This window comes from Streptomyces sp. NPDC086519 (assembly GCF_040686075.1).
Classification (GTDB): Bacteria; Actinomycetota; Actinomycetes; order Streptomycetales; family Streptomycetaceae; genus Streptomyces; species Streptomyces shenzhenensis.
In genome coordinates this window covers 113,499-169,841 of the sequence record NZ_JBFBJL010000012.1, presented here as the reverse complement: position 1 = coordinate 169,841, position 56,343 = coordinate 113,499, and the positions used below count along the sequence as shown (strand labels likewise).

Annotated in this window: 50 protein-coding genes and 1 pseudogene (2 of these 51 running past the window's edge); 26 read left to right on the top strand and 25 right to left on the bottom strand. The window is 72.2% G+C overall.

Features of this window, described 5'->3' with window-relative positions:
- The 3 genes and pseudogenes from AB0P24_RS14360 to AB0P24_RS14350 form a co-directional block, all read left to right on the top strand.
- Positions 1–412, top strand: the end of a protein-coding gene (locus tag AB0P24_RS14360; protein WP_365793681.1) for an acyl-CoA dehydrogenase family protein. It extends 776 nt beyond the left edge of the window; the window shows 412 of its 1,188 coding nt (coding positions 777–1,188); its start codon lies off the left edge, out of view; its stop codon occupies positions 410–412.
- Positions 409–879, top strand: coding sequence for a nitroreductase family deazaflavin-dependent oxidoreductase (locus AB0P24_RS14355; RefSeq protein WP_365793679.1), 471 nt, complete (start codon positions 409–411; stop codon positions 877–879). Before AB0P24_RS14360 ends, AB0P24_RS14355 begins: the two co-directional genes overlap by 4 nt.
- 210 nt (positions 880–1,089) lie before the next feature.
- Positions 1,090–1,419, top strand: a pseudogene (locus AB0P24_RS14350) (Lrp/AsnC family transcriptional regulator); the annotation flags it as partial.
- 66 nt (positions 1,420–1,485) lie between these two features.
- On the opposite strand, the gene AB0P24_RS14345 reads toward AB0P24_RS14350, so the two are convergent.
- On the bottom strand, positions 1,486–2,133 hold the full coding sequence (locus AB0P24_RS14345; RefSeq protein ID WP_365793677.1) for a TetR family transcriptional regulator: 648 nt from the start codon (positions 2,131–2,133) through the stop codon (positions 1,486–1,488).
- 168 nt (positions 2,134–2,301) lie between these two features.
- Here AB0P24_RS14345 and AB0P24_RS14340 point away from each other — a divergent pair, with 168 nt between their 5' ends.
- Positions 2,302–3,033, top strand: a complete 732-nt coding sequence (locus tag AB0P24_RS14340) for a VOC family protein (protein ID WP_365793676.1) — start codon at positions 2,302–2,304, stop codon at positions 3,031–3,033.
- Positions 3,034–3,232: 199 nt separating this feature from the next.
- The gene (locus AB0P24_RS14335; protein ID WP_365793674.1) at positions 3,233–5,575 is read left to right on the top strand and encodes a PQQ-binding-like beta-propeller repeat protein; all 2,343 of its coding nucleotides are present in this window, start codon (positions 3,233–3,235) and stop codon (positions 5,573–5,575) included.
- A gap of 267 nt (positions 5,576–5,842) precedes the next feature.
- Here the strand turns inward: AB0P24_RS14335 and AB0P24_RS14330 are convergent, their stop codons facing one another.
- From AB0P24_RS14330 to AB0P24_RS14320, 3 genes are read right to left on the bottom strand one after another with little or no spacing between them, the layout of a single operon-like run.
- Complete coding sequence (locus AB0P24_RS14330; RefSeq protein ID WP_365793672.1) at positions 5,843–6,619, bottom strand: enoyl-CoA hydratase/isomerase family protein; 777 nt, start codon at positions 6,617–6,619, stop codon at positions 5,843–5,845.
- Positions 6,616–7,029, bottom strand: a complete 414-nt coding sequence (locus tag AB0P24_RS14325) for an OB-fold domain-containing protein (RefSeq protein ID WP_181805591.1) — start codon at positions 7,027–7,029, stop codon at positions 6,616–6,618. The genes AB0P24_RS14330 and AB0P24_RS14325 overlap by 4 nt, the downstream gene beginning before the upstream one ends.
- A 1-nt stretch (position 7,030) precedes the next feature.
- Positions 7,031–8,194 (bottom strand): lipid-transfer protein, encoded by a 1,164-nt coding sequence (locus AB0P24_RS14320; RefSeq protein ID WP_365793670.1) that lies wholly within the window; start codon positions 8,192–8,194, stop codon positions 7,031–7,033.
- A gap of 108 nt (positions 8,195–8,302) precedes the next feature.
- Between AB0P24_RS14320 and AB0P24_RS14315 the strand changes: the two genes are divergently transcribed.
- The gene (locus AB0P24_RS14315) at positions 8,303–9,880 is read left to right on the top strand and encodes a FadD3 family acyl-CoA ligase (RefSeq protein WP_365793715.1); all 1,578 of its coding nucleotides are present in this window, start codon (positions 8,303–8,305) and stop codon (positions 9,878–9,880) included.
- Positions 9,881–10,223: 343 nt separating this feature from the next.
- Here AB0P24_RS14315 and AB0P24_RS14310 read toward each other — a convergent pair whose 3' ends face one another.
- From AB0P24_RS14310 to AB0P24_RS14290, 5 genes are all read right to left on the bottom strand, one after another.
- The gene (locus tag AB0P24_RS14310) at positions 10,224–11,159 is read right to left on the bottom strand and encodes a hypothetical protein (RefSeq protein ID WP_365793668.1); all 936 of its coding nucleotides are present in this window, start codon (positions 11,157–11,159) and stop codon (positions 10,224–10,226) included.
- A gap of 57 nt (positions 11,160–11,216) precedes the next feature.
- The gene (locus AB0P24_RS14305) at positions 11,217–11,420 is read right to left on the bottom strand and encodes a DUF397 domain-containing protein (protein WP_365793666.1); all 204 of its coding nucleotides are present in this window, start codon (positions 11,418–11,420) and stop codon (positions 11,217–11,219) included.
- Between the two features lie 77 nt (positions 11,421–11,497).
- Entirely contained in the window at positions 11,498–11,905 is a 408-nt protein-coding gene (locus tag AB0P24_RS14300) for a DUF5753 domain-containing protein (RefSeq protein ID WP_365793664.1), read from the bottom strand.
- Positions 11,906–12,061: 156 nt separating this feature from the next.
- Positions 12,062–12,274: a hypothetical protein gene (locus tag AB0P24_RS14295; protein ID WP_234541608.1), complete on the bottom strand. Its 213-nt coding sequence runs from the start codon at positions 12,272–12,274 to the stop codon at positions 12,062–12,064.
- Positions 12,275–12,481: 207 nt separating this feature from the next.
- Positions 12,482–15,463, bottom strand: coding sequence for a BTAD domain-containing putative transcriptional regulator (locus AB0P24_RS14290; protein WP_365793662.1), 2,982 nt, complete (start codon positions 15,461–15,463; stop codon positions 12,482–12,484).
- A gap of 367 nt (positions 15,464–15,830) precedes the next feature.
- Here AB0P24_RS14290 and AB0P24_RS14285 point away from each other — a divergent pair, with 367 nt between their 5' ends.
- The 7 genes from AB0P24_RS14285 to AB0P24_RS14255 all read left to right on the top strand — a co-directional run bounded on the left by AB0P24_RS14285 (position 15,831) and on the right by AB0P24_RS14255 (position 24,043).
- On the top strand, positions 15,831–17,066 hold the full coding sequence (locus AB0P24_RS14285; RefSeq protein WP_365793660.1) for an amidohydrolase family protein: 1,236 nt from the start codon (positions 15,831–15,833) through the stop codon (positions 17,064–17,066).
- Entirely contained in the window at positions 17,063–17,986 is a 924-nt protein-coding gene (locus tag AB0P24_RS14280; protein ID WP_365793659.1) for an LLM class F420-dependent oxidoreductase, read from the top strand. The genes AB0P24_RS14285 and AB0P24_RS14280 overlap by 4 nt, the downstream gene beginning before the upstream one ends.
- A 9-nt stretch (positions 17,987–17,995) precedes the next feature.
- Positions 17,996–18,766 carry an SDR family oxidoreductase gene (locus tag AB0P24_RS14275; protein ID WP_365793657.1) on the top strand — a complete coding sequence of 257 codons (771 nt, stop codon included), beginning with the start codon at positions 17,996–17,998 and terminating at the stop codon, positions 18,764–18,766.
- Between the two features lie 96 nt (positions 18,767–18,862).
- A complete protein-coding gene (locus AB0P24_RS14270) occupies positions 18,863–19,981 on the top strand; it encodes an LLM class flavin-dependent oxidoreductase (protein WP_365793655.1) in 1,119 nt (372 codons plus the stop codon).
- A gap of 118 nt (positions 19,982–20,099) precedes the next feature.
- Complete coding sequence (locus tag AB0P24_RS14265; protein WP_365793653.1) at positions 20,100–21,830, top strand: D-aminoacylase; 1,731 nt, start codon at positions 20,100–20,102, stop codon at positions 21,828–21,830.
- Positions 21,827–23,290, top strand: coding sequence for an aldehyde dehydrogenase family protein (locus tag AB0P24_RS14260; RefSeq protein ID WP_365793651.1), 1,464 nt, complete (start codon positions 21,827–21,829; stop codon positions 23,288–23,290). Before AB0P24_RS14265 ends, AB0P24_RS14260 begins: the two co-directional genes overlap by 4 nt.
- A 198-nt stretch (positions 23,291–23,488) precedes the next feature.
- Positions 23,489–24,043, top strand: a complete 555-nt coding sequence (locus AB0P24_RS14255; RefSeq protein WP_365793649.1) for a DUF3455 domain-containing protein — start codon at positions 23,489–23,491, stop codon at positions 24,041–24,043.
- 104 nt (positions 24,044–24,147) lie between these two features.
- On the opposite strand, the gene AB0P24_RS14250 is transcribed toward AB0P24_RS14255, so the two are convergent.
- From AB0P24_RS14250 to AB0P24_RS14240, 3 genes are all read right to left on the bottom strand, one after another.
- Positions 24,148–24,534 carry a nitroreductase/quinone reductase family protein gene (locus tag AB0P24_RS14250; RefSeq protein WP_365793647.1) on the bottom strand — a complete coding sequence of 129 codons (387 nt, stop codon included), beginning with the start codon at positions 24,532–24,534 and terminating at the stop codon, positions 24,148–24,150.
- A 200-nt stretch (positions 24,535–24,734) separates the two neighbouring features.
- A complete protein-coding gene (locus tag AB0P24_RS14245) occupies positions 24,735–25,262 on the bottom strand; it encodes a hypothetical protein (protein ID WP_365793645.1) in 528 nt (175 codons plus the stop codon).
- 50 nt (positions 25,263–25,312) lie between these two features.
- Entirely contained in the window at positions 25,313–25,897 is a 585-nt protein-coding gene (locus tag AB0P24_RS14240) for a 3'-5' exonuclease (protein WP_365793643.1), read from the bottom strand.
- Between the two features lie 183 nt (positions 25,898–26,080).
- Between AB0P24_RS14240 and AB0P24_RS14235 the strand changes: the two genes are divergently transcribed.
- Positions 26,081–26,692, top strand: coding sequence for a hypothetical protein (locus AB0P24_RS14235; protein ID WP_365793641.1), 612 nt, complete (start codon positions 26,081–26,083; stop codon positions 26,690–26,692).
- 219 nt (positions 26,693–26,911) lie between these two features.
- Here the strand turns inward: AB0P24_RS14235 and AB0P24_RS14230 are convergent, their stop codons facing one another.
- Positions 26,912–27,496, bottom strand: a complete 585-nt coding sequence (locus tag AB0P24_RS14230) for a helix-turn-helix domain-containing protein (RefSeq protein WP_365793639.1) — start codon at positions 27,494–27,496, stop codon at positions 26,912–26,914.
- A 215-nt stretch (positions 27,497–27,711) separates the two neighbouring features.
- Between AB0P24_RS14230 and AB0P24_RS14225 the strand changes: the two genes are divergently transcribed.
- Positions 27,712–28,476, top strand: coding sequence for an SDR family NAD(P)-dependent oxidoreductase (locus AB0P24_RS14225; RefSeq protein ID WP_365793637.1), 765 nt, complete (start codon positions 27,712–27,714; stop codon positions 28,474–28,476).
- A 69-nt stretch (positions 28,477–28,545) separates the two neighbouring features.
- Here AB0P24_RS14225 and AB0P24_RS14220 read toward each other — a convergent pair whose 3' ends face one another.
- Positions 28,546–30,051, bottom strand: a complete 1,506-nt coding sequence (locus AB0P24_RS14220) for a CehA/McbA family metallohydrolase (RefSeq protein ID WP_365793635.1) — start codon at positions 30,049–30,051, stop codon at positions 28,546–28,548.
- Between the two features lie 154 nt (positions 30,052–30,205).
- Between AB0P24_RS14220 and AB0P24_RS14215 the strand changes: the two genes are divergently transcribed.
- On the top strand, positions 30,206–31,051 hold the full coding sequence (locus AB0P24_RS14215; protein ID WP_365793633.1) for an LLM class F420-dependent oxidoreductase: 846 nt from the start codon (positions 30,206–30,208) through the stop codon (positions 31,049–31,051).
- A gap of 58 nt (positions 31,052–31,109) precedes the next feature.
- On the opposite strand, the gene AB0P24_RS14210 is transcribed toward AB0P24_RS14215, so the two are convergent.
- Together AB0P24_RS14210 and ctaD are read right to left on the bottom strand one after the other, a co-directional pair.
- Positions 31,110–31,475 carry a cytochrome C oxidase subunit I gene (locus tag AB0P24_RS14210; protein WP_365793631.1) on the bottom strand — a complete coding sequence of 122 codons (366 nt, stop codon included), beginning with the start codon at positions 31,473–31,475 and terminating at the stop codon, positions 31,110–31,112.
- Complete coding sequence (gene ctaD, locus AB0P24_RS14205; protein WP_365793629.1) at positions 31,472–33,166, bottom strand: cytochrome c oxidase subunit I; 1,695 nt, start codon at positions 33,164–33,166, stop codon at positions 31,472–31,474. The genes AB0P24_RS14210 and ctaD overlap by 4 nt, the downstream gene beginning before the upstream one ends.
- A gap of 382 nt (positions 33,167–33,548) precedes the next feature.
- Between ctaD and AB0P24_RS14200 the strand changes: the two genes are divergently transcribed.
- Together AB0P24_RS14200 and AB0P24_RS14195 are read left to right on the top strand one after the other, a co-directional pair.
- Positions 33,549–36,161 carry a bifunctional FO biosynthesis protein CofGH gene (locus AB0P24_RS14200; RefSeq protein WP_365793627.1) on the top strand — a complete coding sequence of 871 codons (2,613 nt, stop codon included), beginning with the start codon at positions 33,549–33,551 and terminating at the stop codon, positions 36,159–36,161.
- Between the two features lie 98 nt (positions 36,162–36,259).
- Positions 36,260–36,829: a hypothetical protein gene (locus AB0P24_RS14195; RefSeq protein ID WP_365793625.1), complete on the top strand. Its 570-nt coding sequence runs from the start codon at positions 36,260–36,262 to the stop codon at positions 36,827–36,829.
- A 16-nt stretch (positions 36,830–36,845) separates the two neighbouring features.
- Here AB0P24_RS14195 and AB0P24_RS14190 read toward each other — a convergent pair whose 3' ends face one another.
- Positions 36,846–37,346: a DUF2165 domain-containing protein gene (locus tag AB0P24_RS14190; protein ID WP_365793623.1), complete on the bottom strand. Its 501-nt coding sequence runs from the start codon at positions 37,344–37,346 to the stop codon at positions 36,846–36,848.
- A gap of 162 nt (positions 37,347–37,508) precedes the next feature.
- On the opposite strand from AB0P24_RS14190, the gene AB0P24_RS14185 reads away from it, so the two are divergent.
- Positions 37,509–38,963: an aminotransferase class V-fold PLP-dependent enzyme gene (locus AB0P24_RS14185; protein ID WP_365793621.1), complete on the top strand. Its 1,455-nt coding sequence runs from the start codon at positions 37,509–37,511 to the stop codon at positions 38,961–38,963.
- Between the two features lie 66 nt (positions 38,964–39,029).
- On the opposite strand, the gene AB0P24_RS14180 is transcribed toward AB0P24_RS14185, so the two are convergent.
- Positions 39,030–40,742 carry an ATP-binding cassette domain-containing protein gene (locus AB0P24_RS14180; protein WP_365793619.1) on the bottom strand — a complete coding sequence of 571 codons (1,713 nt, stop codon included), beginning with the start codon at positions 40,740–40,742 and terminating at the stop codon, positions 39,030–39,032.
- A 123-nt stretch (positions 40,743–40,865) separates the two neighbouring features.
- Between AB0P24_RS14180 and AB0P24_RS14175 the strand changes: the two genes are divergently transcribed.
- Complete coding sequence (locus AB0P24_RS14175; RefSeq protein ID WP_365793617.1) at positions 40,866–43,232, top strand: tetratricopeptide repeat protein; 2,367 nt, start codon at positions 40,866–40,868, stop codon at positions 43,230–43,232.
- Between the two features lie 117 nt (positions 43,233–43,349).
- Here AB0P24_RS14175 and AB0P24_RS14170 read toward each other — a convergent pair whose 3' ends face one another.
- Positions 43,350–43,562: a DUF397 domain-containing protein gene (locus tag AB0P24_RS14170; protein ID WP_365793615.1), complete on the bottom strand. Its 213-nt coding sequence runs from the start codon at positions 43,560–43,562 to the stop codon at positions 43,350–43,352.
- Positions 43,559–44,371 carry a helix-turn-helix transcriptional regulator gene (locus tag AB0P24_RS14165; protein ID WP_365793613.1) on the bottom strand — a complete coding sequence of 271 codons (813 nt, stop codon included), beginning with the start codon at positions 44,369–44,371 and terminating at the stop codon, positions 43,559–43,561. Before AB0P24_RS14165 ends, AB0P24_RS14170 begins: the two co-directional genes overlap by 4 nt.
- A gap of 113 nt (positions 44,372–44,484) precedes the next feature.
- Here AB0P24_RS14165 and AB0P24_RS14160 point away from each other — a divergent pair, with 113 nt between their 5' ends.
- Positions 44,485–44,925: an ATP-binding protein gene (locus tag AB0P24_RS14160; protein ID WP_365793611.1), complete on the top strand. Its 441-nt coding sequence runs from the start codon at positions 44,485–44,487 to the stop codon at positions 44,923–44,925.
- 297 nt (positions 44,926–45,222) lie between these two features.
- Entirely contained in the window at positions 45,223–45,942 is a 720-nt protein-coding gene (locus tag AB0P24_RS14155) for a helix-turn-helix domain-containing protein (protein WP_365793609.1), read from the top strand.
- Positions 45,943–45,990: 48 nt separating this feature from the next.
- Here AB0P24_RS14155 and AB0P24_RS14150 read toward each other — a convergent pair whose 3' ends face one another.
- Together AB0P24_RS14150 and AB0P24_RS14145 are read right to left on the bottom strand one after the other, a co-directional pair.
- The gene (locus AB0P24_RS14150) at positions 45,991–46,941 is read right to left on the bottom strand and encodes an alpha/beta hydrolase (RefSeq protein WP_365793607.1); all 951 of its coding nucleotides are present in this window, start codon (positions 46,939–46,941) and stop codon (positions 45,991–45,993) included.
- Between the two features lie 110 nt (positions 46,942–47,051).
- On the bottom strand, positions 47,052–48,278 hold the full coding sequence (locus AB0P24_RS14145) for an MFS transporter (RefSeq protein ID WP_365793605.1): 1,227 nt from the start codon (positions 48,276–48,278) through the stop codon (positions 47,052–47,054).
- Positions 48,279–48,414: 136 nt separating this feature from the next.
- On the opposite strand from AB0P24_RS14145, the gene AB0P24_RS14140 reads away from it, so the two are divergent.
- The gene (locus AB0P24_RS14140; RefSeq protein WP_365793603.1) at positions 48,415–49,026 is read left to right on the top strand and encodes a TetR/AcrR family transcriptional regulator; all 612 of its coding nucleotides are present in this window, start codon (positions 48,415–48,417) and stop codon (positions 49,024–49,026) included.
- Between the two features lie 161 nt (positions 49,027–49,187).
- A complete protein-coding gene (locus AB0P24_RS14135; RefSeq protein ID WP_365793601.1) occupies positions 49,188–50,306 on the top strand; it encodes an ADP-ribosylglycohydrolase family protein in 1,119 nt (372 codons plus the stop codon).
- 140 nt (positions 50,307–50,446) lie between these two features.
- Here the strand turns inward: AB0P24_RS14135 and AB0P24_RS14130 are convergent, their stop codons facing one another.
- The 3 genes from AB0P24_RS14130 to AB0P24_RS14120 all read right to left on the bottom strand — a co-directional run bounded on the left by AB0P24_RS14130 (position 50,447) and on the right by AB0P24_RS14120 (position 54,150).
- Positions 50,447–52,027, bottom strand: a complete 1,581-nt coding sequence (locus AB0P24_RS14130) for a sodium:solute symporter family protein (protein WP_365793599.1) — start codon at positions 52,025–52,027, stop codon at positions 50,447–50,449.
- Positions 52,028–52,258: 231 nt separating this feature from the next.
- A complete protein-coding gene (locus AB0P24_RS14125) occupies positions 52,259–53,047 on the bottom strand; it encodes an SDR family oxidoreductase (protein WP_365793597.1) in 789 nt (262 codons plus the stop codon).
- Between the two features lie 185 nt (positions 53,048–53,232).
- Positions 53,233–54,150 carry an LAETG motif-containing sortase-dependent surface protein gene (locus AB0P24_RS14120; protein ID WP_365793595.1) on the bottom strand — a complete coding sequence of 306 codons (918 nt, stop codon included), beginning with the start codon at positions 54,148–54,150 and terminating at the stop codon, positions 53,233–53,235.
- A 246-nt stretch (positions 54,151–54,396) separates the two neighbouring features.
- Here AB0P24_RS14120 and AB0P24_RS14115 point away from each other — a divergent pair, with 246 nt between their 5' ends.
- Both AB0P24_RS14115 and AB0P24_RS14110 read left to right on the top strand, forming a co-directional pair.
- Positions 54,397–55,257, top strand: coding sequence for a hypothetical protein (locus AB0P24_RS14115; protein WP_365793593.1), 861 nt, complete (start codon positions 54,397–54,399; stop codon positions 55,255–55,257).
- A 126-nt stretch (positions 55,258–55,383) separates the two neighbouring features.
- A protein-coding gene (locus tag AB0P24_RS14110) for a low temperature requirement protein A (RefSeq protein WP_365793591.1) crosses the window boundary here: on the top strand, positions 55,384–56,343 show its 5' portion. Its footprint extends 210 nt past the window's final position; 960 of the gene's 1,170 nt are visible here — the first part of the coding sequence; the start codon lies at positions 55,384–55,386; its stop codon lies off the right edge, out of view.

The following is a 56,343-nucleotide window of genomic DNA, read 5'->3' as shown; positions in this document are numbered from 1 at the left end:
CGAGGCCGTGGGCGCCGCCGACCGGGCGCTGGAGCGGACCGTGGAGTACGTGAAGCAGCGGGAGCAGTTCGGGCGGCCGATCGGGTCGTTCCAGGCGGTCAAGCACCGGCTGGCCGACGTGTACGTGGCGGTGCGGGCGGCCCGGTCGGCGGCCTACTACGCGTCCTGGGCCACCGTGCACGGGGAACAGGCCGGCGGCCTGGCGCTCGCCCAGGCGCTGGAGGCGCTGCGGACCGCCGCGGGCGAGGGGATCCAGTTGCACGGCGGGATCGGTTTCACCTGGGAGCACGAGGCGCATCTGTACTTCAAGCGGGCAGCCGGGGACGAGCTGCTGTTCGGGCCGGGGCACCGGCTGCGCGGGCACGCGGCCGAGGCGGCCGGGCTGTTCGCGGGACGGGAGGTGGGGGTGTGATCGGTCAACGGCTGGTGCAGAAGGTCTCGGCGACCCGGGGGTTCGCCAAGGTGGCCCCGCACGTGGTCCCGGCCCTGGACCGGGCCGTGCACCGGCTCAGCCGCGGCCGGGTGCTGCTCAGCGCCCAGATGCTGCCCGGGGTGATCCTCACCTCCACCGGCGCGCGCAGCGGACGGCCCCGCCGGACGCCGCTGGCGTGCATGCCCGAGGGGGACGGCTGGTTCCTCGTCGGATCCAACTTCGGGCGCACCGGCCATCCCGCCTGGACGTACAACCTCCTCGGGCATCCCGCCGCCGAGATCAGCTGGAAGGGGCAGGACATCCCGGTCACCGCCCGGCTGCTGGAGGGGGCGGAGCGGGCGGAGGCCTGGCGGCGGCTGCTGGAGTTCTGGCCGCCGTACGCCGCCTACCAGGAGCGGGTGGACCGGGAGATCCGGATCTTCCGGCTCACGCGCGGCACGTCATAGCGCGTGCCGCGCGAGCAGCGGAGCACCGATGCAGGGCAGCGGAGCCCCGATGCAGGGCAAGCGGCGCACCGATGCAGGGCAGCGGCGCCCCGAGGCCCGGCATCGCCGCCCCGAGGCGCGGCTGACCGCGCGGGCCGCCGGGAGGCGCGGGTGGGCCGGCAGGAGGCGCGGGCGGGTCGGCAGGAGGCGCGGGCGAGAAGGCCGGCGGCGCTGGCCGGGCGGGTGCGGCTGAGCGTGTCGGCGTGCCACCGGTGGCTGCGCGAGCTGGAGCGGTCGGGGCAGTCAGCGGGTACCGGGCGGTGGTGGACCCGGTCGCCGTGGGGCTGACCTTCGAGGCGCTGGTCTTCGGGTCCATGCGGCGGAGGACCGGGACACGGTCGCCGACGCCGAGCGGGCGCTCGCGGCCGTCCCCCAGGCGCTGGACGCGCCGCCTTCCAGCGGCTCCACGGCGAACGGTTCGCGACCCTGCCGGGCGTGCGGCGCCCGGCCTCGACGCCGGTGACGAAGCACGTGGTCCGGGACCGGACACTGCCGGCGTAGGACGACAGGCGGTGGTCCACCGCTGTGTGTGAACCACCGCCTGCCAGACAGGACCCAGGGCGCGGACTACTTCGTGGGCTTCTTCCCGGTCACGCCCAGATGCACCAACAGCGCCAGGTTCGGCTTGAGTTCGGCCTGCTTCACGCCCCAGCTCTGGAAACCCTTCTGGTGCGCGGCGACCGCCGCGAGCATGGCGACCAGCGAACCGGCCACGGCCGCCGGGTTCACGTCCTTGTCGACCCTGCCCTTGGCCTGCAACTCCGTGATGGAGTCGGTCAGGGAGTTGTTCACCGAGTTCAGGATCTTCATACGGATCTTGTAGAACCGTTTGTCCCCCTCGGCCGCCCCGAGGTCGACCACACGCAGGATCGCGTCGTTCCTGCGCCAGAACTCCAGGAAACCGTCCACGAGTTCCTGCGCGGTCGCCCAGCCGGCCTTGCCGACCCAGGAGCGCCCCGCCAGCAGCTCGGTCAACTGACCGCCGTCGGTGGCCATTTGCTCGGCGATCTCCAGGACGGCGCCCTCGACGTCCGGGAAGTACTGGTAGAAGGTCGCGGGCGAAGTGCCCGCCTTCCGGGCGACATCGATGACCTTGACGTCCCGGTAAGGGGAGGAGCTGAGCATCTCGCTGAGGCAGTCGAGCAGCTTCTGCCGGGTCGCCTGCCCACGCCGGCCGGCCACGCGGCCGTCGACGGTACGCACTTGTCCTGTCATGCCGTCAGCTTACCGAGGGGTGATCGGAGCGCGATTCGGCCGACTGCAAATGGGGTGCACGGGGGTACGGAGCGGCCGCACGGCAGGGGAGCGGAAGGAAAAGCGCCGGTCACTCCGGGCGGGTGCGGCTGGTCTGCGCGGTGCGGGCCGGGCGGTTACTTTGACGACATGGCCGAAAACAGGGCATCCGGATACCCCGAGGGCGTCCCGTGCTGGGTGGACGCGCAGCTCCCCGACGTCGAGGCGGGCAAGCGGTTCTACGGCGGGCTCTTCGGGTGGACCTTCGAGGACGCCGACGGACCCGGAACAGGGGCGGTGTGGGCCCGCCTCGGCGGCGCGGCCGTCGCCAGGCTGGCGCGGAAGCGGGACGGCCGGATGCCCACCGTCTGGACCGTGTACTTCGCGACCCCGGACGCCCGGGACCTCGCCCGCCGGATCGTCGCCGCCGGCGGGCAGATCGTCAACGATCCCGTCCCCGTCCGCGCCCTCGGCACCGCCGCGCTGGCCGCCGACCCCACCGGCGCCGTCTTCGGCCTCTGGCAGGCCGCGGGCCACCCCGGCTTCGGCGTCCGGCACGCGCCCGGCGCCTTCGCCTGGGCGCAGCTCTACACCAGCGACACCGACGCGGCCAACGCCTTCTACGGCCGCCTCTTCACCGACGCCCTCTTCGGCGCCGGCGCCGACCCGGACTTCGGCCGTGCCCCCGTGACCGAGGTGTTCGCGGCCGGGATGCCGTCCCAGTTCGTCGTCCACTTCCGCACCGGGGACGTGACGGCGGCGGTCGGGGCCGTGCGGCAGCTGGGCGGCCGGGTCCAGGCGCCGCCCTTCGAGACGTCGTACGGAAAAGTCGCCGTCGTGACCGACAATCAAGGGGCGTCCTTCGCGCTGCTGGAACGCTGAGGCCGGAAAGGTACGGCTCTGAGCGGGCAAATGTCTTACTTTGTCGTGAGACACCCCGATTGATCACCGGGTTCGCAACCTGTGCCCGGGCCAGGAAGAATCGGGGTGCGTGCCGCCATGGCGGTGCGGTGGTGAGACGCTGCACGGGGTCGCGTACATATGTGGGTGGACGAGGCCCGTACGGGGAGGTGGCAGGCAAGTGGTGGATCAGCTGACGCAGCACGACCCGCGGCGGATCGGGCCGTTCGAGGTGCTGGGACGGCTGGGGGCCGGCGGCATGGGGCTGGTCTATCTCGCGCGCTCGGCGTCCGGCCGGCGCGTGGCGATCAAGACCGTCCGGACCGAGCTCGCCGAGGACCAGCTGTTCCGGGTCCGCTTCACGCGCGAGGTGGAGGCGGCCCGCGCGGTCTCCGGCTTCTACACGGCGGCGGTCGTCGACGCCGACCCGCGCGCCGCCGTGCCGTGGCTGGCGACCGCGTACGTGCCGGCACCGTCGCTCGAAGAGATAGTGAACGACTGCGGCCCGCTCCCGGCCCAGGCGGTCCGCTGGCTCGCGGCGGGCGTCGCCGAGGCGCTCCAGTCGATCCACGGCGCCGGCCTCGTCCACCGTGACCTCAAGCCCTCCAACGTCCTCGTCGTCGAGGACGGCCCCCGGGTCATCGACTTCGGTATCGCCTCCGGTGTCTCGAACACCCGGCTGACGATGACGAACGTCGCGGTCGGCACCCCCGCCTACATGTCGCCGGAGCAGGCGAAGGACTCCCGGTCCGTGACCGGCGCGAGCGACGTCTTCTCCCTCGGCTCCATGCTCGTCTTCGCCGCCACCGGCCACCCGCCCTTCCACGGCGCCAACCCGGTCGAGACCGTCTTCATGCTGCTGCGCGAGGGCCCGGACCTCGAAGGCCTCCCGGACGAACTGCGCCCGCTCATCGAGTCCTGCATGCAGATGGAGGCCGCCGCCCGCCCCAACCCGGCCGACCTCCAGGCCCAGCTCGCGCCTCACCTGTTCGGCTCCGGCTCCGACGACAGCGGTACGGCGTCCGCCTGGCTGCCCGAGAAGGCGGTCGGGCTGATCGAGTCCCGCCGCGGTGGCCGCCCGGCCGTGAAACCCTCCGCCGCCCCGTCCGGCGCCCGCGGCGGCGGCCGCCCCGCGGTCCCCCCGCCGCCCTCCTACGACCCCGCGGTCCCGGCCCCGGTCCCTGTCGGCGCCCCCGACGCCGGCCCGATCCGCCTCGCCGGCGCCCGGGTGCCGATCGGTCCCGGCCCGCGCGTCGCCGACGCCCGCGCCGCCGCCGTGAAGGCGCCTCCGCCCGAGGCCGGCCTGGTGGCCAGCTGGTCGCGCCCGCACCCCGGCGTCAACGGCGCCGACCCCGCCGTACCGCCGGTCCCCGCCCTGCCCCCGGAGACGGCGTCCGGCTGGCGGCCCTGGCGGTTCCGGATGTCCAACGACGTCTGGGGCACCCCGGCCGTCGACGGCGACCTCGTCTACGTCACCTCCTTCGAGGTGCACGCCCTCGACGTGGCCACCGGCCGCCGCCGCTTCAAGACGAGGGACGTCGCCTGGTCCATGGCGGTCGCGGACGGCCGTATCCACGCCTCCGACGGCCCCACCCTGTTCGCCGTGGAGGCCCGCGAGGGCGGCGACCTGTGGCGGCTGTCCACCGACGCCTGGGTGTACGCCCTCAAGGCCGACCGCGGCACCCTCGTCACCGGCACCCGGGGCGGCGGCGTCCAGGCCTGGGAGGCGACCACCGGGCAGAAGCTCTGGGAACTGTCGGGTGCCCAGACCGACTTCGAGGTCCCCGAGTCCGGCCCCTCCCTGCACGACGGCACGGTCTACGTCTGGCAGGACGCGAGACTGCGCGCCCTCGACGCCCGCACCGGCGACGAACGCTGGTCCTACCCCATCGGCGACGCGGCCTCCTGCGGCGGCGTCCCGGTCCGCCTCACCCACGCCGACGACGGCTTCGTGTACGCCTCCGCGGGCACCCGCGTCATCGCCCTGGACACCGCGACCGGGCGGGTGCGCTGGCACTTCGAGGCGCCGGCCGTGTTCCTCTCCCCGCCCGCCTTCGTCCCCGGCCCCGCCGTCACCGGCGGCGGCATCTACCTCGCCGACTACCTCGGCACCGTCTACGCCCTCGACGCCACCGACGGCCGCGACCGCTGGCGCATCGCGACGGAGGCCCGCGCCTCCATCGAGCCGGTGCTCGTCGCCGCCGGCCATGTCCACGTCGGCAGCGGCAAGGGGCTCTACACCCTGGACGCGGTCACCGGCACGCCCAAGTGGCGCTTCCAGGCGGGCGGCGACGTGGTGGGCGCCCCGGCGGTGGCCGAGGGCCGCATCCACTTCGGCTCGACGGACCACCTGCTGTACACCCTGAAGGCCGACGACGGCCGCCTGCGCTGGAAGCTGGCGACAGGCGGGGAGATCACCGGGTCGCCGCTGGTGCGCGACGGGGTGGTGTACGCGTGCAGCAAGGACCGGTGCGTGTACGCCCTGGACGCCGAGAAGGGGACGGGGACGGCGCGCACGGCGTGACTGCCGCGATCTGTCGACGGGCGGCCGCGGCCGCGTGGGGGCTTGTCGCGCAGTTCCCCGCGCCCCTTCAGGTGGGCTGTCGCCCCGTCGGTTGTGACGTGCTGGTCGCGCCCGCGCGGCGGAGCCGCATATCGAATACAGTCCCGCGCCCCTGAAGGGGCGCTGGCGCAGCGCCCTGCTTTTCAGGGGCGCGGGGAACTGCGCGAACGGCCACGACGGGCCCGCAGTCGCCCGACGGCAGTCGGTGGCACCCCTCTGGGCGGTGTCTCAGCGGGTACGAGGGACGGCGCCGCGCCCCCGTTCGGCGAACAGCTCCGCCTGCCGCTCGCCCGGCAGGTTGCCCAGGGTGATCAGGTGCGGTGCCTCGGCCCAGCCCCGCTCCCGGTCCGCCCCCTTCGCCGCCCACAGCGCCCGTACGCTGCCCTGCACCCCCTCCGTCGGATACCCGGCGATCACGGTCGCGCACCGCACGGCCGCCGCCGTCGCCTCCCCGGCGGGCGTCACTTCCGACACCAGCCCCACCTCGTACGCCCTGCGCGCCCCCATCCGCTCGGCGTTGCCCATGAGCACCATCCGGGCCACCTCCCCGTACGGCATCCGCTGCGCCATCAGCACCGACTCGTACGCGCTGACCATGCCGTAGGACGTGTGCGGGTCGAAGAAGGCCGCCGTCTCGTCGGCGATCACGAAGTCGCACTCGCCCAGCAGGTAGAAGGCGCCCCCGCAGGCCATCCCGGCCACGGCGGCGATCACCGGCTTCCACAGGTCGTTCGACTTCGGCCCGACGGCGATCAGCGGATCGTCCTGGCTGTACGGCGAGGACGGCTGCGGCACGACGGCGTCCCGGTCGAGCCCGGTGCTGAAGGCGCGCCCGCCGGCCCCGGTGAGGACGACCGCCCGGACGGCGTCGTCGAAGCGCAGCGCCCGCCAGGCGGCGGAGAGCTCGGCGGCCGTCGCGAGGTCGATGGCGTTGAGCCTCGCGGGGCGGTCGAGGGTGAGGACGGCGACCCCGCTCTCCTTGTCGGTGTCCAGCCGCAGGCTCACGGACGCTCCAGGACCCACTGCGGCAGACCGTCCGCGAAGACCGCCTGCACCCGGGCTCCGATCCGGATCCGGTCCGGCGGGAGGGAGTCGAGAGGAGCCCCCGCCCCGCTCACCACGTTCCCCACCATCCGCACCCGGGGCGCGTCGTCCAGTTCCACGACGACCACGTTGTACGGCGCCTGGGCGGCGTAGTCGGGCAGGAGCGGCGGGTGCGGGACGACGTACGACCAGATCCGGCCGCGCCCGCTCGTCGGCCGCCACTCGCTCGCGAAGGACTGGCAGTGCGGGCAGCAGGGCCGGGGCGGGAAGCGGGGTTCGCCGCAGTCGGCGCAGGCCTGGACGCGGAGTTCGCCGCGGGCCGCGTACTCCCAGAAGGGTGCGCCGTCGGTGTCGGTGGCCGGTCGCAGCATCTCAGCTCCGGTTGGTGAGGAGGAGGGCGGAGGTCGGGACGCCCTCACCGGCGGTGACCAGGCAGGTGGCGGCCCCCGGCACCTGGGCGGTGCTGGTGCCGCGCAACTGCTTGACGCCCTCGGTGATGAGGTTGAACCCGTGCACGTAGGCCTCGGACAGCCCGCCGCCCCCGGTGTTGAGGGGCAGCCGCCCGCCGATCTCCAGCGCCCCCTGCTCGGTGAACGCCCCGCCCTCCCCGCGCCCGCAGAAGCCGTAGCCCTCCAGGGAGAGCGGGATCAGCGCGGTGAACGCGTCGTAGATCTGGGCGACGTCGACGTCCTCGGGGGTGAGGTCGGCGTGCTTCCACAGGTGGCGGGCGGCGGTCCAGGCGGGGCCGGTGAGGGGGTCGTCGTTCCAGTAGTTGACCATGCCGTGGTGCTGGGCGGGGAGTCCCTGGGCGGCCGAGTGGACGTAGACCGGGGGCCGCCGGCAGTCCCGGGCCCGTTCCCTGCTGACCACCACACACGCCAGGGCCCCGTCCGTCTCCAGGCAGTTGTCGAAGAGGCAGAGGGGCTCGCTGATCCACCGGGAGGTCATGTACATCTCGCGGGTGAGGGGGCGGTCGTACATGACGGCGGCGGGGTTCTGGTTGGCGCGGTTGCGGCAGGCGAGGGCGACGTTGAAGAGGTGGTCGCGGGTGGCGCCGTACTCGTGCATGTAGCGGCGGGTGAGCATGGCTATCTCGTCGGCGGGCCGGAGCAGGCCGAAGGGGCGGGTCCACTGGGCGGGGGTCGGGAGCTGGACGGTGGTGTTGGTCCAGGGCCGGGGCCCGGACCCCCGCTTCCGGGACCGCCACGCCACCCCCACCGTGGCCTGGCCGGAGGCGATGGCCGCGGCGAGGTGCGCGACGGTCGCACAGGAGCCGCCACCCCCGTACCCCACCTTGCTGAAGAAGGTCAGATCCCCGAGCCCGACCGCCTTCGCCAGCTCCACCTCGTCGGTCTCCTCCATGGTGAAGGAGGCGAGGGCGTCGACCTCGCCGGGCGCGATGCCGGCGTCGTCGAGGGCGGCGAGGACGGCCCGGCAGGCGAGGGTCCGCTCGTCCTCGCCGAGCCGTTTGGCGAAGGGGGTCTGCCCGATCCCGACGATGGCGGTGGCGTCTTTGATGCCCCTGAGACCGGCCATGTGCCCGCACCTCCACGGCAGTCGCGGTTTGCTGACAGGCCGTCAGGCTACCGCTAATCTGACGGACAGTCAGCTATGCGTCCGGGGAGGCCGGTTGTGCGCGGTGACATGGAGTGGGGGACCGTTCCGGGGCTGGTGCGGTCGGCGGCGGAGCGGTACGCGGACGTCGAGGCGGTGGTGGACGGCCGGACCCGGATCACCTACGCCGAACTGGGCGCCCGGGTGGAACGCGCGGCGGCCGCCTGCCTGGCCGCCGGCGTCGGGGCGGGCGACCGGGTGGGCATCTGGGCGCCGAACTCGCTCGACTGGATCGTCGCGGCGCTGGGCGCGGTGTCGGCGGGCGGGGTGCTGGTCCCGCTCAACACCCGCTTCAAGGGCACGGAGGCGGCGGACGTGCTGCGCAGGAGCGGGGCCCGGCTGCTCTTCGTGACGGGGACGTTCCTGGGGACCTCGTACGTGGCGTCGCTGCGGCGGGCGGCCGGGGAGGGAGCCGGGGACGGCCAGGGGCCGCTGCCGGGTCTGCCCGGCCTGCGGGACGTGGTGGTGCTGTCGGACGACGCGCCGGTCGGCTTCCGCACCTGGAAGGACTTCCTGGCGGCCGGGGAGGGCATCGGCGCCGGACAGGTCGCCGCCCGGTCGGCCGAGCTGGACGGCACCTGCCTCTCCGACATCATCTTCACGTCCGGTACGACGGGCCGCCCGAAGGGTGCGATGATCACCCACGCGCAGACCCTGCGGGCGTACGAGATCTGGGCCGGCCTGGCGGGCCTGCGGACCGGTGACCGCTACCTGATCGTCAACCCGTTCTTCCACACCTTCGGTTACAAGGCCGGGGTGATCGCGTGCCTGATGCGCGGGGCGACGATGATCCCGCAGCCGGTGTTCAGCGTGGAGACGGTCCTGGCGAACGTCGCCGCGGAGCGGGTGTCGGTGCTGCCCGGCCCGCCGACCCTCCACCAGTCCCTCCTGGACCACCCGGCCAGGGACGCCCACGACCTCTCCGCCCTGCGGCTGGTGGTGACGGGCGCGGCCGTCGTACCCCTGCTCCTCGTGGAGCGGCTGCGCGGCGAACTCGGCGTCGAGACGGTCCTGACCGCCTACGGCCTCTCCGAGGCGAGCGGGATCGTGACGATGTGCCGCCAGGGCGACGATCCGGCGGTGATCGCGTCGACGTCGGGGCGGGCGATCCCCGGGACGCAGGTGCGGGTGGACGAGGCCGGGGAGGTGCTGGTCCGCGGCTTCAACGTCATGCGCGGCTACTACGAGGACGCGGCGGCGACGGCCGAGACGCTCACGGCGGACGGCTGGCTGCGCACCGGCGACGTCGGCGTCCTGGACCCGGACGGCAACCTCCGCATCACCGACCGCCTCAAGGACATGTTCATCGTCGGCGGCTTCAACGCCTACCCGGCCGAGATAGAGCAACTGCTCGGCCTGCACCCGGACGTCTCGGACGCGGCCGTGATCGGCGTCCCCGACGCCCGCCTGGGCGAGGTCGGAAAGGCGTTCGTGGTCCGCCGCCCGGGAGCGGTTCTCACGGCCGACGACCTGATCGCCTGGTCCCGCCGCGAGATGGCGAACTACAAGGTCCCGAGGACCGTCGAGTTCGTCCGAGAGCTCCCCCGCAACGCCAGCGGAAAGGTCCTGAAGGGCGAGCTCAGAACGGCCGACCGGGCCGCCCGCTGACGTGCGCCCGTGGGCCTGGCCCAGACGGCCCCCGAGACGCGGCCCCCAAGCCGCGCCCTCCAAAGACACGGTTGGAAGATATGAGCCAATCCCTCCGCAGTGACCTGCGACATTGCCGCCCGCCGCTTGCCCATATCTTCCAATCCCGGGTGAGCTGTCACCGGTGCGGGCGACCTGGCTCGGGCGACTGGTGCGCGGGGGCACTCACCGCAGGCCCTGAGTCGTCCATGCGGGCCGCCGTTCACGAGCGGTGACGCCCGGCTTGCGGGGGAGGCGGGACCCGCCCACGGCCCGGGCGAGCGGTCCGGCCGAACGAAGGGGACGCCGACCCGGGCGGGGGCGGTCACTGCCGATCGGCGGCGAGCGCGTCCAGGGCGGCCCGGATCTCCTCGATCATGCAGGCGGGCCGGTGGAAGACGTCCTCGGCGCCGAAGCGGAGCAGGCTGCGGATTTCGGCGGATCGGAGGATCTGGTTGAAGCGGGTCAGGTCCCGTCGATGGGAGTCGCGGGTGCCGTGGTAGGCGTAACCCTCGATCTCCACCCCCAGCCCCTCCTTCCGGAAGAGGAAGTCGAGGAAGCGGAGGCGGCCGTCCGGGGTGCGGACCTCGGCCTGGCTCTCGGGGCGGAGCCCGGCGTCGTACATGCGCAGTCGGGCGACGGTCTCGGCGGGCGAGCCGGCGAGCGGGTCGGTCAACCGCAGCCGTTCCCGGCCGCCTCTCGCACGCCGTGGCGTCGCTTCGAGGGCGTTCGCGATCGCAGCGGGACTGAGGATCGGGGGACGGCGGAGCCGCCCGACCCTCCGGTGGGAGAGAGCCGAGTCCACGGCTACGACCGCTTCGTCCCGTGGGCTGTCCCGGAGCAGGTCGGCGAGCGTGCGGGCAGGTGGGGTGAGCCGCAGTCCCTGTCGTTCCCACACGTCCTGAGCGCTGAGCGGGAGTCGGTGTACGCGTACGCCGCTGCCCACGCGGCGGATGCTCAGCTGCGGGTCCGTGAACTCCAGGGGCGCGTCGGAGGCACCGCCCAGGGTCTCGATGCGCCAGATCGGCGCCGCCGAGAGGTGGCTCACGACCAGCCGGGGTTCGAGGAGCTGCACTGCCCGCAGCCGGGTGAGCAGGTCGGGGTCCCGCCCGGGCTCGGCCCAGGCGCCGTACCGGAGCCGTGTCCAGCCCTCGTCCCGTAGCGCACGTGTCAGACTCCGCCGGGGCCAGCCGGCCGCGACGGCCCGTGAGGTGAGGAGGATGCCCCGCTCCGCCAGCGTGTGTAAGTCCCTGCGTTCCACCCGGTGAAGATCGCAGATTCCCGGAATCGCCGCGTGGCCTGTGGACAACTCGCGGGTTCAGCCCTTCAGAGAGCTGAGAAAGGCGGTCCAGGCGAGCGGACGGAAGAGAAGGACAGAGCCGTCCTGATGCTTCTTCGAGTCACGGACGGGGACCACGTCGGGGTGCGGGGTGGCGGCCTCGACGCAATCGCCGCCGCTGCCGTCGCTGTAACTGCTCCTGCGCCACACGGCGTTGCTCAGGTCAGTCCCGGTGCCTGCCATCTCGGTAGTCCTCCGCCGCTCGTTCGGCCATGGCCAGGGACGCCTCTGGCGGGAGTGCCGCCGCCCCGAGCAGATCGTTACGACCTGCGGTCGTCCTTCACGAGCGCTGGACAGTCGATGAGTTGGCCGTTACGGAGTCCCTCGGTACAGGCCACCGGTGGGGCGTCCGGGAAGGTCATCACCTTCATCATGCCCGTCATGAACGGATGGGCCGGTGCCGTTTCCGGAAGGATCTGCACAACGCCCTGCGTGGAGCGGATGACCTGGGCGATGTGCTCCAGCTGGACCGCCATCTCCGCCGGGGGCAGGAGAGGCTTGCGGACGAGGGACTCGTGCAGGACCGCCCAGAACGACGGCCGCTCCTCCTGCTTCCAGATCTCCGCGCGCTTCAGCCGGGCACGGACCTGCTTGTCGACCGTCTCGGGCGCCGGCCAGGGCAGCGACGTGTGTACGACCGCCTCGGCGTACGCCTGGGCCTGCAACACGAGGGCAAGACGGTGTGGTGCGAGCTGGGCCAGGCCGAGCCCCGGACGGGCGGGCGGTGGAACGACCCGGTCACCGGACCCGCCCGTCCTTGAACGCCTCGGCCGCGACGGCTTCCCCTCCGCGCCGCCGCGGCCTGTCCCCGTCGTGGGTGCGGGTCACGCCTTCTCGGTGCCGGCGTGGTTCTCCAGCGTCGTCACGACGGACTCCGGCAGAATGCCGGCGTGGTTCTCCAGCGGCTTCACGGTTTCGTTCTCCGTGACGCTGCCGGCGTGGTTCTCCAGCGGCTCGACCGTCGAGGAACCGTCGTCCGGGCTGCCGGCGTGGTTCTCCAGCGTGGCGATCTTCGGCTTCTTCGTGGCTTCGGTCATCGTCGGCACCTTTCTGCTGAGCTTCTGAGAAAGCGATGTGCCCGTCCGGTGACTCCCCCGGGTGTCGCCGGACGGGCACATCAAGGCCGCTCACCCTAAACGGTGGGGCCGGGTGCCGAGCCGTCTGCCCCCCGACGCGGCGGCTGGCACTCATGAGAATGGCGTGCGGCGATAAACAAACCATGAACGCGCCATGCGCCCGGCTCCTCAGGCCGCCGCGGCCGGCCTGAGAAGTGCCTTCACCTGCTCGGCCTCGGCCGCCCCGAACTGCTCGTGGATGTTGAGCGCCTCGCTCCAGCAGGCCCGGGCCCGGTCGGTCTGCCCCAGTTGGCTGAGGGCCTGCCCGAGCGTGGTCAGTACGTTGGCCCGCATCCAGTCGCCTCCGATGACCTGGAGGGCGAGTGCCTGCTCCGCGTGACGTGCCGCCAGGGCGAGCTGTCCGCCCGCGAGATGGGCCTCGGAGATACGGAAGTTCGCCGTCCCCTCCCAAAGGCGCTGCCGGTTCTCCCGGAAGAGCCGCAGGGCTTCGTGGAGTTGCTCCAGCGCCTCGGGCACCCGGCCTGCCGCGCTGAGCGCGATCCCGAGGGCGAGACGAGCGTTGGCCACGCGCACGGTCATCCCGAGCTGGTCGTAGATGGCGAGTCCCCGCTCGGCCAGCTCGACGGCGGTCGTCAGGCGTCCCAGCTTGACGTGGATCCGGGAGAGGTTGCACAGGGCACTGGCCTCGCCCGGCAGGTTGCCGTCGGCGCGGTAGTTGTCGATCGCCTCGCGCAGGTGCCGCTCTCCGTCGTCGTTGCGTCCTTGGTAGAGGGCGATGATCCCGCGGTCGTTCGGGGCCCAGCAGCAGGGCGCGAGGTCTCCCGCGGCCTGGGCGAGCCCGATGGCGAGCCGGGCCTCCTCGTCGGCCTGCGTGAACCTGTCGGAGACCAGGAGGGCGTTGGTCAGCGCGGTGCGGGCCCGGCCCTCGGCGCGGTTGTCGCCCAGCTCATGGGCCATGTCGCGGAGTGCCACGGCGGTCGCCTCGTAGCGATGCGAGTTGGCACCGGACTCCGCGAGGTCCTTGGCGACCCACAGCAGGTCGACGGCGCGCCTGAGCATTCCGAGGGCTGCGCTCTGCCGGACACAGGCCAGGAGGCAGTCACCCTCGGCGTAGAGCCAGTCGACCGCGGTCTTGGAGTCGGTGATGGGCAGGCCGGGATAGGAGGTCGGCTCCAGATGGTTCACCAGCCGGTCCCCCGGCCGCTCGATCGCGTACACCCCCGCCGCCGTCGCCAGATAGAAGTCCAGGAGGCGGGACATGGCCGCCTCCCTCCCCCACTGCCCGAAAGGCGTGGGAGGTACCCCCGTGCTCGGCGGCTGCTCGTCGCGCTCCGCGCACGCGCGCGCGTAGAGCCGCACGAGGTCGTGGAAGCGGTAACGGCCCGGAGCCGCCGATTCCAGCAACGACGTGTCGACCAGGGTCTCCAGCAGGTCCTCGGTCGCCTCGACCGGCAGATCGAGCATTGCCGCGGCCGCCGCCAGCGAGATGTCCGGTCCGTCGGCCAGGCCGAGGAGGCGGAAGGCCCGGGCCTGGGCCGGTTCCAGGGCGCCGTAGCCCAGTTCGAAGGTCGCCTTCACCGCCAGGTCGCCGGCCTGGAGTTCGTCGAGGCGGCGGCGCTCGTCGGCGAGTTTCGCCGCCAGGACGCAGACCGTCCAGGTGCGGCGGGCCGCGAGGCGGGACGCGGCGATGCGGATGGCGAGGGGGAGGAAGCCGCAGGCCGCCACCACGTCCAGGGCGGCCTTGCGCTCGGCGGCCACCCGTTCCGCACCGACGATCTTCGTGAAGAGCTGTAGCGCCTCGTCGGGGGACATCACGTCCAGGTCCACCAGGTGGGCCCCGGCCAGGTCCACCATGCGGACGCGCGAGGTCACCAGGGCCGCGCAGCCCTCCGTGCCCGGCAGCAGCGGACGCACCTGGGCCGCGTCCTTCGCGTTGTCCAGCAGGACGAGGACCCGGCGGCCGTCCAGGACCGAGCGGTACAGGGCCGCCCGGTCGTCCAGGGAGTCGGGGATGGACGCGTCCGGGGTGCCCAGGGCGCGCAGGAAGGAGCCCAGGACCGTCTCCGGTTCCGCCGCCCGCGGGCCCGCGCCCTGGAGGTCCACGTACAACTGGCCGTCCGGGAAGGCGGACCGGGCCTGGTGCGCCACATGGACGGCAAGGGTCGTCTTGCCGACGCCTCCGATGCCCGCCAGCGCCGATACGGCCATCACCCGGCCCTCCTCCGACGCCAGCACCTCGCTCAGCTGGGTGACGAAGGCGGCCCGGCCCGTGAAGTCGGGGACGGTCGCCGGGAGCTGGGCGGGGCGGACCGGGACGGACGGGGGAGCCGGCGCGGGGGAGGAGGGTTCGGCCAGGGCCGGGTCGGCCTGGAGGATGCGCTGTTGCAGGTCGCGCAGGCCGGAACGCGGGTCGACGCCGAGTTCCTCGGCGAGCAGGCGGCGGGTGTCGGCGTACACCGCGAGGGCCTCCGCCTGGCGGCCGCTGCGGTACAGGGCGAGCATGAGGAGTTCGCGGAGGCGCTCGCGCAGGGGGTGGGCCGCGGTGAGGGCCGTCAGCTCCGACACCGCCTCCGCGTGGCAGCCTTGCTCCAGGTCCATGTCAAGACGGGACTCGAGGAGCTGGAGCCGCCACTCCTGTAGCCGGGTCCGCTGGGCGTCGGCGTACGGGCCCGGTACTCCGGCCAGCGGTTCGCCGTCCCACAGGGCGAGCGCCCGGTTCAGCTCCTCCCGGGCCTGTCCCAGGTCCCCGGCGCCGCGCGCCTTGTCGGCCGCCGCCGCCAGGTCCTGCGCCGCCGCCAGGTCCAGGGCGCCCTCGCCGAGCCCGCGCACCGCGTACCCGCCGGACTCGCTGACCAGCACCCCGGGGTCCAGGATCTTGCGCAGCCGGGACGCGTACGTGCGCACCGCCGCCAGCGCCTGCGACGGCGGCTCGGGCCCCCACAGCGCGTCGATCAGCTCGGCCGCGGTCGCCGTCCGGCCCTCGCGGAGCAACAGGGCGGCGAGCAGCGCGCGTTGCTGCGGGGAGCCGGTGTTGAGCGGCGCCTCCGCGCGCCAGGCGCGTACCGGACCGAGCACACTGAAGCGCACCGTCGCGGCCTCCGCCGAGGAGGAGGCGCGCCGCTGCTCCGGCACCCGCGGTCCACCGTCCATGCCCGTCTCCCTAGACATCCCGCTTCACCCCGTCAGTCTGCCTTGTCCGGGCGGGTTGCGTCAGCCGGGGGAGATGCCGATCACAGGCGGCATGCGGTGGTCCACACAGTCTTCACGCGGCGGCCTCGGGGAGCGGAGCGGGCCCGGTTCGTGGCGGAACGGCTCCGCGAGCAGGTCCGCCTCCTCGCAGCGGAGTTGGCGAACACCCTCAGGGCGTGGCCGGCGGCGCGGCCGTCCAGGGCGAAGGCGACCGTGTGCCAGGGTGCGGCCCAACCGTGAGCGCCTCCGCGGCTGCCGCCCCCGTTCGTCTGACGAACCGTCATTCCCATAGCTGACGGTTCGTCAGATCGGCGCTACCGTGAGCGCCATGGACACCGAGGACGGCACCTTCCCGCTGATCATCTCCGTCGACGACCACACCGTGGAGCCGCCGGACGTCTGGCAGTCCCGCCTCCCGAAGAAGTACCAGGACACCGGTCCGCGCATAGTCCGGGCCCCGCTGCGGGAGATGAGCTTCCTCGGCGGCCGCTTCAAGCCCGTCATGGGCAGGCCGGGTGAGGGCGGCCCCACGGGCGACTGGTGGATCTACGAGGACCTGCACCGCCCCCTCACCCGCCTCGACACCGCCGTCGGCTACGCGCGCGACGAGATCAAGCTCGAAGTGATCACGTACGAGCAGATGCGGGCGGGGTCGTACGACGTCCCGCAGCGGCTCGCCGACATGGACGTCAACCACGTCCAGTCCGCGCTCTGCTTCCCGACCTTCCCCCGCTTCTGCGGGCAGACCTTCACCGAGGCCAAGGACCGCGAGCTGGCGCTGCTCTGTGTCCAGGCCTACAACGACTGGATGGTGGAGGAGTGGTGCGGCCCGCTGGCAGGGGGCCGCCTGATACCCCTCATCCTCATCCCCCTCTGGGACGCCCGGCTGGCCGCCGCCGAGGTCCGCCGCAACGCGGCCCGCGGGGTCCGTGCCGTCGCCTTCTCCGAGATACCCCCGCACCTCGGGCTCCCCTCCGTGCACACCGACGACTGGGACCCCTTCCTCGCCGCCTGCGACGAGACCGGCACGGTCGTCGCCATGCACATCGGCTCCAGCAGCCGGATGCCCTCCACCTCCGCCGACGCCCCGCCCGCCGTCGGCTCCACCATCACCTTCGCGAACTGCTGCTTCTCGATGGTCGACTGGCTGATGAGCGGCAAGTTCGAGCGCTTCCCGAACCTCAAGGTGATGTACGCGGAGGGGCAGATCGGCTGGATCCCCTACATCCTGGAGCGCGCCGACGTCGTCTGGGAGGAGAACCGCGCCTGGGGCGGTGTCGCCGACAAGGTCACCCGCCCGCCGTCCGAACTCTTCGCCGAGCACGTCTACGGCTGCTTCTTCGACGACGCCTTCGGCCTGAAGAACCTCGACGCGATCGGCCTCGGCAACGTCCTCTACGAGACCGACTACCCGCACTCCGACTCCACCTGGCCGAAGTCGAGGGAGGTCGGGGAGGCGCAGATGGGGCATCTGGCGCCGGACGTGGTGGAGCGGATCGTCCGGGGCAACGCGATCGAGCTGCTGGGGCTGACTCCCGACGGGCTCTGGGGCGGTCCGCGGTGAGCCTCGACTACGGCATCCAGCTCCCCGTCCAGTCCCAGTCCACCCTCTACGCCGAGGACTGGGAGGCCGGGGCGGGCGCCGCGGACCTGGTCGGGATCGCGCGGGCCGTCGACCGGGCCGGGTTCGCCTACCTCGCCGTCTGCGACCACGTGGCGATCCCGCACCGGCTGGCCGAGGCCATGAGCACGGTCTGGTACGACCCGGTGGCCACCCTCGCCCACCTGGCCGCCGTGACCGAGCGGGTACGGCTGCTCAGCCATGTCGCCGTCGTGGGACTGCGCCACCCCCTGCTCTCCGCCAAGCAGTACGCGACCCTCGACCACCTCTCCGGCGGCCGCCTGGTCCTCGGTGTCGGGGCCGGGCACGTGCGGGAGGAGTTCGAGGTCCTGGGGGTGGACTTCGGGCGGCGCGGAGCGGTGCTGGACGAGGCGATCGACGCGTTGCGGGCGGCTCTGGGGGCGGACGAGTTCCCGTCGCATCACGGGAAGTTCTACGACTTCGAGGGGCTCGGGCAGCGGCCCCGGCCCGCGCAGGACCGGGTACCGGTGTGGGTCGGCGGGTCGTCGCCGGCCGCGGTACGGCGGGCCGCGCTCAAGGGCGACGGCTGGCTGCCGCAGGGCGACCCCAGGGACCGGCTCCCGGACCAGATCGCCCGGCTGCGACGGCTGCGCGAGGAGGCCGGCCTCGAAGCGCCGATCACCATCGGCGCGATCACCGAGCCGCTGTACGTCGGCACGCCCGACTGGGCGGTGGGCCGCCGCACGCTCAGCGGTGCCCCCGAGGCCCTCGCCGAGTCGCTGCGGGCGTACGGCGCGATGGGCGTGCACCAGGTCCAGGTGCGGTTCCGCAGTCGGAGCCGGGCCGAACTCATCGACCAGATCGAGGCGTTCGGGGCGGATGTCGCGCCCCTTCTCACCTGAGGGAGTGGCATGGGCAAGCTGGACGGGCGGGTCGTCATCGTCACCGGGGCGGCGCGCGGACAGGGCGAGCAGGAGGCGCGGCTCTTCGTCGCGGAGGGCGCGGGAGTCGTCGTCGCCGATGTGCTGGACGACCAGGGCCAGGCCCTCGCCAAGGAGATCGGGGCGGCCTACGTCCACCTGGACGTGGGGGTGGAGGCGCAGTGGCAGGCCGCCGTCGCCGCCGCGAAGAAGGCGTACGGGCGTCTCGACGGGCTGGTGAACAACGCGGGCATCCTGCGCTTCAACGCGCTGGTGGACACGCCCCTCGACGAGTTCATGCAGGTGGTGCAGGTCAACCAGGTCGGCTGCTTCCTGGGCATGAAGACCGTGGCGCCCGAACTGGACGACGGCGGGACCATCGTCAACACGGCCTCCTACACGGCGCTGACCGGGATGGCGGCGGTCGGCACCTACGCCGCCACCAAGCACGCGGTGCTCGGGCTCACCCGGGTCGCCGCGCTGGAACTCGCCGACCGGCGCATTCGCGTCAACGCGATCTGCCCGGGCGCCATCGACACCGCGATGTCCAACCCGGCCCGGCTGGACCCGGCCGCCGACCCGGCGGAGATGAGCCACGCGCTGGACGAGCTGTACCGCAAGCTCGTGCCGCTGGGCCGGATCGGGCGGGCGGAGGAAGTGGCCAGACTGGCGCTCTTCCTGACCTCGGACGACTCGTCGTACATCACCGGGCAGCCGTTCGTGATCGACGGGGGCTGGCTGGCGGGAGTCAGTGTCATCTGACAGACCGTCAGCTATTGACGAATCTGACGCTACGTCAGAAAGTCGTAGGACTCAGAGGACCACAGGGACCACCTGGACATGGGACGGTGAACCGCCTTGGAATTCGGGCTCTTTGTACAGGGATACGTGGGCAAGCGGGCCGAGACAGACCCGCTGGCCGAGCACAAGGCACTGATGGAGGAGACCGAGTACGTCATCCAGGCGGACAAGTCCGGTTTCAAGTACGCCTGGGCCTCCGAGCACCACTTCCTCGACGAGTACTCGCACCTGTCCGCCAACGACGTGTTCCTGGGCTACCTGGCACACGCCACCGAGCGGATCCACCTCGGCTCCGGGATCTTCAACCCCCTCGCCCCGGTCAACCACCCCGTGAAGGTGGCCGAGAAGGTCGCCATGCTCGACCATCTCAGCGGCAACCGCTTCGAGTTCGGCAGCGGGCGGGGCGCCGGCTCCCACGAGATCCTCGGGTTCATCCCTGGTGTGACCGACATGAACTACACCAAGGAGATCTGGGAGGAGACCATCGCCGAGTTTCCCAAGATGTGGCTCCAGGACGAGTACGTCGGCTTCCAGGGCAAGCACTGGCAGCTGCCGCCGCGCAAGGTGCTGCCGAAGCCGTACGGCAAGTCGCACCCCGCGATGTGGTACGCGGCCGGGTCGCCGCCGTCGTACGCCATGGCGGCGCAGAAGGGGCTGGGAGTGCTGGGGTTCAGCATCCAGAAGGTCTCCGACATGGAGTGGGTGCTGGAGCAGTACAAGACGGCGATCGTGAACGCGGAACCGGTCGGGGACTTCGTCAACGACAACGTCATGGTGACGACGACGGCGATCTGCGCGCCGACCCACGACGAGGCGATCCGCATCGCCGCGGCCGGTGGGCTGCACTACCTCCCCTCGCTGGTGTTCCGGTACCACGACACCTTCCCGCGGCCCGAGGGCTTCCCGGTGTGGCCGGAGACGCTGCCGGAGTACACGCCGGAGTTCGTGGAGCTGCTGGTCGAGGAGGAGCTGCTGATCTGCGGCGACCCGGACGAGGTGCTGCGGCAGTGCAAGCGGTGGGAGCAGGCCGGGGCCGACCAGCTGAGCTTCGGGTTGCCGGTGGGGGTGCCGAAGGAGGAGACGCTGCAGACGATCCGGTTGATCGGGGAGCACGTGATTCCGAAGATCGACACCGATCCTGTGCACCGGACTACGCGGTTCCGTCAAGGGGCCTGAGCGTGCGTTGGCGGGTGCGGGTGGGGTGTGGCTGGTCGCGCCCGCGCGGCGGAGCCGCACATCGATACAGCCCGCGCCCCCAGGCAAGCAGTCCTGCCGCATACCAGGAGGTGAGCCCATGCTTGATCACGTCATCAAAGGCGCGTCCGTTGTCGACGGAACCGGCGCGCCCGCCCGCACCGCCGACGTCGGCATCCGTGACGGCCGGATCGCCGTCATCGGCACCGTCACCGAGGAATCCCGTACCAGCGAGGACGCGGCCGGGCTCGTGCTGGCGCCCGGCTTCGTCGATCCGCACACGCACTACGACGCCCAGCTCTTCTGGGACCCGTACGCGACGCCTTCGCTGAATCACGGAGTGACGACGGTCGCCGCCGGCAACTGCGGGTTCACCCTTGCGCCCCTGAACCCGGAACGTCCCGCCGACGCCGACTACACCCGCCGCATGATGTCCAAGGTCGAGGGCATGTCCCTGGTCGCCCTGGAGGAAGGGGCGCCCTGGAGCTGGAACTCCTTCGGCGAATACCTGGACGCGCTCGAAGGGCGCATCGCCGTCAACGCCGGGTTCATGGTGGGGCACTGCGCGCTGCGCCGGTACGTGATGGGGCCGGACGCGGTCGGCGGGCAGCCCAGTGAGGAGCAGCTCGCCCAGATCGTACGGCTGTTGCACGAGGCCATGGACGCGGGCGCGTGGGGGTTCTCCACCACCCAGTCCAGCACGCACTCGGACGGGGACGGGCAGCCGGTGGCGTCGCGGCACGCGCTGCCCGCGGAGCTGCTCGCGCTGTCGCGGGCGGTCGGGGAGCACGAGGGGACGCAGATCGAGGCGATCGTGGCCGGATGCCTCGACCAGTTCAGCGACGCCGAGATCGAGCTGTTCGCCGAGATGAGCGCGGTGGCCGGGCGGCCCCTGAACTGGAACGTGCTGACCGTGGACGCCGCCGTGCCCGAGCGGGTGCCCCGGCAGCTCCAGGCCAGTGAGCGGGCCCGGAAGGCGGGCGGCAGGGTCGTGGCGCTGACCATGCCGATCCTCACGCCGATGAACATGTCGCTGGGGACCTTCTGCGCGCTGAACCTCATCCCCGGGTGGGGGCCGATACTCGGGCTTCCGGTTCCGGAGCGGATCGAGAAGCTCCGGGATCCCGAGGTGCGGGCGGAGATGCTGCGGCGCGCCGAGTCGAAGGAGGCCGGGGTCTTCCGGCGGCTCGCGAACTTCGGGCGGTACGTCATCGGGGACACGTACAGCGAGGCGAACGCCGGGCTGTCGGGCCGGGTGGTGCGTGACATAGCACAGGAGCGGGGCCAGGACCCCTTCCACACTCTGGTCGAGATCTGCGCCGCCGACGACCTCCGTACCGTCCTGTGGCCCATGCCCACCGACAACGACCCCGCGTCCTGGGCGCTGCGCGCCGAGACCTGGCAGCACGAGGACGTCATGCTCGGCGGGTCGGACGCGGGGGCGCACCTGGACCGGATGTGCGGAGCCCCGTACACCACCCGCTTCATCGGTGACTGCCTGCGCGGCCGGAAACTGCTCGGCCTGGAGCAGGCCGTGAAGATGCTGACCGACGATCCCGCCCGGCTCTTCGGGCTGCGGGAGCGGGGCCGGATCGAGCAGGGCTGGCATGCGGACCTGGTGCTCTTCGACCCGGAGCGGATCGCCGCCGGCCAGGCCACCCTGGTGCACGACCTGCCGGGAGACAGCCCGCGCCTGGACGCGAAGGCGATCGGGGTGCGGGCGGTCTGGGTCAACGGTGTCGAGGCCATCCGGGACGACGTGGTGAGCGGGGCCGTACCGGGGAAGGTGCTGCGGTCCGGGCGGGACACCAGGACGGTGAGCACCCGGTGAGCGAGACGGCGGCGGACGGGCAGCGGCTGTTCGTCGGGGGCCGGTGGGTGGCGCCCGACGACGGGTACTACGAGGTCGTCGACCCGGCGACCGAGGAGAGCGTGGGCCGGGCCCCGGAGGCCTCCCGCGAGCAGGTGCTGGCCGCGTGCGCGGCCGCCCGGGAGGCCTTCGACGGCTGGGCGCGGACGCCGGCGGGGGAGCGGGCGGCGGTGCTCGGCCGGGCCGCCGACATCATCCGCGGCCGTCTCGGCGCGTACGCGGACCTCGCCCGCGCCGAGACGGGCGCGACCACCGGGACCGCGCGCGCGATGCAGGTGGGGGTGGCCGCGGCCCGGTTCCGCCGGTACGCGACCGTCGAGCCGTCCGAGTGGGCGATCCCGCCGCAGATCAACGAGGCCGGGCCGATGGGGAGGGCGGGCGTGATGGGCGCGCTCGCCGTGCGCCAGCCGGTCGGGGTGGTCAGCTGCATCACCTCGTACAACAACCCGTGGGCCAACCCGGCGGGCAAGGTCGCGCCGGCGCTGGCGATGGGCAACACGGTGGTGGTGAAACCGGCCCCGCAGGATCCGCTGTCCGTGTACCGGATGGCCGAGGCCCTGGAGGCGGCGGGGGCTCCGGCCGGGGTGGTGAACGTCGTCTCCGGGCGGTCCACCGGTGTCGGTGAGGCGGCCGTGGCCTCCCCCGACGTCGACATGGTGAGCTTCACCGGCTCCACGGCCGTCGGGAAGCGCATCGCCGAGGTCTGCGGACGGGACATGAAACGGCAGTTGATGGAGCTGGGCGGAAAGGGCGCGGCGGTCGTCTTCGAGGACGCCGACGTCGGCTCGGCGGTGGCGGGCATCGGCACCACCTTCTCCTTCTACAGCGGGCAGATCTGCACGGCGCCGACGCGGGTGCTGGTGCAGCGCGGGCTGTACGACCGGCTGGTCACCGAACTGGCCGCATACGCGAGCCGGTTGAAGGTGGGGGACCCGGCCGCGCCCGGCACCGTGGTCGGCCCGGTGATCACCGCCGAACACCGGTCCCGCGTCGAGTCGTACGTCGAACTCGCGCGGAAGGAAGGGGCGACGGTGGTCACCGGCGGTGAACGCCCGTCGCTGGAGCGGGGTTTCTACGTCGCCCCCACCCTCCTCGCCGACTGCACGAACGACATGCGCGCGGCGCGGGAGGAGATCTTCGGCCCTGTCGTCTGCGTCATCCCCTTCGACGACGAGGAGGAGGGCATCGCCCTCGCCAACGACTCAGAGTTCGGCCTCATCGACTACGTCTGGTCCGGGGACGTGGCCCGGGGCTTCCGGGTGGCCCGGCGGCTGCGGGCGGGCGGCGTCGGCGTCAACACGGTGGGCCGCAACATGGAGGCGCCGTTCGGGGGCTTCAAGAAGAGCGGAGTCGGCCGGGACGTGGGCTCCTACGCCCTGCACGCCTACAGCGAGGTGCAGGCGATCGTCTGGCCTGGCTGAGGTGACAACTGGGCCCCTTTGTCTGCCCGTTGGGGATCGGCGAGGTGTCCCGTGCGGGCAGGGATCGGGAAACCGGCTCCGGAACCGGCGGCGGATCCGTAGCGTCCGGAGCTGACAAGGGGGACCGCCGGTTTCCGGATCGTCGATGTCCGGCCGCTCCCTTCCCCGAACAGGCACGGAATCCTTGGAGCCCACTCCATGAAGCTCGCCAAGAAGATCGCTCTGACCACCACGGCCGTCGCGGCCGCGGCCGCCGCCACCCTGCTGGGTACGACCGCCGTCCAGGCCTACTCCGCGCAGCCCGCCCGCCTCCCGGCCGTCCACGCCCCCGCCGCGCTCGCCGTGCCCGACGGCAACGAGCTGACCGGCGTCTACTCCGCGCACGGTGTGCAGACCTACACCTGCACCGACGGCGCCTGGAAGCTCCTGGAGCCCGCCGCCACCCTCTCCGACAAGCGGGACCGCGCCCACCGCCCGGTCGCCCTGCACTCCCGCGGCCCGGTCTGGGTCTCCACGGTCGACGGCAGCGCGGTGAACGCCTCGGCGATCGCCACGTCCCCCAGGGACGGCGCCGTCCCCGAGCTGCTCCTGAAGGCCACGGCCACCCGCGGCGCGGGGACGTTCGAGGGTGTCACCTACGTCCAGCGCCTGGACACGGAGGGCGGCGTGGCCCCGGCCGCGGCGTGCACCGGCACGGACCAGATCTCGGTGCCGTACTCGGCGACGTACGCGTTCTACAAGGCCGCCAGCTGACCTGAGCGGGTCCGGCGCCCCGAAGGGGCGCGGGGAACTGCGCGACCAGCCACGTCGGCGCCGCGGTCGACAGCCGGCATGTCGCGGCACTTCCAGCAGAGTGCTCAGTCGGTGAGATCGACCCGGATCGTCAGGAGCTGCGTGCCCAGCGCCTTCACGGCCATGCTGTTGCCCTTGGGCAGGGTGCGCAGCCGGGCGACCGGGTCGTCGTCGGGCAGCAGGTGGGCGGTGCCGTGATGCCACCGCCCGCCGATCCGCACCCGCACCCGCGGATCGGCCTGGATGTTCCGCACGTACTGCGCCTTCACCCCGAACTCCGACACCAGCCAGAAACTGTCCCCGACCCGCCGCCCGCCCAGCGGGGTGCGGCGAGGCTGCCCGGAGATCCGGCCGGTGGTCTCCAGCAGGGTCTGGAAGGGCATGAGCCGGGTCAGCGGGTTGGCGACGTGCCGCTGGAACGCGGTGGTGACACGAAATCTGCGATCGGACATGGTTCCCCTGTTTCCGAGGCGGGCCCTGCCCTCACCGTACGTCGGCGGACTTCACCAGGTCGAGCAGGGGGGGCGAACGCCGTGGCACCGACCGTGGACGACCTGCGCGGTGCGCTCAGCCGGTACGGCTTCCCGGGCAGATGAAAGCAGTCCCGTCGGAGGTGGCCGAACCCCAGGAAGGCCGCCCCCTTTCGCGCCGCTCACCAGAGCCCGCAGGGCTCCCGTCCGGCTGCCCGGAGCAGGATGTGCCGGGTGGAACCCATCCCGTACCTGTCCATGTCGCTGGAGAGTTCGGCCACTTCCAGCAGGAGCGGCCGGATGCCGACCCCGGCGTCCCGGGCCTGCCCGCACAGGTCGTGCAGGCCGACCATCATGTCCCGGGTGTCGAGACCCTGGTCCTTGGCCGACATCTCCAGCAGGTGCTGCCGGAAGCCCTGCGGCGTCGGCTCGAAGGGCAGCGTCGTCGCCCAGCCGAACCAGTGGCACCGCTCCAAGAGGGCTCGCAGGGTGGCTCGGACGCTGTCGTCGCCCTCCTCGTAGCGGGAGAGGACGTCCCGCAGCGCCGCTTCGGCCTCCGGCCGGATCCCCGCCTCGTCCAGCGGATGCGGGCCCTCCCGCGTCTTCCGTACCCAGCCGGGGTCGGTGAGATCCACCGGCCTCCTGGCGATGGGCTCGACGCACGCGTCGATCAGGGCGACCCATGCCCTGAGCTCCGCCAGTTCGCCCATGGCAGCCCTTCCCACTCGTCGGCCCGTCTCCGCGGCAGCGCCACGGAGCGTCAGGCGGGGTGTTCTGCCGGGGCCGGCCAGCTGCCCCGTGCGGAGAGGTGAAGCACGAGGGCCGCGATGTTCCAGGCGTCGTCCTCGCCCCGGTGGTGGCGGCCTTCGAGCCGCAGGCCGGCGATCCGCAGGGCCTGTGCCATGCCGGGGCGCTTGCGCAGACCGTACGCCTCGGTGAAGGCGGCCTTGGCGTTGGTGTGTCGGCGGTTGAAGGGGTAGGGGGTCCGGGTGGCCTGGCACTGGCGGGTGAACTGGTGGCGGTCGTAGTCGCCCCAGCTCACCCACGGCCGGGCGCCCGCGCGGTGCTCGGCCGCCAGCAGCCGGCACGCCTCGGTGAAGGTGGTCCCCCGGTCGACCTCAGGCTGCGTGAGGCCGGTCAGCTCCGTGCAGAACTCGCTGACCGTGGACCGGGCGGGCCGCACCAGGATCCGGTGCCGGGCGAGGCGCTCGCCGGCGGCCAGACCGATGACGGTCAGCCCGATCTCGATGATCTCGCTGACCTCGCCGGGCGGCGGGGAACCGGCCCAGCAGGTCGCCTCGACGTCCACGACGTTGACGAGACCCTCGGTCCAGGCGCTGTCCATGACGGGAAGCGTAGGGAGGCGCAGGGCTGGGGGCACGTGGTTTTCGGGACTGCGCCGTCACCGGCCCGCTCTCGGCCTCCGCCGGAGCAGCGGCGTTTCTTGCCCTCCCCGCCCTGGGCCGGACCGGGTGCGCAGGCCGCCGTCGCCCGGTGAAGCACGGCGCGCGAGTGCGACGATGCCCTGGTGAGTTACTTCTCGTATGCGCGTCTCGGTCCTGGCCATGACCGGCAGCGCCGCCCGGAGCCCAGGCGGGCCGAGCCCGGTGAGTGGCCGAAGCTGGAGGCCGCGCTCGCTGTGGTCAACCGCGACCTGACGGCGACCGTGCCGGGGCAGGACGCGCTGGTACTGATGGTCGACCCGCCCTGGCGGCCCGCGCCGTCGGGCGGAGTCGACAGGGGGCAGGTCTACGTGGCGATGCCCGACGGCCGCTGGCAGGGCAACGCGGTGAACCCGTGGGACCCCGAGGAGGACGACCCGCTGGAGCCGGACGACGAGGCGACGGTGCTGACCGTGGTCGCGGACGCGGCGCAGGAGACCGTCACGGAGCTGCTCTGGCAGGTCTGGCCGGTCTGCGGGGAACACAAGCTCGGCATGCACGCCCGTCCCGCAGGGACCGCCGCCGACTGGTACCCGGGGGTGACGGACGCGGCCGGCCCACCGGTGTGGTGGTGCCGGGGTGGCCGGGACGGCGCATGTCACGACGTCGCCCCGGTGGGCGAGCTGGCCGCCACCCTGCCGGGAAAACAGCGTCGCGCCCTGCGGCGCAGCGAGCGCAGGCGAGACGGCCGCCGGTAGCCGCGGGGCCGGACAACGACCACTCCGGTCACCCCGGGGCGGATCGCCGGGGCAGGACGGGACCGCGGGCGGGCGCGACGACCCGTGGGCCGCCGTGGAGCGGCTGGAAGCGGACGGCTTTGGCGTGCTTTGGCGCGCTTCGGCACGGCTTCCGCACGGCTTCGGCGGCGAACTGAGCGTGCGGCGGAGACCCGGGGCCGCCCGGAGACCGCATGGCGGTCAGTTCGTCACGATGCCGTGCAGGAGGAGGTCGATCAGCCTGGTGGCCAGGGCGCGCTGCTCCTCGCTGGCGGCGATGAGGCTGATCCCGCCCAGGGCCATCAGCACGTCCTGAGCGGCGACCCCTGGGCGTGTCGCTGACTGCCCTTCAGCTGCCGTCAGCAGGTGGCTGATGGCGTCGGCGAGCAGGGTCCGGGTGTGCAGCTTGTCGCTGTCGTCGGTCAGCACCACGGCCAGCGCCTCGGCCATGCCCTGCTTGGCGGCCATGAAGTCGATGAAGCGCTCCATCCAGGTCCGCAGCGCCTGAACCGGTGGCAGTACGGCCGTCAGTTCCGGTGCCGCCTCGCACAGGCGCCGCACCTCCTGTCGGTAGGTCGCCTCGACGAGGAGTTCCTTGGACGGGAACCGGCGGTAGAGGGTGCCGACGCCCACGCCCGCCGCGCGGGCGATGTCCTTGACCGAGGCCCCCGCCCCCTGCCGGGCGAAGGCGGCCGCGGCGGCCTCCAGCAGCCGGTCCTCGTTGCGTTGCGCGTCCGCGCGCAGCGGCCTGCGGGGCCGCGCCGTGTCCCCCTCGTGGCCGGTCACAGCCGACTCCCTTCCTGTCGCCCTTGCAAAGCGGAACGGGTTCCGCTTACTCTCGTCACGTGAACCGGAACCGGTTCCGCATATGAGGGTACGGCGGGCCCCTGCGCTTGCGCCACCGGCGGCCCGGGTCCCACCCGATCCGAACCCTCCCGATCCCCGGCTCTCCCGAGCCGAGGCCGAGCCCAGCCCTCCCGATCTGAATCAAGGAGACGGTCATGTCCGCACGTCTGCACAACACCGTTGCCCTCGTGACCGGCGCCAGCAGCGGTATCGGCGCGGCGGTCGCCCTGGGCCTCGCCGCCGAGGGGGCCGCGGTCGCGGTCGTGGCCCGGCGCCGCGAGCGGCTCGACGAGCTCGCCGGAAAGATCGTCGCCGCCGGCGGGGCGGCGCTCGTGGTGGAGGCCGACATCACGGATCAGGGGCAGGCGACCGCCGCCGTGGAGCGGGTGGTGGCCGAACTCGGCCGTCTGGACGTTCTGGTCAACAACGCCGGCACGGGGCTGCCCGGACCGGTCCTCGACGCGCCCGCCCAGGAATGGGAACGCATGCTGGCGGTGAACGTGCACGGCCTCCTGCACGTCACCCACGCCGCGCTGCCGCATCTGCTGCGCGCGGCGGAGGACTCGCCACGCCGGGTGGCGGACCTGGTCAACATCAGCTCCACCGCCGGGCGGGTGGCCCGGCCGGGCACGGCGGTGTACAGCATGACGAAGTTCGGCGTGAACGGGTTCACCGAGGCCCTGCGCCAGGAGGTCATGCGGCAGCGTCTGCGCGTGAGCGTGATCGAACCGGGGACCGTGGACACCGAGTTCGTCACGCACTCGCGGGACGACATCAGGGCGTCGCTGGATCAGCAGCTGGCCGGGATGGAGATGCTGCGTCCCGAGGACATCGCGGACACGGTCTCGTTCGTGGTCACCCGCCACCGCCGGGTCTCTGTCAACGAGATCCTCGTCCGCGCTTCCGAGCAGACCTGGTGAGTACCGCGGAACCTCTCCGCCGACGGTGATCGTCGGCGCCTTGGAGACCGGTGCTGCGCCGAGTCGGTTTCAACGCCCCAGGAAAATCGGGTTGGTGAGGGCAGCGAGGGCGCCGGGGACGGGGCCCGCGGCCGTTTCATGGCGGATCTCGGCCCGTACATACGCCGCGTACGACGGGGTCGTGCGCCACTCCACCACGCCCGACCCGGCGACCGGCAGCGGGTCGCTGGTGAGCAGGACGCCCTCGTCGGTGACGAAGCGGACCGTGCAGCGCGGCACGCCGGAGGCCGCCAGCCGGACGGTCACCGGGGTGTCGGGGGCGACGGCGAGGCGTTCGCCGATGCCCGCCCGCTCGCCGCGGCCGCCCGTCGCCGTGAAGCTCAGCGTCACGTTCTTCGACTCGGCGATGTAGGAGCGGCCCGCGCGCAGGCCCGCCTGGATCGCCTCGCGGCTCAGGTCGTCGGCGAGGACGACGGTCTGGGGCATGCCGACGGCGTCGGGATCGCGGTGGGCGTCGCTGTTGCCCATCGCCGGGAGCCACTCCCGGTTGTCGCGCACCGAGGCGACCAGGGTGGCGTCCCAGGCGGACAGGGCCACCTCGTCGTCGGGGGTGTAGGGCCCGTTCCAGACCTCGACGGCGTCGGCCTCGCCGAAACCGAACTTCCAGGCGCAGCCCACGCACGTGGCGTGCGGATGCGCCGGTACGACCAGGCCGCCGGCCTTGTGGATCTGGTGGGCGAAGCGGCCGAAGCGGTTGTCGCGGGCCCGGTAGCGCCAGTCGACGAAGGTCCCGGGATCGGTGCCGAGGGCGACGACGTGGCCGTTGCGCGTCGTGACCTCCTCGCCGAGCATGATCAGCAGGTCGTCGCCGGCCTGGTCCGCCCAGTGGGCGTGCGCCGAGTGGGTGTTGTGCTCGGAGGAGTTGATGAAGTCCAGGCCGGCGGCGCGGGCGAGGGCCGCGATCTCGGCGGGGGTGCGGCGGCCGTCGGAGTACCAGGAGTGCAGGTGACAGTCGCCCCGGTACCAGTCCCGGCCGCGGCCCTTGGCGCGGGAGGGCGGGTAGACCGGGCGGACGGGGGTGCCGGGTTCGCCGTAGGTGAGGGTGATCGTCAGCTCGTACGACAGGCCTTGCGGGGCCACCGTGTAGGGGCCGAGGGCGACGTACCAGGTGCCGGCGTCGACCGGGCCGGGGAGGTAGCCGGGGGTCGCGTCGTCGGCGCGGACGAAGAACTCCGTGCGGGCGCCGCCGGACCAGCCGCGGAAGCCCTTGCCGCCGAGGTCGGTGCCGTGCTGGTCGAAGAGGCCGATGTCGAGCGCGTTGCCCGTGGTGCCGGCCGGGACGCCCGGTCGGTCGTAGGTGTAGGCGACCTTGATCTCGCACACCCCGGCCGGCACTTCGACCGGTACGTACACGAAGTCCGGGCAGCCGGGCGGCAGCGTGCCGCTCACCGTCCGGGTTTCCTGGTCCTGGCCGTCGTCCGCCGCTGCGAAGCTCACGGGTCCCAACGTAAGGGCTGCCGCCGCACCCGTCACGAACAGTGCCCGCCTGCCGATGCCGTGCGTCTCCTCACACATGCCGGTCACTCTCCCCTCTAGACGTGAACTCCCTTGGAAGGACAGGGAATCCACAGGCGTCCGTCTGCCATGTGCATAGCCGTGTGAAAGGCGGGACGGGTGATGCCGACTGGTCGGTATGGACATATCGCGCCACCGCCGGTACAGATGGGGCATGCGCATAGCCGTCACGATCTTCCTCACCGACGAGACCATCGCCCCCGTCCGGCTCGCCCGTGAGCTGGAGGCACGCGGGTTCGCCGGGCTGTACCTGCCCGAGCACACGCACATCCCCGTCGAGCGGACCACCCCGTACCCGGCGGGCGGCGACCTGCCCCGCGAGTACGGCCGTACCCTCGACCCCTTCGTCGCCCTCGGCCAGGCCGCCGCCGTCACCGAGAGCCTCGGCCTCGGTACCGGCATCACCCTGGTCGCCCAGCACGACCCGATCGACCTCGCCAAGCAGATCGCCACCCTCGACCACCTGTCCGGCGGCCGCTTCACCCTCGGCGTCGGCTTCGGCTGGAACGTCGAGGAGGCCGCCGACCACGGGGTGCGCTGGCGCGACCGGCGTGAGCTGGGCCGGGACCGGATGGCGTTGATGCGGGCCCTGTGGGCGGACGAACCCACCGCCTACGAGGGGGAGTTCGGGAGCGTACGGGCGTCGTCCGCGTACCCCAAGCCCGTCCAGAAGCCGCGCGGACCGGTCACCGGGCCGCGCACGCTGATCGGCGGGGCCGCGGGGCCGAAGCTGTTCGCGCACATCGCGGAGTACGCCGACGGGTGGCTGCCGATCGGGGGACGCGGGCTCACCGAGTCACTGCCGGTCCTGCGGGGCGTGTGGGCGGACGCGGGGCGGGACCCGGCCGCCCTCAAGGTCGTCCCGTACGCGGTGCTGCCCGCGCCGGGAAAGCTCGCGCACTACGCCGAGCTGGGCATCGAGGAGGTCGTGCTCCAACTGCCGCCGGCGGGGGAGACGGAGGTGCTGGGGGTGCTGGACGCCTACGCCGAGTACCTCTGAGGCGGCTCGCCCCGCGCTCCCTCGCCGACGGTCGTGTTACCCGGCGTCGGCCTTCCCGTCAGCGGATCAGGGACACGGCCGCCAGCAGAACCACACCCACCCAGGCGGCCAGCGTCCACCCCGCGCAGCGCAGGCGCAGCGAGCGGTACCGCCGCTCGTACTCGCCGCGCAGGGACCGGCACCGGGCGGCGACCCGTTCGAGATCCTGCCGCGCTCGGCGCAGGCTGTCCTCGACGTGGTGCCGTTCGACCTCGTCGCGCTGGGACGTGGTCAGCCAGTCCATGCGTCCGGTGAACTCCCGCGCCCGCTGTTCGGCCTCGGTGATCCTGGCCTGCCACAACAGGTATCCCTCGGCCTGGTTGACGAGGTCCCTGCCGGCTCCCGGCGGCTGTCCACCGCCCACCCGGTGTCCCGCGCCGGTCATGTGTGGAGCCTCTGGGCCTCGCCCTCGGACATGGCGATGTCCGGGTGGTGCAGGTCGAACGCCGGGGACTCGGAGCGGATCCGCGGCAGCGTGACGAAGTTGTGCCGCGGCGGCGGGCAGGAGGTCGCCCACTCCAGCGAACGGCCGTAGCCCCACGGGTCGTCGACGCCGACCGGCTTGCCGTAACGGGCGGTCTTCCACACGTTGTAGAGGAACGGGAGCATCGACAGGCCGAGCACGAAGGAGCTGATCGTCGAGACGGTGTTCAGCGCGGTGAAGCCGTCGGTGGCCAGGTAGTCGGCGTACCGGCGCGGCATGCCCTCGGCGCCCAGCCAGTGCTGGACCAGGAAGGTGCCGTGGAAGCCGGCGAACAGGGTCCAGAAGGTGATCTTGCCGAGGCGCTCGTCGAGCATCTTGCCCGTCATCTTCGGCCACCAGAAGTGGAAGCCGGAGAACATCGCGAAGACGACCGTGCCGAAGACCGTGTAATGGAAGTGGGCCACCACGAAGTACGAGTCGGAGACGTGGAAGTCCATCGGCGGCGAGGCCAGGATGACACCGGTCAGACCACCGAACAGGAAGGTCACGAGGAAGCCGGCCGCCCACAGCATCGGCGTCTCGAACGACACCGATCCCTTCCACATGGTGCCGATCCAGTTGAAGAACTTCACCCCGGTCGGGACCGCGATCAGGAAGGTCATGAAGGCGAAGAACGGCAGCAGCACACCCCCGGTGACGTACATGTGGTGCGCCCACACCGTGATGGACAGACCCGCGATCGCGATCGTCGCGGCCACCAGGCCCATGTAGCCGAAGATCGGCTTGCGGGAGAAGACCGGGATCACCTCGCTCACGATGCCGAAGAACGGCAGCGCGATGATGTACACCTCCGGGTGGCCGAAGAACCAGAAGAGGTGTTGCCAGAGCAGTGCTCCGCCGTTGGCGGCGTCGAACACGTGGGCGCCGAATTTGCGGTCCGCCTCCAGGGCGAACAGCGCGGCGGCGAGGACGGGGAAGACGAGCAGGGCCAGGACGGCGGTCAGCAGCACGTTCCAGGTGAAGATCGGCATGCGGAACATGGTCATGCCGGGGGCACGCATGCAGATGATCGTGGTGATGAAGTTGACCGCGCCGAGGATGGTGCCGAAGCCGGAGAAGGCCAGGCCCATGATCCACAGGTCGGCGCCGAGGCCCGGCGTCCGGACCGCGTCCGAGAGCGGGGAGTAGGCGAACCAGCCGAAGTCGGCCGCGCCCTGCGGGGTGAGGAAGCCGCCGAGGGCGATGGTCGAGCCGAGCAGGTACAGCCAGTAGGCGAACATGTTCAGCCGCGGGAAGGCGACGTCCGGCGCGCCGATCTGGAGCGGCATGATCCAGTTCGTGAAGCCGGAGAACAGCGGCGTCGCGAACACCAGCAGCATGATCGTGCCGTGCATCGTGAACGCCTGGTTGTACTGCTCGTTCGACATGATCTGCAGACCAGGGCGGGCGAGCTCGGCACGCATGAGCAGCGCCATGACGCCGCCGACCAGGAAGAACGCGAACGACGTGGTCAGATACAGCGTGCCGATGGTCTTGTGGTCGGTGGTGGTCAGCCATTTGACGACGACATTGCCCGGCTGCCGCCCGCGGAGTGGCACTTCACTCTCGTAGTAGTCGGCAGCCGGCTGCTCCGGATCGTTGAGAACAGTCACAGGTGTGTTTCTCCAGACGCTCGCGGGTCATCCGCGCCTTCGACGTGAGTCACCGGTCATCCTCGCGGCTCCGGGCGGAAGGGGAGGTGCCCGATCGGCCGCCGTTCCGCCGATCGGGCAGCCGGTACCCACGAGTGGAGCAGTCGGCCGCACACTGCGCGCACACCCAGTCCTCGTCCGCGGCGACGTTCCGCACCGGCCGCCGCCGCGACCTGCCGAGCCGCCGGGGCCAGGATGAGCGCCACCGAGTGCCTCCCGGGCCGACGGTGCACCCCTGCCCCGTTGCCTTCCGCCCCGCCCGCGTACCCCCGCCCCCTTGCCTTCCGGGCCGCCCGTGCACCGGCCCCGATGGCCCCGCTCGACCCGAACGTATGCTCAAGGAATGACGACTTCCGCGACCCCCGGAACCGGCCCCACCGACCGCCCCGGCGGTACCGGCCCCACCGAGAACTCCATGCGTCGCGCCCTCAAACGCGCCCGGGACGGCGTCGCTCTCGACGTCGCCGAGGCCGCCGTTCTGCTCCAGGCGCGCGGCGCGGCCCTGGACGACCTCGCCGCGTCCGCCGCCCGGGTCCGTGACGCCGGTCTGGAAGAGGCCGGCCGTCCCGGTGTCATCACGTACTCGAAGAGCGTCTTCATCCCCCTCACCCGCCTGTGCCGTGACAAGTGCCACTACTGCACGTTCGTCACCGTCCCCGGCAAGCTCCGCCGGGCCGGGCACGGGATGTTCATGTCCCCGGACGAGGTTCTCGACGTAGCCCGCAAGGGTGCGGCCCTCGGCTGCAAGGAAGCCCTCATCACCCTCGGCGACAAGCCCGAGGACCGCTGGCCCGAGGCGCGCGAGTGGCTCGACGCGCACGGTTACGACGACACGATCGCCTACGTCCGCGCCGTCTCCGTCCGCATCCTGGAGGAGACCGGCCTGCTGCCGCATCTCAACCCCGGCGTGTTGTCCTGGACCGACTTCCAGCGGCTCAAGCCGGTCGCCCCCTCGATGGGCATGATGCTGGAGACGACCGCCACCCGGCTGTGGTCCGAGCCCGGCGGCCCGCACCACGGCTCCCCGGACAAGGAACCCGCCGTCCGGCTGCGGGTCCTGGAGGACGCGGGCCGTTCCTCCGTCCCCTTCACCTCCGGCATCCTGATCGGAATCGGCGAGACGTACGAGGAGCGGGCCGAGTCCCTCTTCGCGCTGCGGCGCGTCGCGCGGTCGTACCACGGCGTCCAGGAGCTGATCATCCAGAACTTCCGCGCCAAGCCGGACACGGCGATGCGCGGCATGCCGGACGCCGAACTGGACGAGCTGGTCGCCGCGGTCGCCGTCGCCCGCCTCGTCATGGGCCCCGCCGGCAACATCCAGGCCCCGCCGAACCTCGTCGACAGCGAGTACGAGCGGCTGATCGCGGCCGGGATCGACGACTGGGGCGGGGTCTCCCCGCTGACCATCGACCACGTCAACCCGGAACGCCCCTGGCCGCAGATCGAGGAACTGGAGTCGAGGTCGCGCGCCGCCGGTTTCGAGCTGCGGGAACGTCTCTGCGTGTACCCGGAGTTCGTCCGCCGCGGCGAGCCCTGGCTGGACCCGCGGCTGCGCCCGCACGTGGCCGCGCTCGCCGACCCCCGGACCGGACTGGCGGTGCCGGACGCGGTGGTCGAGGGGCATCCCTGGCAGGAGCCCGAGGAGGTCTTCGACGCCTCCGGCCGCACCGACCTGCACACCGCCATCGACACCGAGGGCCGCAGGACCGGCCGGCGCGACGACTTCGACGAGGTGTACGGCGACTGGGGCGCGCTGCGCGAGGCCGCGGCCCCCGGGATGGCTCCCGAGCGCATCGACACGGACGTCCGCCAGGCCCTGGCCACCGCGGCCGACGACCCCACGAAGCTGACGGACACCGAGGCCCTCGCCCTCTTCCACGCGGACGGCCCGGCGCTGGACGCGCTGACGCGGATCGCCGACGACGTACGGAAGTCGGCCGTCGGCGACGACGTCACCTACATCGTCACCCGCAACATCAACTTCACCAACGTCTGCTACACCGGCTGCCGTTTCTGCGCCTTCGCGCAACGGCGCACGGACGCGGACGCCTACACCCTCTCCCTGGACCAGGTTGCCGACCGCGCCCAGCAGGCGTGGGAGGTCGGCGCGGTCGAGGTCTGCATGCAGGGCGGCATCCACCCCGACCTGCCCGGCACGGCGTACTTCGACATCGCGAAGGCGGTGAAGGAACGCGTCCCCGGCATGCACGTGCACGCCTTCTCGCCGATGGAGGTGGTGAACGGCGCGACCCGCACCGGCCTGTCGATCCGGGAGTGGCTGACGGCGGCGAAGGAAGCGGGTCTCGACACCATCCCCGGGACGGCCGCCGAGATCCTGGACGACGAGGTGCGGTGGGTGCTGACGAAGGGCAAGCTGCCCGCCGCCACCTGGATCGAGGTCGTCACCACCGCCCACGAGCTGGGCATCCGATCCTCCTCCACCATGATGTACGGCCATGTCGACCAGCCCCGCCACTGGCTGGGCCACCTGCGCACCCTGGCCGGCATCCAGCAGCGCACGGGCGGCTTCACGGAGTTCGTGACGCTTCCCTTCATCCACACCAACGCGCCCGTCTACCTGGCGGGCATCTCCCGTCCGGGGCCGACGACGCGCGACAACCGGGCGGTGACGGCGATGGCCCGTCTCCTTCTCCACCCCCACATCCCGAACATCCAGACAAGCTGGGTGAAACTGGGCACGGAGGGTGCGGCGGAGATGCTCCGCTCGGGCGCGAACGACCTGGGCGGCACGCTCATGGAGGAGACGATCTCGCGGATGGCGGGGTCGTCGTACGGCTCGTACAAGTCGGTCCGTGACCTGGTCGCCGTGGCCGAGGCCGCCGGGCGCCCGGCGAAGCCGCGCACGACGCTGTACGGGCCGGTCACCGAGGAGCGGCAGCGGGCGGCGGCGGTCTCCGACGGGCACCTGCCGGAGCTGCTGCCGGTGCTGGACTGAGCGGTCGGGCCGGGCGGGCAGCGGGCAGTACGATGATCCGACCCTGTGCGAACAGGCAGGGGGCCTCATAGCGCTCACAGCGGAGGAGATGCGTACCCGTGGCTGCCCGACTGCTGCCCTCCTGGGTCTGGGTCACCGGTCTGACGGCCGGGGCGACGGTCGCCGTCGTCCTCCTCGCCGTCCAGGCCGACAAGGGGCCGCACCCCACGGCCGCGGCGGTCCGCCCGTCGGCGAGCGCGTCGGCGGGCGCCCACCCCTCCGCGTCCCCGACCCCGGCCAAGGCCCCCGACGTACCGGCGGCCTCCGGCACCGGCCGCCGTATCGTCTACTCGCTCGGTGCCAGGCGGGTGTGGACGGTCGACGCGAGCGACAAGGCGACCCGCACGTTCACGGTGTGGCCGGGGACGGTCTCTCCCGACCCCGGCACCTACATGATCTCCAGGACCCTGGCGTCCACGACGGGCTCGGACGGCGTCCAGATCGAGCACATTCTCTACTTCGCGTCCAAGTCGGGGCTGTCGGTCGCCTTCTCCAACGCGGTCGACGGCTCCTCCCCGCCGCCCGCCGCCGGCAAGCAGACCAGCGGCATCCGGATGCGCACGGCGGACGGCGCGGCACTGTGGACGTTCGGCACGGAGCCGGACACCAAGGTGACAGTGGTCAAGTAGCGGGCCCCGGGCGGCCCTAGGCGTCCCGGTCCGAGGGGCTCACCTGGACGACGACGAGCGCGAGCCCGGTGAGCACCAGCACCCGGGTCGCGGCGTCCAGACCGTTCCAGGTCTTGGACTGCCACATGGAGAACCACTCGCCGCCGATCCCGATGAACCCGGCGCCGAAGAGCAGCACGAGCATCAGCAGGCCGTAGGTGGAGACGCGCCGCGCGCGGACGTTGTCGCGGCGTACCCAGAGCCAGGTCCCGGCGATCAGCACGAGCGCGGCCAGCGTCTCCCACCCGATGATGGCGACGTAGGCGGCGTTCTCCAGTCCCTTGTCCGTGATGGACCGCCACATCAGGTCGTCGTCCTTGAACGTGGTGTCCATGGCCAGAACATGCTGGACGAAGGCCTGGTTGGTGCCGAAGTCGGTGATGTTCCCGAAGGCGACGAGGGTGATGTAGAGAGCGACCGTGCCGGTGAGAACGGCAGCGGCGAGCGAGAGCGCGCGGGGCGCGTGGGAGGTGGACATGTCACCGTCCTTCCCCAACTCGGCCGTTTACACCCCCTGTTGACCGGTTGCCGAGCACGCCTGACGTCGTGCCGCCGCGGCGAACCGCTCGCGCGCCGGTACCGTGGGTCGAGGTTTCGTGCGAAATGTGAAGTGCTGGGCGCGGAGTGCGAAGGGGGTCTCGTGGACACGGCAGACACCATCGGAGGCATACGCGGCGACGGAGCGGAAGGCAGCGGCGAGTTCGCGGAGTTGCGGACGCGCGAGTTCGGCTACCTCGACGAGGGCGGCCACACCTACCTCGACCACACCGGCGCCGGACTCCCCCCGCGCTCCCTCGTCATGGGCAGCGCCCGCCGGATCACCGGCGGTCTGTTCGGCAACCCGCACTCCGAGAGCCCGGCCTCCCGCGCCTCCGGACTCCTGCTGGCCGAGGCCCGGCAGGCGGTGCTCCGCCACTTCAACGCCGACCCCGCCGAATACGCCGTGATCTTCACCCCGAACGCGACCGGCGCCCTGCGCCTGGTCGGTGAGGCCTACCCGTTCACCCGCGACAGCAGGCTCGTGATGTCGCTCGACAACCACAACTCGGTCAACGGACTGCGGGAGTACGCGCGGGCGCGCGGAGCCGCGACCGTGTACGTACCGGGCCTGCACATCGACGAGGCGCGACTGCTCGCCGCCCTGTCCCCGTCCGGCCCGCGGCGCGGCGCCGGCGGCCTGCTCGCCTATCCGGCGCAGAGCAACTTCACCGGCGTCCAGCATTCCCTGGAATGGATCGACACCGCCCGGTCGCACGGCTACGACGTACTCCTCGACGCGGCGGCCTTCGCGCCGACCAACGTCCTGGACCTGAGCCGCCACCATCCGGACTTCACAGCCGTCAGCTGGTACAAGGTCTTCGGGCACCCCACCGGCATCGGCAGCCTGATCGCCCGCCGCGCGGCCCTCGCCAGGCTGCGCCGCCCCTGGTTCTCGGGCGGCACCATCTACGCCGTCAGCGCCCAGGCCCAGTGGCACGTCCTCGCCGCCGACGAGGCCGCCTTCGAGGACGGCACGGTCAACTTCCTCTCCCTGCCGGACGTGACCGCCGGACTCGCCTGGATCGACGGCATCGGCATGCCCCGCATACACGCCCACGTCACTCGCCTCACCGGCCAACTGCTCACCGGGCTGCGGGCGTTACGACACAGCGACGGCTCCCCGCTGGTCCGGGTGTACGGCGCGGACGGCGCGGAGGGCGGGGACGGCGCGGAGGGCGTCGGCGTGAACCGCGGCGGCACGGTCGCGCTGAACGTCCTCGGGGCGGACGGCCGGATCGTCGACGAACGCGTCGTCACGCGCGACAGCGCCGCACACGGCATATCCCTGCGCACGGGCTGCTTCTGCAATCCGGGCGCCGGAGAGGAGGCGTTCGACCTGCCCCTGTCCCGGCTGCGCTCGGCGGCCGACCGGCAAGTGGGCTCCCTGGACGAGTACCTGGAGCTGCTCCAACTGCCGTCGGCCGGCGCCGTCCGGGTCTCCCTGGGCGTGTCGTCCCAGCCCAGGGACATCGAGACGTTCCTGGCCTTCCTCACGGAGACCTACCGGGACCGGGTACCGGGGGTGACCGGGCTGGCCGCGCGGGAGAGCTGCTGACCCCGGGGCACCCGACGCGGATCAGCGGCCCGCGGACCACCGGCCCGCGGATCACCGGCCCGTGGATCACCGCCCCGCCCGGCTCCGCGCCGCACCGTCCCGGCACTTGCGCACCAGAATCAGCCACGTCCAGGCCAGGAACACCAGCGCGAAGGCGGCCAGGACCAGCCACCCGCGGCTCGCCGGATGCCCGAACGAATCCCCGTACGACGCCAGCAGCGGCGGACCGAGCGGCGAGCGGCCCGCCCGCCACAACGGCTCCAGCCCCACCCCGCTGCCCAGCGCCTCGAACGCCCAGCGGTTGGTCATCGCCCAGCTGATCGCCTTCCCGGCCACCGTCATCCGGGGCACCGGCACGAAGGCGCCCGAGAACAGCACCTGGGGGAAGCAGAGCAACGGCAGCATCAGCGTCGCCTGCCCGGGCTCGGACACCGCCGCCGACGCGAGCAGCCCCAGCGCGAGGGCGGCGGCCGAGGCCAGCACACTCGACACGAACAGGGATCCGTACGTGTCCCAGCCCGCCGCGGGCAGCCGGTCCAGAGCGCGCAGCACGACCAGCAGCAGCGCGTCCGCGACCGCGAGCACCGGCAGCATGGTCGTCAGCTTCGAGGCGACGTACGGGCCGATCCGCAGTCCCGCGAGCCATTCGCGACGCAGGACCGCCAGCTCGGTGCAGATCTGGAGCAGGCCGTACGTCAGCCCGAAGAAGAACGCGCCGAACGCGATCCAGAACATGATCATCGCCGACGAGCCCGGATCCGGGGCCGCCGGATCGAACGCTCCGGCGCGGAACAGCACCGCGAACATCGCCACGATCATCACCGGCGACCCCGCCAGGACGGCGACCGAGAGGCGGTTGTGCAGCATCAGCGCGGTACCGCGCCGGGTCAGCAGCGCCCACTGACGCAGGACGCCAACACGACTGACTTGTGCGGCTCGTGACGCGACATCAGCACTCGTCGGCTCCTCCGCCACGACCGGTTCGACGCGCGCACCGCCCGCCACCGCCTCGTACACCTCCTCCACGGTGCCGACCCCGAAGGCCTCGTACAGCCCGGCCGGTTCGCCCGCGTACGCGACCTCGCCACCGGCGGAGAGGAACACCACCTGATCGGCGCGGAGCAGATCGGCGAGGACATGCGTGGTCAGCACGACGGTGGTGCCGTCCTCGGCCAGCGACCGCAGGGTGCGCAGCAGGGCCGCGCCCGTGACCGGGTCGAGCCCGGACGTCGGCTCGTCGAGGAAGAGCACTCTGGGCCGGGTGAGCAACTCGACCGCGATACTGGCCCGTTTGCGTTCACCGCCGCTCAGCGCGCGCACGGGAGTCCGCGCCCGCTCCGCCAGGCCGAGGGTGTCCAGCACCCGGTCGACGGTTTCCAGCACGGTCCCGGCGGCCGTACCCGGAGCCATCCGCAGGCCCGCCGCGTACACCAGCGTGCGGCGCAGCGGCAGTTCGCGGTGGATGATGTCCTCCTGCGGAACGAACCCGAAGTCCGGCCCCGGCGGCCCGGGCCGCACCCCGTCGTGCAGCACCTCGCCCTCGCTCGGCACGGTCAGCCCCGCCAGCGTCTGCAACAGCACGGTCTTGCCCGCCCCGCTGCTCCCGGCGATCACCGTGAGCCGCCCCGGAGCGACATCGACCGACACGCCGTTCAGTATTCGGCCGCCCCCACGCACCTCCCGGCTCACCCGACGTGCGCGCAGGCGCAGGCCGTTGACGGTGGGGCCGGGGGCGGGGGCCTCGACGGACGCGGGCGGGCGCGGGGGCGGTGTCGGCATGGGGGCAGCATGTCAGGTGAGCACCGGACCCGGCAGTCGCCGATGCCCTGATGCCGGGTCCTCTGCCAGACTGCGGGCTGAGCGGTTACGGGGGTGCAGCGGATGGGGCCGACACGGCCGTCGATGCAGGAACTGATCGGGCGACGCCGGAGGGCCGGGTTCGTCGGGCGGGTCGAGGAGCGGGCCGCGTTCCGGCGGAACCTCGGTCTGCCGCCCGAGGACGAGCGGCATCGCTTCCTCTTCCATGTGCACGGTGCCGCGGGCGTCGGGAAGACCCGCCTGGTACGGGAGTTGGAGCAGATCGCCAGGGAGGCCGGGGCGCTGACCGCGTACGTCGACGAGGGCGTGGCCGCTCTGCCCGAGGCGATGGCGGCGATGGCCCGTCAGTTCGCGGCGCAGGGGCGGCGGTTCAAGGAACTGGAGCGGTTGCTGGCCACCCACCGGGAGCGGCGGCACGAGGCGGAGTCCGCCCTGGTGCTGGGCGGAGCGGAGGAGAGGGAGGGGCCGTCGGCGGGGAGCCTGGCGGTGGCGCGGGCGGCGCAGGTGGGGCTGGGGATGGTCCCGGTGGCCGGCGCGTTCGCCGTCGCCCTGGACGCCGAACGGCTCGCCGAGGGCGCCGACCGGCTCCGGGCCCGCTTCCGCAGCCAGGAGGACGTCCAGCTGGTGCTGTCTCCCGAGCGGATACTCACCCCCGTGCTGCTGACGGAGCTGGCGGGCGCGGCCGACGCCGCCCCCTGGGTCGTCCTCCTCCTCGACACCTACGAGCGCACCGGCCCGTTCCTCGACCCCTGGCTGCACGACGTGATGACCACCGACCGGTACGGCGCCCTCCCCGCCAACGTCGTCGTGGTCACCTCCGGCCAGCACCCCTTCGACACCGCCCGCTGGGGCAGCTTCGCGGACTTCAGGACGGACCTGCCGCTCGGCCCGTTCACGGAGGCGGAGGCCCGGGGGCTGCTCGCCGACAAGGGAGTACGGGACGAGCCGGTGGTCGCGGAGGTGCTGCGGCTGACGGGCGGGCTGCCGGTGCTCGTCTCCACCCTGGCCGAGTCCGGGCCCGTCGGCCCCGCGGAGGTGGGGGATCCGAGCGCCACCGCGGTGGACCGCTTCCTGAAGTGGGAGCGGGACCCCGTACGCCGAGCGGCCGCGCTGGCCGGCGCGCTGCCCCGACGGCTCGACGAGGACGTGTTCCGCTCGGCCGTGGACGGCCCCGAGGAGCAGGCGGACGCGCTCTTCGCCTGGCTGCGGGGCATGCCGTTCGTCAGCGAGCGCGGCGGCCGGATGAGCTACCACGACGTGGTCCGGGCGCCGATGCTCCGGTTGCAGCGGCTGCGCTCGCCCCGGAACTGGACCGAGCGGCACACCCGGCTCGCCGACGCGTACGGCCGGCGGCGCGCGGAGGCCGAAGCCGACCTGCGGCCCGAGGAGCCGTGGACGGACGAGGAGTGGCGGGAGCTGCGGCTCGGCGAGTCGTACCACCTGCTGTGCGCGAGACCCCGCGCCGCGCTGCCGGCCGTGCTCGCCGACCTCGTCACCGCCTGCGTCTACGGCGACGACGCGGTACGGCCCTGGGTGCGGCTCCTGGCCGAGGCGGGCGAGGACGCGGACGCCGAGGCCGTACGGACCTGGGGCGCGGACCTCTCCGAGGCGCTCGCCGGAGACGGGCTCGCCGGACTGCTCCGGCTGCTGCTCGGCCGGGCCCGGGGCGACGAGCCGTGGCGGGCGACGGCATGGGCGCTGCGCGCCGACGCGCTTGTCCGGGACGGCGCGCACGAGCAGGCCCTGGAGGACTACGGCCGCGCCCTCGCCCTGGATCCGGCCCTGGTGCGGGCCCACCGCGGCCGGGCCGTCACCCGGGGCGGGACGGGCGACTACGAGGGCGCGCTCGCCGACCTCGACCGGGTGCTGGAACTGGAGCCGGACAACCCGTGGAACGTCATCCTGCGCGGCGAGCACCACCGGCTGGCCGGCCACCACGACGAAGCGGTGGCCGACCTCAGCGAGGGGATCAGCCGCAACCCCACCAGCGAGTTCGCCTGGGCCTCCCGAGGCGCCGCCCACGAACGCCACGGCGATCTCGACGCGGCCCTGGCCGACTTCGACCACGCGCTGGGACTCAAGCCGGACTACGCCTGGGCCCTGGCCCGCCGCGGCCGTGTCTGGCGCGGCCTCGGCGACCAGGCCCGCCGCCTCGCCGACCTCGACCGCGCCCTCGCCCTACAGCCCGACTGGGCCTGGGGCCGCTGCGAACGCGGCGAAGCCCTGCGCGTCGCCGGCCGCGACGAGGAGGCCCTGGCCGACTACGACCGCGCCCTTGAACTCGACCCCGACTACGCGTACGCGTACGCCAGCCGCGGCGTGTCCCTGTCCAACCTGGGCCGTCACGAAGAGGGCCTCGCCGAGCTGGACCGCGCCCTCGCGCTGAACCCGGACTATCCCTGGGCCCTGGAACACCGGGCCGTGATCCTTCAGCGCATGGCGGACGCGTGAACTGGACCTGCCTCCGGGGCGCTCGTACTCGCGCCAGCCGTGACTTCGACGCCGAGTCCGAGGACGGCCGGCTGGCGACGCGGCCCTACCGGCAAGGGCCGGCGGAGCTCAAGCAGGTCATACGCGGGGACGTGCAGCGCCCGCCGGACCGACACCGCAGACGAAGGCCGCCCACGAGACCTCCCCGAATGCGAGGCGTGCGCCTGCCTTGTCCTTGGAGTCGCGGACGTGGACGGTGGTGGTGAGGGGGGATATGGCCACCTCGACGCAGTCGGGGCCGTCGTTGCTGCTGTAGCTGCTCTTGAACCAGTTCAGCGCGTTGGGGGTCATGTTTCCTCTCCCAGCACTTTCTCGATGAAGGCCAGTGACTCCCGGGGCGGGAGAGCCTGCGCCCGGATCATTCCATAGCGCATATCCATGATCTGGACTTCCCGAGGATCACTGATCACACGACTGTGCAGCTGGGCTTCCGAGTGCCCGAGGGTCTTGCCGTCCTGGAGCTTGAGCAGTCGGATCGGACCGCCCATGCCGGCGTGGTCCTCGCGGTCCGTGGGCATCACCTGGATTTCCACGTTCCTCAACTTGCCAAGTGCCAGCAGGTGTTCGAGCTGCTGGCGTAGCACCATTCTGCCCCCGATCGGCCGACGCAGTGTCACCTCTTCCTGGACAAAGGTCAGGAGGGGCGGGGGAACCCGCTCGAAGACGCGGCGGCGTGCCATGCGCGCGGCGACCTGACGTCCGAGCTCATCCTCCGGATACGCGGGTCGGCGCATGGCGAACAGCGCCCTCGCGTACTCCTCTGTCTGGAGCAGGCCGTGCATGTTGTGGTTGGCGTAGGCCCCGAGCTCGACCGCCTCGTCCTCCAGCTTCGCCAGATCCCGGACCTTCTTCGGATACCGGGCCCGCTCCACGTCCTCCTTCATGAACGCGAGCTTCCCGTCCGCCCCCAGCGCCTCGTCGGCCTTCTCCAGGAAGTCGGGCTTGGGGATCCGGCGGGCCCGTTCCACGGCCGAGACCATCTCCTCGCTGTAGCCGATGGCGGTCCCGAGTTCGCCCTGCCGCAGCCCGGCGGCCTCCCGCCACACCTTGATCTGCCGCCCGACCGCCCTGAGTACGGCCTCGGCCTCCTCGTCCTCCACACCCGCCCCTTCCGACGTACGACCCGTACGGCACCGACCGACGCCCGGACAGTCACGCTCTGTGCCTGGTTCATCACTAGTCAGAGTAGGGAGAGGCGAGCACGCTGGGTGACATGACCCAGAAATCCCTCCCGGAAGTCCTGGCCCCCGCACACCACTTCACGGTGCAGTTGTCCGCCACTCGAAGGGGCGCTCGACTCGCGCGGCTGCTCACGGAACGCCAACTCGACGACTGGGGGCTCCGGTTCGCGGAGGCGGCGACGCAGGTCGTGGCCGAGCTGGCGTCGAACGCGGTGCTGCACGGACGTGTGGCGGGGCGGGACTTCCGGCTGGGGCTACGGCTGCTCGCCGACCGCACGCTCCGTGTCGAGGTGACCGACGCCCGGGGCGACCGCGTCCCGCGCCTCCACGATCCGGTGTCCGGCGACGCGGAATCGGGGCGGGGCCTGCTGATCGTGGCGGCGTACGCCGACCGTTGGGGCGTGGACGAGGCACCCGCCGGCTGCAAGGTCGTCTGGGCGGAGCTGGGGGCACCGGGTCGCGACGCCCCATGACCCGGTGGTTCCCGACGTCAAAGACCAAAGAACCGGGGAAAGAACCCAACCCGCCCCTACCGTCCCCGTCGATCACCCGCCGGAGTGAATATGCCGAACTCAACTGGCGCGGCGGGGCAGTTGTGCGGCAGCGTCTGCGGCGACAAGCCCACACATGCTTCGGCCCTCGCGGGGACTGCCATCCCACTGCGAGGGCCTGATCATCGAGGAAGAGACAGAGGCTTCCCAATGACTGCTCAGCAGCCTAGCGCGCCCAAGTCCGCCAAGACCCGGCATTCCCACTCCGGTGTGATTCACGTGAACGAACCCCACACCGAGAACTTCACCGTGGTCGGCAATCACCTCCTCCAGCACCCCGAGTTGTCGCTGATGGCCATCGGTCTCGCGGCGCACATCCAGTCGCTGCCCGCCGGGGCGCCGATCGGGATCAAGACGCTGGCCGCGAAGTTCCCCGAGGGGGAGATCCGGATCGCCGCAGCGTTGCGGGAGCTGGAGGAACACGGATACCTCACGCGTGCCAGGGAGCGTCTTCAATCGGGACAGGTGACGACCCGGACGACCTCGTACAACAAGCCCGGCAAGGGGCGGACCGCACCGGCTTCGGTCCCCGGACCCCCGGCTCCACCGAAGGCGTCCGCCCCGAAGGCCCCGGCCCCTGCCGCCGCCCTCCTCACCCGCCTGCGCACCTACGACTCCCGCCTCCTGCTCTCCGAACGTGACGTACGGCGGCTGGTGCCCGAGGTCTCCGAGTGGCTGGAGCGGGGCGTTCCGGCGACGGCCGTGGAGCGCGCGCTGACGACCGGCCTGCCCCAGGACCCGATCAAGCACCCTGCGGCCTTCCTCGCGCACCGCCTCACCAGCCTCCTGCCCCCACCCGTGCCGCTCCCGGTCGCGTCCCCTTCCGCGCCCGCCCGTCGTCCGGACCCCTGGCAGGACTGCGACGGCTGCGACCGCCCGTTCCGCGCCCCGGTGCCGGGACGGTGCCGGGACTGCCGTGCGCTCGGTGCGGTGGCTTAGGGGTCACGCAGACGGACGGCTCCCCACACCGCCTGTCCGCGCGAGCTCTTACGCGGTCGGCCTGTCACGGTACGGCGCCAGGAACGCGGTCAGCGCCGACAGCATCGCCTCCGGGGCTTCCTCGGCTGGGTAGTGGCCGCACTCGGGGATGACAAGGCCCTCCACGTCGTCGGCGGCAAGCTTCATCGTCGCGCCGACCGATGCGCCCAGGTTCTCCGCACCCCCGATCGCCAAGACGGGAAGGGACAGCCGTCGAGTCCTGCGCCGCTGGTTCTGTTCGATGGTCGTGTCGAGTGCGCGGTAGAACTCGAAGCTGGATCGCAGGGCTTCCGGGTCGGCGGCGAGGATGTCGACGTAGTACCGGACGGCGTGGTCGGGCAGTGGCTTCGCGGATTTCGTTGCGAACTGGTGGCCGAAGTAGAGATGTTCCCGTCCGCTGACCAACTGTTCGTTGACGCCGGTGAGGCGGTTGAAGGCGAAGTGCCAGAGGCGGTCGTTGGCCTCCTGGCTGCCGAAAAGAGGTGGCGTCGGGGAAAGTCCCGGGATCGCGGCCTCGGCGACGGCCAGGCGTTCGAGCCGGTCAGGGTGATCCGCGGCCAGGGCATAGCCGGTCCACATCCCGACGTCGTGACCGACCATGGCGAAGCGCTGATGCCCGAGTGCGTCCATCAGCGCCACCAAGTCGCCTGCGAGCGTGCCGGTGTCGTACCCGTCCAGGGGTTTGCCGGACAGTCCGACACCGCGCGGATCGACCGCGACGACGTGGAAGTCCCGGGCCAGCGCGGGCATCAGGAGGCGCCAGGCGTACCAGGTCTGCGGCCAGCCCGCGAGCAGCAGCAGCGCGGGTCCTTCGCCGCCGGTGACGGCGTGCAGGCGCAGCTCCCCGGTATCTACGTACCGGCTGGTGAAGGTGTCGGTGAACCGGGCCGGGAGGCCGGCCGCCCCGGAGACGGAACCGGGGCCTTCGGGCGTGGGCAGGTGGGTCGACGACAGACTCACGGTCATCCTTTGCGGCAGTGGTTGGCAGTGATTGGCAGTGGCTGACGGGGTTTCATGGAGTGGGCGGAGGCGGGGCGGTGCCACCCGGCGCGGCGCGGCGCGGCTCTCGCTCAGGCGGTGGCGGCGGCGGGGCGGCGCAGCGCGCCGGCGAGGGTGGTCGCTACGACCGTGACGGCGAGGAGCAGGGTCGCGACGTCCTGGTTGATCATCTGGTCGAGGAGCCCGAGGGCCAGCGTGGGCACGATCGTGCCCGTGTAGGCGGCCAGGAAGTACGTGGCGAGCAGATCCGCCCTGCGCAGCGGATCGGCGAGCCGCTGGGCGACGCCGACGCCGCCGCGGAAGACCAGGCCGATGCCGGCACCCGCCAGAAGTGTTCCGGCGGCGAACGTGGGCAGTGACCGTGCCCACAGGCCGGTCTCGAACACCACGACGCCCGCCATGAGGAACGCCGGCGCCGGCCAGCGCCCGGAGATCCACCGCTCCGGGACGGCCACCTGCGCGACCAGGGCGACGAGGAACAGCAGCCCGACCTGTGCGCCGACCGCCGCGACGTTGTGGACGTGCAGCTGTTCGCGGAGGAAGGAAGGCACCAACGACGAGAACAGTCCGCTGACCGCGAAGGCGGCGAGGACGGCCGCGGCCGCCCGCAGGAACTCGGTCCGCCCCGTCCCCCGGTCGGGAACGGCGGGACGGCGAACGGACAACGCGGGGCGCTGCCGGGCCATGACGGTCTCGGGGGTGACGACGACGGCCAGGAACGCCGGGATCAGGCCGACGAGGTAGACCCAGAACACCAGATGGGTGGGATCCGCCCCGTACTGCGCGAACAGGCCGGCGGCGATGGCGCCCAGTCCCAGTCCGCCCATGTTCGACACCGTGGAGACGGTCGACGCCCGTCGGGTGTGCTCGGCTCCGGCGAGCTCACCCAGCGCCGCGGTCGCCGTGGCGGTGAAGACGCCGGTGCTCAGGCCGCACAGGAACCGTGCCGCCAGGAGGGTCGCGACATCGCGGGCGACGAGGAACAGCACGGTGCTCGCCGCCGCGGCCAGGAGAGCGGCGGCCAGGAGGGGACGGCGGCCCGCGCGGTCGGAGAGCGACGCGAACACCATCAGCGCGAGCACCGTCCCCAAGGCGTAGACGGCGAAGACCAGCGTGGTGGTGAAGGGCCCGAAGCCCATCTGCGGCGCCCAGAACGCGTACAGCGGAATCGGCAGCGTCCCGCCCAGCATGACGAGGGTGTAGACCGCGGCCACGAGCCAGAACCCGGCGCGCGCCCGGCGCCCGTGGACGGGCGGAACGACGTGGGTGCGGACGTCTGGCGCGACATCGTTGATCATCGTGCGGCCTTTCGGGTGAGGGAACCGCCGTTCCTCACGCTAGCCATCTTGGATCGATCGGTCAAAGATGTTGTGACCGATCGGTCCAAGATGCGGGTAGGCTTGCGGCGGAGTCGTGAAACGGGAGGTGCGCGCCATGTCGGGCCGGAAGCAGTTCGACGTCGGTGTGGCGTTGGACCAGGCCATGCGGGTGTTCTGGCAGCGCGGATACGCGGACGCCTCACTCGATGCCCTCGGGTCCGCCACCGGACTCGGCCGCGGCTCCCTCTACGGTGCCTTCGGCACCAAGGACGCCCTGTTCGGCCAGTGCCTCGACCGCTACGCGCGGATCTACGGCGCGCAGTACGAGCAGGCGCTGACGGCGTACCCCGGTGAGCCGGTACGCGCGGTCGAGGCGTTCTTCGACGTCGTCCTGAGCCGTATCGCCGACCCGTCGGTCCCCGTGGGGTGCCTCGTCGCGCAGTCCGCCGCGCAGTCACCGACTCTGAAGGAGGAGAACAGGACCCAGGTGCGCGGCCTGCTCGACCAGCAGCGCCAACGGGTACGCACAGCACTGGCGGACTCCTCGGCCGACCCCCGGACGCTCGACGAACTCGCCACATTCGTTGTCGCCGTCAACCAGTCGCTGGCCGTACTGAGCCGTGCCGGCGCTTCGGACGCCGAGCTGCGCTCCGTGGCCCGGCTCGCCTGCGCAACGGTGGCTGACACCCTCAGCAGGGCGGCATCGGCGGACGCCGCTCAGGGCTGACCGTCCCCTGCCCGCCCGGCCCACCTGGCCGAAACCGGGTCACCCGGGGCCACACAACCCACACTTCGCATACCTAACTGCCCCCTGAACGGACCGTGCCCGGTCGAATACAGTGCTGAGCGCTCGTATGTACGGACGGTGCCCGTGAGGAGGTCATGGTGGTGAGTGTGACGTCGGGTGCCGTCTGGGGCCGTACCGAGCAGCAGGACTTCCGGAGCCGGGTGCGGGGGACGCTCCTCGGCAGCGCCGTGGGGGACGCGCTCGGCGGGCCCGTGGACGGGCTGACGCTGGAGGAGATCCAGGCGGCCTACGGGCCCGAGGGGCTGGTCGACCTCGGGATCGGGTACGGACGGCGCGGGACCGTCACTCATCACACGCAGCTGACTCTCTTCACCGTGGACGGGTTGATAAGAGCCCAGGTGAGGAGGGACACGGGGGCCTGGCATCCGCCCACCGACCTGCACCGGGCCTATCTGCGGTGGGCGGCCACCCAGTGGGACTGGGGGCCGGACGAGCGGCGCGCGGAGGACGGGTGGCTGGCCCGGGAGGAGTGGCTGTACGCGCGACGGGAGCCGACCCGGTCGCTGCTGCTCGGGCTCGGGGACAAGAAGATGGGGACCCTGGAGTCGCCGAAGAACCCGGACGACATGGGGCCCGAGGCCGTCGCCAGGTCCGCTCCGTTCGGGCTGCTCGTCGGCTGGGAGCCGCAGCTCGTCGTACAGCTGGCCGTGGAGTGCTCGGCGCAGACGCACGGGCATCCGACCGCCTGTCTGTCGGCGGGCGCGTACGCCGTGATCGTGCACGGGCTGGCGCGCGGCCAGTCCCTCGACGGGTCGGTCCAGCAGGCCCTCGCCCTGCTCGCCACCCGGCCGGGGCATCAGCCCGTCTCGGACGCGTTGCAGCACGCGCTCGGGGCCGTACGGCAGGGGATGCCCTCCCCGGCGCGGGTCGAGGAGCTGACGGGGGACGGGGCGGCGGACGGGACGCTCGCCGCCGCGGTGTACTGCGCGCTCGTCGGCGCGGACGTACGGCACGGGCTGTGTCTCGCCGTCAACCAGGCCGGGCCCTCCGCCGTCGCCGGCGCCCTCACCGGCGGCCTCCTCGGCGCCCTGCACGGCGAGACGGCCCTCCCGCCGGCCTGGGTGGCCGAACTGGAGGGCCGTCCGACGATCCTGGAGCTGGCCGACGACTTCGCGATGGAGATGACCCAGGGGCCGGCGCTGCACAGCCCGGCGGGTGCGGCTCCGGGGTGGCTGGCGCGGTATCCGCGGAGTGGCTGAGCGGCAGCGCCCCGGAAGGGGCGCGGCGCGGGCCGTGGTTGGTGTGCGGCGCGGGCCGTGGTTGGTGTGCGGCCGGCGCCGGTTGGGCGCGCTCAGCTCCCGCCGTTCCGCCGCCGCCCCACGGCCTCACCCCGTGCCGCCTACTGCGTCGGCACGCTGTCCCCGGCTCCGGCTCCGGCTCCGGCTCCGGCCCCGGCGGGCACCGCGGCCGCCGACATTCCGTCGCCGTCCGTGTTGACGCTCTCGATGATCGCCAGGCGTTCCGGGGTGTCCTCCGGCTTCAGGTAGCCGATGAGGACGTAGAGGACGAGGGAGACGGCGAGGGGGATCGACACCTGGTACTGGAGCGGGACGCCGCCCTCGACGTTCCAGTTGATCGGGTAGTTCACCAGCCAGAAGGCGAACAGGCCCGCCGCCCAGCTGGTGAGCGCGGCCGTCGGGCCGGAGCGGCGGAAGGGGCGGAGCAGACCCAGCATCATCGGGATCGCGATCGGGCCCATCAGGCCGGCCACCCACTTGATGACGATGGTGATGATGTCCTTGAAGGTGGGGGAGTTGACCTGGGTGGCCACCGTCATGGACAGGCCGAGGAAGACGACCGTGGTGACGCGGGCCGCGATCAGGCCCGAGCGTTCGTTCCAGGCCCGCGCCCGCTGCGAGAGGACCGGCGCCACGTCACGGGTGAAGACGGCCGCGATCGCGTTGGCGTCGGAGGAGCACATCGCCATCGTGTGGGAGAAGAACCCGACGATGACCAGGCCCAGCAGACCGTGCGGGAGGAGCTGTTCGGTCATCAGGCCGTAGGAGTCGGAGCCGTCCGGCTTCTGGGCGTGGACCAGGAGGGGGGAGATCCACATGGGGAAGAAGAGGACGACCGGCCAGACCAGCCAGAGGGCGGCGGACAGGCGGGCGCTGCGCTCGGCCTCCCTGGGGCTGCCCGTCGCCATGTAGCGCTGGGCCTGGTTGAGCATGCCGCCGTTGTACTCGAAGAGCTTGATGAAGAGGAAGGCCAGGAGGAAGACCGTGCCGTAGGGGCCGACCAGCGGCTTGCCGTGGCCGTGCAGGGCCGGCTGGCCGAACGCGTCGAACAGGCCGATGCCCTTGTCGTTCAGCTTCAGGACGACGGCGACGAACATCGAGATGCCGGCCAGGAGCTGGATGGCGAACTGGCCCAGCTCGGTGAGCGCGTCCGCCCACAGGCCGCCGATCGTGCAGTAGACGGCGGTGATCGCGCCGGTGATGAGGATGCCCTGGTTGAGGGAGACCCCGGTGAACACCGACAGCAGGGTGGCGATCGCGGCCCACTTGGCGGCCACGTCCACGATCTTCAGCAGCATGCCGGACCAGGCCAGCGCCTGCTGGGTGGAGAGGTTGTAGCGGTTCTTCAGGTATTCGAGAGGGGACGCCACGTGCAGGCGGGAGCGGAGCCGGTTGACGCGCGGGGCGAAGAGTTTCGAGCCGATCGCGATGCCGAGGGCGATCGGGAAGGACCAGGTGACGAACGAGGTCACGCCGTAGGTGTAGGCGATGCCCGCGTACCCGGTGAACATCACCGCGCTGTAGCCCGACATGTGGTGCGAGATGCCGGACAGCCACCAGGGCATCTTGCCGCCCGCGGTGAAGAAGTCGCTGACGTTGTCCACGCGTTTGTGTGACCAGATGCCGATCGCGACCATCACACCGAAGTAGCCGATGAGCACGGCCCAGTCGAGCCCGTTCATGCGCCCCCCTTCCAGGGTCCGCCTACTGAACTCCGCTCAGCTGGCTGGCACTTCGCATAAGCGGAGCGGGGACGGGGAAGGCCGCGAAGTGCCCGCTCATCGTGGGTTCCGTTACGCGGGCACGACAAGCGGGCGTAGGGTCAAGGCAAAGTAAAATCGTTCGTCTTCCTGACCTTGGTTCACGAGTATGAACGATGCGATGGTCGGCCCAATGGCCGGGAACCGACCCCCTCAGTGCATCAGCTCCCCCGCGTTGACCAGCAGCGACTGGCCCGTGATGGCCCGCGCCCGGTCCGACGCCAGGAACACCGCCGCGTCCGCCACGTCCCCGTCCGTCGCCAGGTCCGGCAGCGCCATCCGCCCGGTCAGCCGGCCCAGCACCTCGTCCTCCGGCACCCCTTCCGTGTGCGCGGTGAACTGGACGTACGCCTGCACCGGCGGCCCCCACATCCAGCCGGGCAGCACGGTGTTGACCCGGATCCGGTACGGCCCCAGCTCCCGCGCCAGCGAGTACATCGCGCTGGTCAGCGCGCCCTTGGAGGCGGCGTACGCGGCCTGCTTGACCTGCGAGGGCGCGGCGACGGCGGACTGGGTGCCGATGAAGACGACCGAGCCGCCGCCCGCCGTCTTCAGGGCCGGCAGGCACGCCCGGGTCATCCGCAGCGTGCCCAGCAGGTTCACGTCGATCACCGAGGCCCAGGTGGCGAAGTCCGCGTCCTCGACCCCGCCGAAGTAGGAGTCCCAGGCGGCGACATGGACCACCGCGTCGATCCCGCCGAACCGCTCCCGGGCCAGCTCCGCCAGTGCCTCGCACTGGCCCTCGTCGGTGATGTCGGTGGCCCGGTACGCGGTCCGGGTGCCCTCCGGGTCGATCCCGGCCGCGCTCTTCGCGAGGTTCGCCTCGGTCCGCGCGCCCAGCACGGCGTTCCCGCCGTCCCGTACGACGGCCGCCGCGACCTGATGGCCGAGCCCGGCGCCGACCCCCGAGACGACGACGGTCCTGCCCTCCAGTGGTGACATAACTGACCTCCCGGCTCTGCCACTTGCCTGACGGTCCGTCAGGTTAGGGGTGAGCGCGGGAGGGTGGAAGGGGTCAGGTGCGGCCCGGCCCCAACGGCGCTGGCTCCGCCCCGGGGGGGGCGGAGCCGGCGGATGTTCACGGCCTCACGGGGAGGCTGCGGATGTTCAGGGCCACACGGGGAGGGTCAGGAGCGACGGGTCCGGCGGGTGGCGTAGAGCGTGCCGGCGCCGAGCGCGATCACCAGGGCGGCGCCGCCGGCGATCAGGGGCGTCGAGGAGCTGGCGCCGGTCTCGGCCAGCGGCGGGGTGCTGGTGCTGGGGGAGGGGGCCGGGGTGGTGGGCGGCGGCGACTTCATCGGGGGGACGTGGGACGTGGTGGGCGGGGTGGAGGAGGAGGCGGGCGGGGTGGAGGTGGCGGGGGTGGAGGGCGTCGGGGTGGCCGGCGCGGAGGTCTCCGGGGCGGGCGGCTGGCTGGCCGGCGTCGACGCGGAGGGCGTGGGGGACTCCGGCTGGGCGGGGGTGCACGCCTTGTCGCCGCCGTTCCAGGCGGCTATGAGGTGGTACGGGGTGACGACGTTGCCGGGTTCGTAGGGGGCGGGGCCGTGCCCGTCCCCCGGCTTGCCGTCGTAGATGACGTCGTCGCCGTACAGGTCGATCTGCCCGAAGCAGTCGGGGCTTTTCACGGCCAGCTTCTGCCAGGTCCGCTTGGCGTCGTCGCCGCCGGCGACGTCGTCGGCGGTGAGGTACACCGTGGCGTGGTCGACGAGCGTCTGGTGGCCGGAGGTGTACCAGTTGGAGCCCTCGGTGGTGTACTCGGCCAGCGACACCGGGTACGTGCAGCCGGCGCCGACGCTCTGCCCGGGGGCCAGGCGCACCTCGACCGTGCCGGGAGCGGTGTCCCACTGGTGGAAGCCGCCCTGGGAGGTCCAGTCGGCGCCGACCGGCTTTCCGTCGGCGTCGACGATGCGGTACTGCACGGTGGCCGTCTGGCAGCCGCTCGCGGAGGAGGCGCTCGCGGTCGTGGCCCCGGCGAGGGGCGCGGCGGCGAGGAAAGCGGTTGCGGCGAGGACGGCCGACGTTCTGGGGCGTGAGAAGCGCGTCAAGATGTGCCCTTGCGGAAACTAGGTGTGGGAGGTGGTCGTGTGCGAGGGGTGTACACAGGCCGGCGGAAGGCGGCGTAGCTCAACCCTGGCGTCACTTCACTCACTGTGGTCGCAGTGAGGCGATCCGCATTCTCGCCAGCTTGTCGACGCCCGTCAATCTCTTGCGAATTGAACAACCTCTCCCGCACCGTCGGCCGGCTCCGCCGCCCTCTCGTAATCTGACGCACAGTCAGCTACACCGGAGTCATGACAGGCGACTCGACGCACACAGAGAACGACACACGCAGTCAGGTCTACGCGGAACTGGCCGCCGTGGGGCCGTACGGCGTCCGGCCGGGCCACGCCCTCATCACCATGGTCGAACCGCACCCCGGGCACGAGTACGCGTACAACCGCTGGTACGAGGACGACCACTACTACGCGGGCGCGATGGCCATGCCCTGGATGTACGCCGGACGCCGCTGGGTCGCCACCCGCGACCTGCAACTCCTGCGCTACCCCGAGAAGTCGGCCGTCGCCCAGCCGGTGACCGCGGGCTGCTACATCTCCACGTACTGGATCACCGACGGCCGCTACGCCGACCACATGAAGTGGACGGTCGCCATCAACCGGCGGCTGAACCGGGACGCCCGCGTCTACCAGGACCGGACCCACGTCTTCACGGCGTTCCAGGACCACGAGGCGACCGTGTACCGGGACGGGGCCGCCGGGCCGCGCGACTTCCACGCCCTCGACCATCCCTACGCGGGGCTGGTGGTCGAGGTCGTCGACAGCGAGTCGGCCGGGCAACGGGCCGAACTGGTGGAGTGGTTGCGCGGGCGGCACCTGCCGAAGAGGCTGGCGGGTTCGCCGGCCGCCATGGTGACCGTCTTCCGGCCGACCCCGCTCCCCGGGGACCGGATGACGTACGTGAAGCAGGTCGAGGGGGTCGACACCCGGCTGACCCTGCTGTGGTTCCTGGAGGCCGACCCGAGGGACTGTTGGGACGCGCGCTTCACCGGCCTGGACGAGGACGTCGCCGCCTCGGGGCTCGGCCGGGTGGAGCTGGTGGCGCCGTTCATACCGACCGTGCCGGGCACCGACCGGTACGTCGCGGAGCTGCGCTGAACCAGGTGACGTGAACCGGCCGCCCCGGTGGCCGAGTTAGGACATCCGGGGCCGTGACTTCCCGCAGTACGCGCCGGACTTCCACGGCGCGCGGGCGGCGGGCGGGGGCCGTGTCCCCATACAGGGATGACCGACGCAACCGCAGCGACGACCCCTCCCGCCGCCTCGGCGCGTGAGCGCACCACCTGGGCGGAACTCTTCTTCGACCTGGTCCTCGCGTTCGGCGTGAGCCAGGTCGCCCACCCGGTCGCCGCGCACCCGAGCTGGCCGGTGCTGGGCGAATGCCTGCTCGTGCTGGTCCCGCTCTGGTGGGCCTGGGTGGACGTGGTCATGGCGATGAACGCCGTGCACGAGACCAACCTGCAACGGGTGTTCCTGCTGCTGACCGCGCTCACCGTCTACGGCATGGCGGTGGCCGCCCCGCTCGCCCTGGAGAACCGGGAAGCGGCGCTGCTGTACTCCGGAAGCTATCTCGCCCTGCGCCTGCTGATCGGCGAGGCGATCCGCCGGGAGTGCGCCCTCTACACGATCCACCCCTACCGGGCCGGACTCGCCTTCGCCCTGGTCCTGTTCGCCAGCGCCACCGCCCCGCCGCCCTGGCGTGAGGTCTGCTGGGCCTGCGCCGTGATCGCCGAGATCGCCGCGCCCCTCGTACTCGGTGGCCACCTGCGCCAGTTGGCGTTCGGCGTCAACCATCTGCCCGAGCGGTTCGGCCTGTTCGTCATGATCGCCCTCGGGGAGAACGTCTTCGCCGTCGGCGCCGGCGCCGCCACCGGCCCGCTCGCGCCGGCCGAACTGACCGCCCTCGTCCTCGCCTTCCTGGTCGGCTGCGCCCTGTGGTGGCTCTACTTCCACCTGGTGGCCTCGGCCGTCGCACATGCCCTGCGCACCCATCCGACCCCGTCCGTCGTCGTCCGCGACGTGCTCAGCTACGGCCATCTGGTGCTGGTCGTCGGCCTGTTGCTGGTCTCCGTCGGCGCCACCCGCACCGTCCGTTCCCCCCTGCACACGCCGGACGGGCTGAGCGCCGCCCTGCTGCCGTCCGGCGCCGCCCTCTTCATGCTGGCGTTCTGCTACACCCGGCGC

Bases quoted from the DNA above. Each gene is read 5' to 3' on its own strand.
- AB0P24_RS14345 (WP_365793677.1), bottom strand. From the start codon at position 2,133: ATGACAGGACAAGTGCGTACCGTCGACGGCCGCGTGGCCGGCCGGCGT.
- AB0P24_RS14340 (WP_365793676.1), top strand. From the start codon at position 2,302: ATGGCCGAAAACAGGGCATCCGGATACCCCGAGGGCGTCCCGTGCTGG.
- AB0P24_RS14325 (WP_181805591.1), bottom strand. From the start codon at position 7,029: ATGCTGCGACCGGCCACCGACACCGACGGCGCACCCTTCTGGGAGTAC.
- AB0P24_RS14320 (WP_365793670.1), bottom strand. From the start codon at position 8,194: ATGGCCGGTCTCAGGGGCATCAAAGACGCCACCGCCATCGTCGGGATC.
- AB0P24_RS14315 (WP_365793715.1), top strand. From the start codon at position 8,303: ATGGAGTGGGGGACCGTTCCGGGGCTGGTGCGGTCGGCGGCGGAGCGG.
- AB0P24_RS14305 (WP_365793666.1), bottom strand. From the start codon at position 11,420: ATGGCAGGCACCGGGACTGACCTGAGCAACGCCGTGTGGCGCAGGAGC.
- AB0P24_RS14295 (WP_234541608.1), bottom strand. From the start codon at position 12,274: ATGACCGAAGCCACGAAGAAGCCGAAGATCGCCACGCTGGAGAACCAC.
- AB0P24_RS14290 (WP_365793662.1), bottom strand. From the start codon at position 15,463: ATGGACGGTGGACCGCGGGTGCCGGAGCAGCGGCGCGCCTCCTCCTCG.
- AB0P24_RS14285 (WP_365793660.1), top strand. From the start codon at position 15,831: ATGGACACCGAGGACGGCACCTTCCCGCTGATCATCTCCGTCGACGAC.
- AB0P24_RS14275 (WP_365793657.1), top strand. From the start codon at position 17,996: ATGGGCAAGCTGGACGGGCGGGTCGTCATCGTCACCGGGGCGGCGCGC.
- AB0P24_RS14265 (WP_365793653.1), top strand. From the start codon at position 20,100: ATGCTTGATCACGTCATCAAAGGCGCGTCCGTTGTCGACGGAACCGGC.
- AB0P24_RS14255 (WP_365793649.1), top strand. From the start codon at position 23,489: ATGAAGCTCGCCAAGAAGATCGCTCTGACCACCACGGCCGTCGCGGCC.
- AB0P24_RS14250 (WP_365793647.1), bottom strand. From the start codon at position 24,534: ATGTCCGATCGCAGATTTCGTGTCACCACCGCGTTCCAGCGGCACGTC.
- AB0P24_RS14245 (WP_365793645.1), bottom strand. From the start codon at position 25,262: ATGGGCGAACTGGCGGAGCTCAGGGCATGGGTCGCCCTGATCGACGCG.
- AB0P24_RS14240 (WP_365793643.1), bottom strand. From the start codon at position 25,897: ATGGACAGCGCCTGGACCGAGGGTCTCGTCAACGTCGTGGACGTCGAG.
- AB0P24_RS14225 (WP_365793637.1), top strand. From the start codon at position 27,712: ATGTCCGCACGTCTGCACAACACCGTTGCCCTCGTGACCGGCGCCAGC.
- AB0P24_RS14220 (WP_365793635.1), bottom strand. From the start codon at position 30,051: ATGTGTGAGGAGACGCACGGCATCGGCAGGCGGGCACTGTTCGTGACG.
- AB0P24_RS14215 (WP_365793633.1), top strand. From the start codon at position 30,206: ATGCGCATAGCCGTCACGATCTTCCTCACCGACGAGACCATCGCCCCC.
- AB0P24_RS14210 (WP_365793631.1), bottom strand. From the start codon at position 31,475: ATGACCGGCGCGGGACACCGGGTGGGCGGTGGACAGCCGCCGGGAGCC.
- AB0P24_RS14200 (WP_365793627.1), top strand. From the start codon at position 33,549: ATGACGACTTCCGCGACCCCCGGAACCGGCCCCACCGACCGCCCCGGC.
- AB0P24_RS14190 (WP_365793623.1), bottom strand. From the start codon at position 37,346: ATGTCCACCTCCCACGCGCCCCGCGCGCTCTCGCTCGCCGCTGCCGTT.
- AB0P24_RS14180 (WP_365793619.1), bottom strand. From the start codon at position 40,742: ATGCCGACACCGCCCCCGCGCCCGCCCGCGTCCGTCGAGGCCCCCGCC.
- AB0P24_RS14175 (WP_365793617.1), top strand. From the start codon at position 40,866: ATGCAGGAACTGATCGGGCGACGCCGGAGGGCCGGGTTCGTCGGGCGG.
- AB0P24_RS14170 (WP_365793615.1), bottom strand. From the start codon at position 43,562: ATGACCCCCAACGCGCTGAACTGGTTCAAGAGCAGCTACAGCAGCAAC.
- AB0P24_RS14160 (WP_365793611.1), top strand. From the start codon at position 44,485: ATGACCCAGAAATCCCTCCCGGAAGTCCTGGCCCCCGCACACCACTTC.
- AB0P24_RS14145 (WP_365793605.1), bottom strand. From the start codon at position 48,278: ATGATCAACGATGTCGCGCCAGACGTCCGCACCCACGTCGTTCCGCCC.
- AB0P24_RS14140 (WP_365793603.1), top strand. From the start codon at position 48,415: ATGTCGGGCCGGAAGCAGTTCGACGTCGGTGTGGCGTTGGACCAGGCC.
- AB0P24_RS14130 (WP_365793599.1), bottom strand. From the start codon at position 52,027: ATGAACGGGCTCGACTGGGCCGTGCTCATCGGCTACTTCGGTGTGATG.
- AB0P24_RS14125 (WP_365793597.1), bottom strand. From the start codon at position 53,047: ATGTCACCACTGGAGGGCAGGACCGTCGTCGTCTCGGGGGTCGGCGCC.
- AB0P24_RS14115 (WP_365793593.1), top strand. From the start codon at position 54,397: ATGACAGGCGACTCGACGCACACAGAGAACGACACACGCAGTCAGGTC.